Genomic DNA, 57349 nt, shown 5'->3' with positions numbered 1-57349 from the left:
TAAAGTTCACATCTTCAATGTGACATTTTCGCCCTCGCAGCACCGCGAGATCGTCCTCCGGATACCGGTTCTTCACCCCCGGATCGCTACGGCGGCCTCCTGGGTATCGCCTGTCAAAACAAGCCATCCCGCATTGCAGCATAAAAACCACATTCGGACATCGATGCCCGAATTTGCCAGCCCACGTCACGCGCTTTAACATCATTTTGCGGGTCAATCTGGTAGCATCCGCTGCCGTCCCTGCACACGCGCCGCGTCGCTGCCGTGCCGCATACCGGCGCTTCAGTCCTGTTGTCCGTCCGAACCCTCATCCACACGAGGTCTTGATGACGCGCGTAGCCCGTCCGTTCATCCCCGCCACTGCGCGACGCCTGCTGCCCAATCGCTGGGATTTCATTGCCTTCCCGCTCATCATCGGTTTCCTGATGGTCAGCTCGTCGGGCATTCGCCAGACTTGGGCACCGCTAGCCGACTTGCAGACCGAAGTCATCTCGCTAGACCCGGCTAACCTGCCCGAATATGCCCTGCGCACCACGCTGCGCATGCTCGCGGCGATGGTCGCTTCGCTCCTGTTCACGCTCGTCTACGGCACGCTCGCCGCCAAGAGCCGCCGCGCCGAGAAGCTGCTCGTCCCGATGCTCGACATCCTCCAGTCGGTGCCGGTGCTGGGCTACATCTCATTTACCGTCACCTTCTTCCTCGCCCTGTTCCCAGGACGCGTGCTCGGTGCCGAATGCGCCGCCATCTTTGCGATCTTCACGAGCCAGGCGTGGAACATGACGTTCTCGTTCTACCAGTCGATGCGCACCCAGCCGCGCGACCTGGCGGAAGTCGCCGTGAATCTGCGCCTCTCGCCGTGGCAGCGCTTCTGGAAGCTCGACGTGCCCTACTCGATGCCTGGCCTCATCTGGAACATGATGATGAGCATGTCGGGCGGCTGGTTCTTCGTGGTGGCGTCGGAGGCGATCACCGTGGGCGACAAGACCGTCACACTGCCTGGCATTGGCGCGTATCTCGCCACGGCCATCTTGCAGCGCGATCTGCACGCGGTGGGCTGGGTGATTCTGGCGATGGTCGTCGTCATCGTCATTTACGACCAGTTCCTGTTCAGGCCGATGGTCGCGTGGTCCGACAAATTCCGTCTGGAAGACACGGTCTCGCAGGCCGCCCCCGAGTCGTGGGTGCTCAACGTCATTCAACGCACCCGCGCAATTCAGTTCCTGCTGCGCCCCTTCGGCAAGCTGCTGCGCACGATTGCGCGCATGCGCATGCCGTTCTCGCTGCCCGTCGCGATCCATTCCGAATCGAGAACCTCGCTCTCGCGCGTGATCGACTGGCTATGGGCCGCGCTGCTGGTAGCGATGGGACTGACCGCAGCGTGGAAGATCTGCGCGTTCGTGCTGGCCGAAGTCGGTTTCCCGGAAATCCTGCGCGTGTTCGGCCTTGGTCTCATCACGCTGGTGCGCGTGATCGTACTCATCGCCATCGCCTCCGTGGTGTGGGTGCCGCTGGGTGTGCTGATCGGGCTGCGCCCGAAGCTCGCCGAGCGCATCCAGCCGCTGGCGCAGTTCCTCGCCGCGTTCCCGGCGAACCTGCTGTTCCCGATCTTCGTGGTGGCCATCGTTCACTTCCATGCCAACCCGGACATCTGGCTCTCGCCCCTGATCGTGCTGGGTACGCAGTGGTACATCCTGTTCAACGTCATCGCCGGGGCGACCACCTTCCCGAACGACTTCAAGGAAGCCGCCACCAACTTCCGCATTCGCGGCTGGCAGTGGTGGCGTCAGATCATGCTGCCGGGCATCTTCCCTTATTACGTGACGGGTGCGATCACAGCCTCGGGCGGCGCATGGAACGCCTCCATCGTTTCGGAATACGTGCAGTGGGGTGACGATAAACTCGCCGCGCACGGTCTGGGCGCTTACATCGCCGAAACCACGGCCGCCGGCGACTATCCGCGTATTTTGCTGGGCATCGCCGTGATGGCGCTGTTCGTCGTATTGTTCAACCGTTTGCTGTGGCGCCCCATGTACGCCATCGCTGAAAACAAGCTTCGCCTGAATTGAAGGGACCGTGATGCCGAACGATACCCACCAACCGATTGCCGGAAAAGAGATCTTCTCGCTCGCCAACGTCAGCCGCGGCTTCCGCAAGGGCGGCGACGAGCGCCAAGTGCTCGATGGCGTGAATCTACAACTGCATGAAGGCGAAATCGTCGGCATGCTCGGCCGTTCCGGCTCGGGCAAGTCGACCCTGCTGCGCATCATCGCCGGCCTGATTCAGCCCAGCTCGGGCGACATCCGCTACCTTGGTCAGCCGCTCGAAGGCCCGCCCGAAGGCGTGGCGATGGTGTTCCAGACCTTCGCCCTGTTCCCGTGGCTGACGGTGCTGCAAAACGTGGAAGCCGGTCTCGAAGCGCTCGGTGTCGAGCCGAAGGAGCGCCGCCGCCGCGCGCTCGCGGCCATCGACCTGATCGGTCTGGACGGCTTCGAAAATGCCTATCCGCGCGAACTCTCGGGTGGCATGCGCCAGCGCGTGGGTTTCGCTCGTGCGCTCGTGGTCAACCCGACGCTGCTGCTCATGGACGAGCCGTTCTCCGCGCTCGATGTGCTGACCGCCGAGACGTTGCGTACCGACCTGCTCGATCTGTGGAGTCAGCGTCAGTTGCCGATCAAGTCGATCCTGATCGTCACGCACAACATCGAAGAGGCCGTGTTCATGTGCGACCGGATTCTGGTGCTGTCGTCGAATCCGGGCCGGGTGGTCGCCGAGATCAAGGTGCCGTTCCCGCACCGCCGCAACCGGCTCGATCCGGCCTTCCGGAAGATGGTCGACGATATCTATGCATTGATGACGTCGCGCCGTAACGCGCACACCACGCAGAAGATACCGCTGGAATTGTCGAGCCCGCTGCACGAAGTGTCGACCAACCTGATGGCCGGTCTGCTCGAAGCGCTCGCCGGCCCGCCCTACAACGGCCGCGCCGATTTGCCGGAAATCGCCCAGACGCTGCTGCTCGAAGTGGACGACCTCTTCCCGGTGGCCGAAATTCTCGACCAGTTGGGCTTCGCGGAACTCAAGGAAGGCGACATTCTGCTGACCGCCGCCGGCAAGCGTTTCGTGGATGTGAGCACGCAGGAACGCAAAGTGCTGTTCGCCGAGCATCTGCTGCGTCACGTGCCGCTCGCCGCAAAGATCCGTTCGGTGTTGCAAGAACGCCGCGGGCAGCGCGCGCCGCGCGTGCGTTTCGAACAGGAGCTGGAAGATTCGATGTCGGACGATCTCGCGCAGGAAACGCTCGATACCGCCATCAACTGGGGCCGTTATGCCGAGATCTTCTCGTATAACGATCACACCGAAACGTTCAGTCTGGAGGACGTGGAAGGCGCGACCTGATCGCAGTTCTCCGGGGTATGACTACCGGAAAAATAACGCCGCGCGGGTCGTCCGACCGCGCGGCGTTGTCTTTTATCAGAACGCGTAGCCCGCGCCAATCATCCACGTCTGGTTGATCGTCTTCGAATCGGGTTCGTAGGCGTTCACGCCCGGCTGCACCTGCGTGACGCTCGAACGGCCGTACTGGAAGCGCGACCACTCGTACGTCGCGTTCACATGGAAGTTGCGCGCGACCGCGTAGTCGAGTCCGAAACCCGCCACGACGACCGGCTTGTTGCCAAGGCTGAAGGTGTTCTGCGAGCCCGCCAGCGTCATCGATGCCCCCACCATGGCCCCCGCACGAATGTCGGCCGTTGCTACCAGTTTCTGCGTCAATTCGAGCTGCCCCATGAGGCCGCCGCCAACCACGTGATGGCGATAGCGCTCGTAAAAACCATACGGATCGCGGCTGCTGTCGCGAATCCAGTCGCGGTAGCTGTAGCTGACGTAGGGCACCACCTGCGCATTCCAGGTGCCGAGATGAAACGGAAAGGCTTTACCGGCCTTGAGCGCGACGTCCGTTGCCGTCGAGCGCGTCTTCATCTGGTAATCGGGCCGGATGACGCGCCCCGCAAAGTCTTGCAGATAACCGCCGTAGTCGACGTTGCCGTGCGCCACTCGCACCGCTGCGCTGAAGTAGAGATTGGAGACCCCGAACAACTGCCGCTGGGTCGATGCACCCAGCGCGAATGCCGCTGTCGTGCCACGTTCGGAATCGCTCTTGCCGGGCGCGATGTTCTCCCAGTAGTGCAACTGCTGGGCACCGGCACCGATCCATACCTGATTGTTGGCGCGCAGCATGGCCTCCTGCGCATGGACGTTGGCCGCAACGAACCCGGCGGCAACAAGAACGAACGCGGCGCGCGCGATGGCGGTTCCGCATTGGCCGCAAGCGATGGTGCGGCGCGTATTCGGCGTCATGGCACGACCCTCCCCAGGCGTGATGAACGACGACTCGGAGGTGACCATCGGCGTGGTCACCGTTTTCCGGCATTGTTTCAGCGCGCGGGGCAGTACGCAAGCGGGGAAATGTGGATTCAGCACACCCTTCGCAACGCAAGATTCTCGTGAATCTAGACACTTGTCCGGAGCAATGCCGGGGGGTCCACGGGGATTGGGGCGGACGGGAAAACGCGGGTGTCACCCCGGTGCCGAAGGCATCGTCGAAACACGCGACGCGTTGGCGTGACCGTATCAAAAAGACCACACCTATCGGTAAAGATACTGATTAGCGGTCGTTTTTGTGCGGTCGCATAATCGATCCGGAACCTGCCTGTCCTGTGCCGGGGGGCGCATCGATGGACGCTCGGGCAGGTTCGTTTCGCGGCAAAGACCGTGTATCAGACCCGAGAAGGTGCAACATGAGCTACTACCATTCCAAAGAAGAAGGCCGCGGCCGAGTCATCACCTTCACGCCGGCCCACCGCTGGCGCCGTCGCGCCTTCGCCGTGACCTGTGCGGTGCTCGCCGCACTCGCCTACTACGCGGTGCATCACCCGAAGTAGGCGGTACGGCAACCCTCGTCAGGCGGCGTTTCCCAAGACCGGTGCGTGCCAGTCCAGCGGCACGTTGGCCAGCATGTCGTCGACCATCGCGTCCAGGCCGAAGGCCGGTTTCCAGCCCCAGTCGTAGCGCGCGTGAGTGTCGTCGAGCGTATGCGGCCACGTCTCGGCAATCGCCTGGCGGAAGTCCGGTGCGTACTTCACCGTGAAGCCCGGCACGCGGCGCGCAATCGCCGCCGCCAGCGTCGCCGGATCGAAACTCACCCCAGCCACGTTGTACGACGAACGCACGCGCAGCCGCGAGGCGTCCACGTTCATCAACTCGAGCGTGGCACGCACGGCATCGGGCATGTGGATCATCGGTAGCGTCGCGTCTTCCTTCAGGAAACACGTGTAGGTCTCGCCGCGACGCGCCGCCTGAAATATCTCGATGGCGTAATCGGTCGTGCCGCCGCCTGGGGGCGTCTTGTAGCTGATGACGCCCGGATAGCGCAGGCTTCGCACATCCACGCCGAACTTCGTGAAGTAGTACTCGCACAGCCGCTCGCCGGCCTGCTTGCTGATGCCGTACATCGTGGTGGGGTCCATGATCGCGAGCTGCGGTGTTTCGACGGCCGGCGTATGCGGGCCGAACGCAGCGATCGACGACGGCCAGAACACCCGCAACCCTTGGCGCTCACGCGCCAACTCGAGCACATTGAGCAGGCCGTTCATGTTGAGCGTCCAGGCCTGGAGCGGGCGGGTCTCGCCGGTTGCCGAGAGCAGCGCCGCCAGATGGAAGATCTGCGTGATGCCGAAGCGCTCGACGAGCGCGGCCAGACGCGGCGCATCGAGCACGTCGAGCGTCTCGTAGTGCACCGGGTGGCGCGACGGCCCCGGTGCGATGTCCGTGGCGACAACATTCTCGTTGCCATACTGTGCCGCCAGCGCCTCGACGAGTTCGCTGCCGATCTGCCCGTTGGCGCCGATGATGAGGATGCGTTCCATGTTCAACCTTGCTTGAGAATGCCGAGTTCGTTGCCGGCCTGCGCGAACGCCGCCAGCGCACGCGTCAGATGTTCGCGGGTATGCGCTGCCGAGAGCTGCACGCGCACGCGCGCCTGCCCCTGCGGCACCACGGGGTAGAAGAAGCCGGTGGCGATCACGCCCAACTCATAGAGTCGCTGCGCAAAGCGCTGGGCAAGCGTGGCGTCGAAAAGCATGACGGGCACGATCGGATGAGTGCCCGGCTTGATGGTGAAACCCAGCGCCGCCACTTCCTTGCGGAAGAACGCGGTGTTCTCGTGCAATTGCTCGCGGCGCGCCGACGAATGTTCGAGTTCGTCGAACACCGCGAGCGACGTGCCGACGATGGCCGGCGCGAGGCTGTTCGAAAAGAGATACGGGCGCGAGCGCTGACGCAGCGTCTCGATCACCTCGCGGCGGCCCGCCGTGAAGCCGCCCATCGCGCCGCCGAGCGCCTTGCCCAGCGTGCCGGTAATGATGTCGATCTTGCCGAGCACGCCATGATGCTCGTGCGTGCCTCGCCCCGTCGGGCCCATAAAACCGGTCGCGTGACACTCGTCGATCATGATGAGCGCACCGTACTGCTCGGCCAGCGCCACGATGCGATCGAGCTGGGCAATCGTGCCGTCCATCGAGAACACACCGTCGGTGACGATGATGCGATGACGCGCCCCGGCGGCCGCCTGCAACTGGCGCTCGAGGTCTTCCATATCGTTGTGGGCATAGCGCAGGCGCTGCGCCTTGCAAAGACGCACGCCGTCGATGATCGAGGCGTGGTTGAGCGCATCGGAGATGATGGCGTCCTGCTCGTCGAACAGCGGTTCGAACAGACCCCCATTGGCATCGAACGCGGCGGCGTACAGGATGGCGTCTTCCGTGCCGAGATACGCGGCGATGCGCGCTTCAAGATCCTTGTGCGGGCCTTGCGTGCCGCAGATGAAGCGCACCGACGACAGGCCGAAACCGAAGTCTTCCAGCGCCTTCTGCCCCGCCTTGACGAGCGTTTCGCTGCCCGACAGCCCCAGATAGTTGTTGGCGCACAGGTTGATGCGCGTTTGCCCGTCGTCGCACATGACCTCCGGCCCCTGCCGCGACATGAGCACGCGTTCCTGCTTGAAAAGGCCCTGGCGGCGCGTATCTTCCAGTCGTTCGGTCAGTTGGCGATAGAAACCCTCGCGGGCCTCCGGAGTGTGTGCAGTCATCGTGGGCATCTCCTTTGTGCGGTTGGCCGGCGCCGCTGTGCGGCGCCGGCCGAAGATTCCGGTGGCATCGGTGAATGCCGCCCGGGTATCGAAAGTCTTGCGTGAACGGGCCGTTTGCTCTGCTACCATGCAGCCATTCACCTTATCGGAAACTATACTTTATATTGAACAAGTTTCAATATATTGGAAAATTCTAATATCCCGGAATTCATATGGCAAGCACTCCCGCGGCGTCCACGATGTCCCCGGTCGCCCCGCCGCCCGTTGGCGACATGATTCAGCAACTACGCAAAGAGCGTGGCATGACGCTCGAGACGCTCTCCCGCGCTTCCGGCGTTTCGAAGTCGATGCTCTCGCAGATCGAGCGCGACAAGGCCAACCCGACCATCGCGGTGGCGTGGCGGCTGGCCAACGCACTGGGCGTGCGGCTCGATCAATTGCTCGGCGCCCCCACCGGCGACCCCGAGCCGGTGCGCGTGATCGGCAAGCATGAAATTCCCACGCTGGCGGGGGCGGAGCACGCCTATCAGTTGAAGATCCTCGGCCCGATGGAGCTGGCCGGCAAATTCGAGTGGTACGAGCTGACGCTGCAACCCGGCGCAGCGCTCGTGTCGGAGCCACACGATCCGGGCACGCGCGAGCACTTCACCGTGTTCGACGGTCAGGTCGACGTCGAAGTCGAGCACTTCGCGCGACGCGCCAGGCCGGGAGAGACTGCCCGCTATCCCGCCGACCGCGCCCATGCCATCCGCAACGTCGGAAAAGCCGTGGCACGCGGCTTGCTGGTGGTCATTCACGGCTGAGCCGCTTTCGCCCTTCCTCTGCCCCCCCCGCACCGCTCAAGTCCTTTCCCAGACTGCCGTTAGCACATGTTGGGTCCGTGTTCTCATCGGGAGCATTGACAATCGATCGACAATCGGACCGCGCGGGCGTGGTGACGCGTCACGCGCGGCCGCCGCCGGAGTGACACCAGCGCGGAATCAGTGGGGAAGACGAAGTGATCCAGCAGTTGAGTTTGAAAGCAAAGTTGTGGTCTGCCGTTGCATTGATGTGGGTCAGTCTGCTAGCCATGGCGGTCTGGGGGGCCTGGGCGCAGCGCGACACGATGCTGGCCGAGCGGCGCGAGGGCCTTACGCACGTGGTCGATGCCGGCCTGAGTCTCGCCAAGTACTACGGCGAACGCGCCCAGCGCGGTGAGATCAGTGTCGCCGAGGCGCAAAAGCTTGCGCGCGAGCAGATCGGTGCGATCCGCTACGACGGCGACAACTATTTCGGTATCTTGAACTCGCAGCGCGTGATCGTGCTCAACGGCGTCAATCCCAAGCTCGAAGGCAAGGACATGAGCCAGTTCCGCGATCCGTCGGGCAAGCTCATGTTCTCGGAGATCGTCGCGGCTGCGCGGACTGACGACCCATTCGTCACCTATCTCTGGCCCAAACCCGGCTCGGACAAACCCGTCGAGAAGATCAGCCGTGTCGGCACCTATTCGCCTTGGGACTGGTATCTGACGACCGGCGTCTACGTCGACGACATCAATGCCGCCTTCGTCGGTGCCCTGCTTCGCTGGGGTGCGATGCTCGCCGTGATCGGTCTGGCCGTGTCTGGCGTCATGCTGCTCATCATTCGTAACGTCCAGCACAGCCTCGGCGGCGAGCCCGAATACGCGGCCGATATCGCGACGCGCATTGCCGACGGCGACCTGCTCACGCAAGTGCGTCTGCGTCAGGGCGACGGCGCCAGCCTGCTCTTCGCGATGCAGCGCATGCAGGCCAATCTTCAGCAGATGATCGGACGCATTCGCGGCGGCACGAGCGCCATCACGCTCGCAGCACGCGAAATTGCCGAAGGGAATACCGATCTGTCGGCACGTACCGAACAGCAGGCGGCAGCGCTCGAAGAGACAGCCTCATCGATGGAACAGCTCACGTCCACCGTCCGGCAGAACGCCGACAACGCGCGTCAGGCGAGCCAACTGGCGGAGAACGCCTCTGCCATCGCCGTGCGCGGCGGGCAAGTCGTCGATCAGGTGGTGACGACGATGGAAGGCATCTCGCACAGCTCGGGCAAGGTGGTCGACATCATCGGCGTGATCGACGGCATCGCGTTCCAGACGAACATCCTCGCGCTCAACGCCGCCGTGGAAGCCGCCCGCGCGGGTGAGCAGGGACGCGGCTTCGCGGTCGTTGCGGGTGAAGTGCGCACACTCGCCCAGCGCAGCGCGGCAGCGGCCAAGGAGATCAAGGACCTGATCGAATCGTCGAACGCACGGGTCCAGGACGGCTCGACCCTCGTGACGCAGGCCGGTCAGACAATGCAAGACGTGGTGCAGGCCGTGCGGCGTGTCACCGACATCATGGGCGAGATTTCGGCGGCCTCTACCGAGCAAAGCCACGGCATCGAGCAGGTCGGCCGTGCGGTCACGCAAATGGACGAAGTCACACAGCAGAACGCTGCACTCGTGGAGCAGGCGGCAGCCGCCGCCGCGTCGATGGAAGACCAGGCGCGCGCGCTCGACCAGGCGGTCGCCGCGTTTCGCATGACCTCGGATAACGAGCTTGCGGGCGGGCGCGGTTCGGCAGCGGTGGCGCTCAAGCGGCTCGCCGCCTGACGAGCCAGCGCGGCGAGTTGTCAGCGCGCCTGAAGGCGCGCGATGCGGGCCGGCATCAGGCCGCGTCCAACTCGCCCGCCATCCCCGCCTCGATGATCCGGCGCGCCACGGCCGGCAGGATGCGCAGCGGCGGCGAGCCGACGCCGAAGGTCTGGCTCGCCGCGTAAGCCCCTTCGAGAATGAGCGATAACGCGTCGACCAGCGGCGCCGGTTTCTGCAAGCCGGCGGCCGTGGCGAGTGCCGTGAAGCGCCGCACCACTTCCGCCTTGTAGTCCACCACCAACTTGCGCGCCGCATGCGCCGGGTCGGGGAATTCAGCCGCCACATTGACGAACGGGCAGCCGCGATAGCCCGGTTTGCTCGCCCGCTCGGAAAGATCCACGAAGATTTGCAACATCTGTGCGCGCGGCTCTCCCGCCCGTTTCGCGATGCTTTCGTCGATACGCGCCAGACTCATCGTCTGCATGTGATCGAGGTACGCCAGAATCAATTCGTCCTTCGATGCGAACTGACGATAGAGGCACATCTTGTTCACACCGGCGCGCTTGACAACGGCATCCACCCCGACGGCACGCACGCCTTCCGCGTGAAACAGTTCCACGGCCGCATTGAGCAAACACTGCTGCGCGACGGGCGCCGGTGTGACATGCCGCGCGGCCTTGCCCGCGCGCGACGCCGCACTGCGACGCCTCGACGGCGCAACCTTGCCCTCGCCTTTGGCTGCCGTTGCCACGCCCGCGTTCGCCGGGTCCGACATGTCAGGCCTTACGGGCGGTACGGTCGTTGTCGATTTGGCCATTGCCTGGCGCTCCCCAAAAGCAGAAATTTGCGACGCGGGACAAAGCCCTGCCGCCACAAAGGAATACTTGACATGTTACCGATCGGTTCATAACATGGCAACCTCATGTTACCGGTCTGTCACATGACGACCGATGAACGTAGACATCCCAGTTCTCGCAAACGTTCCCGGTTCGGCAAACAACACCGAACCCCAGCAAGGATTTCCGCCATGAAGGCTGCACTTGCAAGGCGCATTGACGGACGCTTCCACTACGGTTGGATCGTTGTCGGCGTAATTTTCCTGGTCCTGCTCGCCTCGGCGGGCATTCGCGCGACGCCGAGCGTCATGATGGTGCCGCTCGAGCACGACTTCGGCTGGAGCCGCGCCACGATCTCGCTGGCGATTTCCGTCAACCTGGCGCTCTACGGTCTGACCGGCCCATTTGCTGCGGCTGCCATGCAGCGCTTCGGCATCCGTCCGACGGTGATGGTGGCCCTGCTGTTGCTCGCGTCGGGCACGGCGCTTTCATCGCTGATGACGGCCCCCTGGCAGATGGTGCTGATCTGGGGCGTCATGGTGGGCGGCGGAACGGGCGTGGCGGCCGTGACGCTGGCGGCAACGGTATCGAACCGCTGGTTCCACACGCATCGCGGTCTGGCGATGGGTATTCTCACCGCCAGCTCCGCCACCGGCCAGATGGTGTTTCTGCCGATCATGGCCGCGATCACCGAGAGCTACGGCTGGCGTCCGGTGGTGTTGATCGTGGGGCTGGTCGCTGCGCTGGTGCTGCCGCTCGTGGCATTCCTCGTGCCGGAGCGTCCGGGGTCGGTCGGCCTGCGCCCGGTCGGCGCGCCGGAAGACGCCGCCGACACGCCGCTCGCCCAAGGCAATCCGCTCAAGACTGCGCTGTCGGCACTGCGCATGGCGGCGGGCAAGCGCGACTTCTGGCTGCTGTTCTTCAGCTTCTTCATTTGCGGCGCGAGCACCAACGGCTATATCGGCACGCACTTCATCGCGATGTGTGGCGATTACGGCCTCTCCGAGGTCAAGGGTGCGGGCATTCTGGCGGCCATGGGCGTGCTCGACCTCGTGGGCACTACGGCGTCGGGCTGGCTCTCGGATCGTTACAACAGCCGTGTGCTGCTGTTCTGGTACTACGGATTGCGCGGCGTGTCGCTGATTTATCTGCCGTATGCGTTCGGATTCGACTTCTTCGGCATTCCGCTCTTCGCCTTGTTCTACGGTCTGGACTGGATCGCCACGGTACCGCCGACGGTGCGTCTGACGACCGATGTTTTCGGCAAAGCGATGGCCCCGATCGTATTCGGCTGGATCGTCGCCGGCCACCAACTCGGTGCGGCGACGGCGACACTTGTCGCCGGTTCGCTGCGCGCCACGCTGGGTAACTACACGATGGCCTCGATGCTCTCGGGCGGCGTGTGCATTCTCGGCGCGCTCATGGTGCTGCGTATTGCACCGCACGCACCGAAGCGCCCCGTGGCGGCCGGGGCCTGAAACAGAGCGCATCCGGCGACAAATGTGCCTGGCCGTTCCGGCGTTGAGGTCGTCTGCACGACCAGAGAAAAAGTCGTAACCTGTGCCAGTTTTGTGCAGCACAGCATCCCCCCACTTTCACAGGACTTCAGCAATGATGGACTCGCAACAGACTCCCTTGGCCACGCTGGACACCGATCTCTTTTCGCCGTACGCGCTTGGCCCCCTCGAACTGAGTAACCGCATTGTCATGGCACCGCTCACGCGCAGTCGCGCCGGTGCTGGTGACGTCCCGGGCCCGATGGTTGCCGAGTATTACGCCCAGCGCGCCTCGGCCGGCCTCATCATCAGTGAAGCCACCAACATTTCCCAGCAGGGCAAAGGCTACGCGTTCACGCCGGGCATTTATACCGAAGCGCAGATTGCCGGCTGGAAGCAGGTGACTGATGCGTTGCACGCCAAGGGCGGCAAGATTTTCTGCCAACTCTGGCACGTCGGTCGTATTTCGCACCCGTCACTGCAACCTGGCGGGGCACTGCCGGTCGCGCCGTCGGCGATTCAGCCGGCGGGCAAGGCGTTCACCGAGCACGGTTTCGAACCGCATCCAACGCCGCGCGCGCTCGAGACGTCCGAGATCCCAGGCATCGTCGAGCAATACCGTCATGCAGCGCAGTGTGCGAAACGCGCCGGTTTCGACGGCGTGGAAATCCACGCGGCAAATGGCTATCTGCTCGACCAGTTCATGCGCGACAAGACGAACCATCGCACTGACCAGTACGGCGGCAGCATCGAGAATCGCGTGCGTCTGACACTGGAAGTCACGCAGGCGGTCGTCGACGTATGGGGTGCCGAGCGCGTGGGGATTCGTCTCTCGCCGATCAGCCCGGCCAACGATTGCGGCGACCGTAACCCGGAGCCGGTGTTCACGTACGCGGTCGAGCAACTCAACCGCTTCGGTCTGGTGTACCTGCACGTGGTCGAAGGCGCGACGGGTGGTCCGCGTGAAGTCGAGAACGGCTTCGATCTGCAGAAGCTGCATCGCATCTTCAAGGGCACATTCATGGCCAATAACGGCTACGATCTCGCACTCGCGCTAAAGGCGCGCAAGGAAAATCTGGCCGACCTGATCGCGTTCGGCAAACCGTTCATCGCCAACCCGGATCTGGTGGAACGCCTCAAGCGCGGCGGCCCGTTCAACGAACTGGACCGCGATACGCTGTATGGCGGCGACGCTCGCGGCTACATCGACTATCCGACGCTCGACGAATCGGCGGCGTAACTTCCGCGCGTCATCGCGTTCGATCGTTGCCTTGAATCGGCAAGGGCTCCTGCGGGAGGATCAGGCCACCCGCGGCCCTTGCCAGCGCAAAAGATCCGCACCGGCCGGGTTCTGGTACATGCGCAAACCGAACTCCGGCAAGATCGCGAGCAGATGATCGAAGACATCACCCTGCACGCGTTCGTACTCGGCCCACACCGTGGTGTTCGTGAAGCAGTACAGCTCGATCGGAATTCCCGTTGCCGACGGCTGGAGCGAGCGCACCATGCACGTCATGCCATCGTGAATGTTCGGATGCGTCTTCAGGTAGGCCAGCGCATACGCCCGGAAGGTGCCGATGTTCGTCAGACGTCGCGTGTTGGCCGGCACCCCCGCCGCCGTACCCAGCGCCGCATTCGCATCCGCCAACGAACGCTGCTTGTCCATCAGATACGCCCCGAGCAGATGCAGCTTCGACAGGCGCTCAATCTCTGCATCGTCGAGGAAGCCGACGCTGCCCGCGTCGACGAACAGCGTGCGCTTGATACGGCGCCCGCCCGATTGCTGCATGCCACGCCAGTTGCGGAAGCTCTCGGAAATCAGCCGCCACGTCGGAATGGTCGTGATCGTCTTGTCCCAGTTCTGCACCTTCACCGTGTGCAGCGCGATATCCACCACGTCGCCATCGGCGCCGACTTGCGGCATCTCGATCCAGTCGCCCACGCGAAGCATGTCGTTCGACGTCAGTTGCACACTGGCAACGAACGACATGATCGTGTCCTTGAACACCAGCAACAGCACCGCCGACATTGCCCCAAGCCCCGAGAGCAGCAGCCACGGCGAGCGGTCGACGATGGTCGCCACGATGGCGATCGCCGCCACCACATACAGCGCGATCTTGCCTAACTGAACGTATCCTTTGATCGAACGCGTACGTGCATGCTCGGAGAGCGCATAGACCGTTTGCGCCGCGTCCAGAATGCCGGCAATGGCGAGCGTCGCGTAGAGCAGCGTCGTCGCGAGCGCAAGGTTGCCAATCACCATCACGGCCTTCGGCGCAAGATCCGGCACCCACGCGATACCGAACTGAATCACGAGATACGGCAAGATGCGCGCGGCGCGATGAAACACGCGATGCGCAAGCAACGCGTCGTCCCAGCGATTGGCCGTGCGCTGCACGACGATGCGCACCACGCGAACGATCAGGACCTGCGCCACCGCCTGCACCAGCAGCGCCACACCGGCCAGTAACGCCAACGCCCCGGCCATCCGCGCCCAGGGTGCATTCTCGAACCACGCCATCACTGCTTCCCACGTCATTGCGCAACTCCTTGCTACCGATTACCCAAACCGCCCACCGGGCGTGTGAACGCAAGAATGACGGCCGCGCCAGGCCGTCACTCTCCGACTTGCCGGACGAACGTCAATGACGCCCGTCCGATCGACCACGCGATGCGCGACCGCCACAAGACGCCAGCCGGCTTACGCCGCCGCCCCGAACGGAACGCTGGCGACCACGCTCGATGCGCCAGGCAACGGCGGTGCGATGATGGTGCCGCCGCCATTACCGCGCGACTTGCCCGAACTCAGATAGTCGGCGATGGAATCCTGCGTCACCTCGCCGAGATACTGGTTGTCATCGCCCAGCACGGGCAGCGACGCCAGATTGTGTTCGTACATGCGTGAGAGCAGCACTCGCAAGTTGTCGGCCGCAACGGCCGACGCCTTGAAGTCGCGCACCCGCTCGCCACACGTCCCCTGCGCGTGACGCGTATCGCGGCGCGCAATGTAACCCAGTGCGCGTGCGTTCTCGTCGACGACCACCAGCGAACGCGTATCGAGTTCGTCCATCATGTCGTAGGCCTCGGCCAGCGTGGTCTGCGGCTTGACGGTCGGCTGCGGCGTCGCCGCATCCTCTGCGCGCACCAGCAACAGACGCTTCAGAATTCGGTCATGTCCCACGAAGCTCGCCACGAACTCGTCGACCGGACGTGCCAGCAGCGCATCGGGTTGCGCATACTGCACCAGACGTCCCTGACGGAAGATCGCGATGCGGTCGGCCAGCTTGATCGCTTCGTCGATATCGTGGCTGACCATGATGACGGTCTTGCCCAGTTGACGCTGCATCTGGAAAAACTCGTTCTGAATCGACTCGCGGTTGATCGGATCAACGGCGCCGAACGGCTCGTCCATGAGCAGCACGGGCGGATCGGCTGCCAGTGCGCGGATCACGCCGATACGCTGCTGTTGTCCGCCTGATAGCTCGCGCGGATACCGCGACAGATAGCGCTTCGGATCGAGCGCCACCATACTCATCAGTTCCGTTGCGCGCTCGCAGCAACGCTTCTTGTCCCAGCCGAGCAAGCGCGGCACGACGGTAATGTTCTCTTCGATGGTCATGTTCGGGAACAGACCGATCTGCTGGATCACGTAACCGATGTGGCGGCGCAGTTCGATTTCGTTGATGTTGCCGGTGTCTTCGCCATTGAGCAGAATGCGCCCGGACGTCGGCTTGATCAGCCGGTTGATCATCTTGAGTGTGGTCGTCTTGCCGCAGCCCGACGGGCCGAGAAAGACGCAGATTTCGCCCGGCGGCACTTCAAGGCTGACCGAGTTGACTGCGGTCACGGGGGTGCCGTCCTTCTGGACGAAGCTTTTGGTGAGATTGTCGAGTGTGATCATACGGTTCGGATTCCTTTCGGTGTCAGCACGCGCTGCAGGCGGTGCAACAGGGTGTCGGCCACGATGGCGAGCAAACTCACCAGCACCGCACCCACGACGAGCTGCCGGGTATCGCTCTGGCTGATCCCCTGGGTGATCAACACCCCGAGACCGCCGGCCCCGACGATGGCGCCAATGGCCATCACGCCAATATTCATGACGACGGCGGTACGCACGCCGCCCAGTACCACCGGCACGGCCAGCGGCAGTTCCACCAGGCGCAGGCGCTGCCAGAACGTCATGCCAATGCCGATACCCGCTTCGCGAATGCTCGGATCGATCTGGCGCAACGCGAGACTGGTGTTGCGCATGATCGGCAGCAGCGAGTACAGGAAGACGGCCGCAACGGCCGGTGCCGGCCCGATGCCCATGCCGTAGACCGACAGGACCGGGATCATCAGACCGAACAGCGCGATCGACGGGATGGTGAGAACAACGGTCGCCAGGCCAAGCACGGCACCCGACAACCAGCGAAAGCGCGTGACGAGCACGCCCAGCGGCACGCCAACCACGATGGCGGCCCCGACCGATGCGGCCACCAGCCACGCATGCTGCCCCGTCAGGGTCAGGAGGCGGTGCCAGTTATGCGTCAAGAATTCAATCATGGGACTCCTCATTCAGTAACATCGGGCGCAACGACGGCATTGCCATCACTGCACCAGCCCTTCCTGCTTGAGGAAGTCGCTCGCCACACGCGACACCGCCCGATGGTCGATGTCGACCTTCGCGTTCATGTCGCTCATGTTCTCGCTGTTGATCTTCGCGGACAGCGCGTTCAGTTCGTCGGCAAGCCCGGGGTTGGCATCGAGCACTTCCTTGCGCACCACGGGTGTGGCTGCGTATGCCGGGAAGAAGCCCTTGTCGTCGGCCAGCACCTTCAGATCGAAACCCTTGTTGCGGCCATCGCTCGTGTAGACGAGACCGGCGTCGATCTGCTCGTTTTTAAGCGCCGTATAGACGAGGCCCGGGTCCATCTGCTTGATGTTGGGCCGCTCGAGATGGAAGCCATAGAGTTGCTCCATCGGCTCGAGACCATCGGCGCGGCCGACGAACTCCATGTCGAAGGCAAACAACATCTTCGGATTCGCGCGGAATCTGTCGATGAGTTGCGAAACCGTTTCCACCCCCTCTTCGCGGGCGATCTTGCCCGGCATGGCGAAGGCATAGGTGTTATTGAGCGCCGACGGATTGAGCCAGACGATGCCGATCTTGCCATCGAGTGCTTTCACGCGTTCATAGGCCTGCTGCGAATCGAGCTTCTCGGTGATCTTGTTGTAGACGATCAGCGACGTGCCGGTGTATTCCCAGGCGATGTCGAGCTGCTTGCTCTCCAGTCCCTGGCGCATGACCACGCTGCCCAGGCCGTTCTTGAGTTCGACGTCATACCCTTTGCTGCGCAGGTACTGAGCGGTCATCTCGGAGAGAATCAACTGCTCGGTGAAGTTCTTGCCGCCGACGGTGAGCGTTGCGGCATTTGCGGTGGCGCTCGTGGCCATCACACCGAGCGCGGCGAGTGCGAGACAAGCCGCGCCCAGCAGCCGCATCCAGCGCGGCATGACACCGGCGAGCGTATGAGGAAATGAAACTTGCATGCTTGGGGTCTCCTTGGTCTTAGCGCGCCGGGGCGCCGTGACGTGCGAACCAGAGCCCGCTCGTGAAGGCAACGATGCCGTCGAGTACGAGTGCGAGCAGCGCAGTCCCGGCAGCGCCGAGAAGCAGCTTCGTCGGGTCGTTCAGATAAATGCCGGGGAAGATCAGTTGTCCCAGACTGTCAGCGCCGATCAGGAACGCGAGCGGCGCAGTGCCGACGTTGATCGCGAGGGAAGTGCGAATGCCACCGACGATGACCGGCATGGCATTGGGCAGATCCACACGGAACAGCACCTGCGCGGGCGTCATGCCCATGCCGCGTGCCGATTCCCGCAACGCGGGCGGCACTTGCCGCAAGCCTTCGTAGGCATTGCGCACGATCGGCAGCAGCGACGCAAGCCACAGCGCCAGAATGGCGGGCCGGTCGCCGATGCCGAGCACGGCCATCGACAATGCCAGCACGGCAAGCGACGGCAGTGTGTTGCCGATATTGAAAATCTGTACAGCGCGCTCGGCATGCTTCGCGAACTTCGGCCGCGAGATCAGCGCGCCAGCGGGCACGCCGACAGCAATGGCCATCGCCATCGATATCGCCACGAGCTTGAGATGCTGTTGGGTGTAATACACCAGGTCACCCTGGTATTTGACAAGCGTGTCGACGCCCAGCCAATACACCAGGCCGGTAACGGCTGCGGCCACACCGAGCAGCCCGAAGCCGGCCAAATAGAGAATGCGATACTGCTTCGCCACGTTCATGCTCCCTTTGAATGGGTTGGCAGCGCTGTCGCGAGGCAATAGCAGTCGCCCCGCGTGACAACGCGGTCAAACAAGCATGACAACTGTTAGCTGCCTTGCAAATTGTGAAGTGTTCGCTCCGAAGGTCTGTGGAAGACAACGGTGACGAACCAGGCGTCGCGAAATGCGACATGAGAGACGAGCTTTCGACGCTCTGGGCGCCTGGGCCTCTCGGTGCACGCTTATTGAAAACGCGCGAGTGTTTTACCGCACAAACTCATTGAGTGATGGAACCGGCCGCTGGCGCAATGAGGAACACCGGCGACGCTTTTTCTGCTGTTTCTATGGACCAATCACAGCGATTGGCTTTTTTAATTCTAGTACAGATAGTGCGTCGATGCCAACCCGCCAGCCGCTTTATCGCGATAAATCCCACGTATTTTCAGGAATATTACATCACATATTCCTCATATAAATCGGATAACGAATTAATTGCACACTCGGCAATCCCCCGTCATCACAGGCGCCGCGGGTGTCTTGGGGGTCACGTCCCGAATTTCGTCATCTCGATATTTCGCACAGCAGATCGACGTGCCGCAGACATTATTGCCCCGCGAGGTAACAAGGTGCTTTCGCGCGCCGGAAAACAGTGCAAAAATCGTCTCTGATTCGCGCTTCCCGGCGGGTCGAACGGGAAATCGACGCCCTCCCTTCGAAACGGATGCCAACCCAGGGAAACTCGTGTATTCTCCAAGGTTTATCTTAGTTTTCAACTATTTAGCGCGAAATCGGGGAACCGGGACGGTAACGTAAGGCGATGACCTTGCGGCCAGTCGCGGGGGCGATAGTTGAACGGTAAAAGGCAATCGTGCGCGAGGCACGCACGAGGTCGTTGATCGGCGAATAACAACTATGAAAAGTACCATCAGCCGTACCGAACAGGGCAATCGCGTTGCCGCGACCACGATCTTGGTGGCGTGCGCCGCGCTCACCCTCGCGGGATTTCTCGCACGCGCGCTCGAAGGCGCGGTGAATCCGTTACTGACGTTCTTCCTCGTCTCGGCCGGCGGCATTCTCAATCTGTCGACGGCCTGCCTGCTCGGCGTGCAGTATCTCTACAACGGCAAACGGTACTTCGCGCAATTCGGATGCGCATTCCTGCTGCGCGGACTCTTCATGTTCACCGAAGGCGTGTTGCTTGCGAATCAGCTTGCCGGCATCACCTCTCACGTCACGCGCGCCCCCTTCTGGCTCTGGCTCGTCGCCGAAACCAGCTTCGCCGTGTACGTGATGCTGAGCGTGCGCAGTTACTCGCTCACGCGTACCGATCCGCACATACGTCCCGGCTATTCGGAAGCGGCGCGCTACGGTGCCGTCGTGCTCATCGTCTGGGTGACGGTATCGCTTGCGCTGGTCGGTGCCGGACACACGCTCGTTACGCCGCATCTGGCCGGCGGCATGAGCATCGAGACCCTCGCTCTCGGCGCGCTTTTCGTCGCCTACGTCGCGCTGTGGTGGCGAGTTGCGGCAGTCACCCGGCTGACGCACAAGCTGTTCCTGCTCGTGTGGGTGGTCGTCACCATCTCGCTGTGCCAATTGCTGCTCTGCCTGACTGCCCCCAGCGAAGCCTCTTACCAGTGGTACGCCGCACGTCTTCTTGCGTTGGCGTCGCCGGGTGTCGCAACACTCGCGCTCGTCTGGGAAATCACCCGGCAGTATCAGTCGCTCGCACTCACGAACACCGATCTGGTCGAGAAAGTCTTCATCGACCCGCTTACCCATATCTACAACCGGCGTTACTTCGACAACCGCATTCGCCTCGTCGTCGAGCGCGTTCAGCAGCAGGCGATTCCGCTGTCGGTGCTGCTCATCGACATTGATTTCTTCAAGCAGGTGAACGACCGCTACGGACATCCTTTCGGCGACGCCGTGCTCCAGCGCATCGCCAACACGATTCAGCATTGCATCCGTCTGCCGAGCGATTTTGCCGTTCGTCTGGGCGGAGAGGAATTTGCCGTGGTGCTGCCGGAGATCGACGAACACGCCGCGCTTCGCATAGCCGACCGAATTCGCGAATCGGTCAAACACGCCAGCACGGAACTGCTACCGCAGACCGCGCGCGAGGAAGGCGAAGCGATCACGATCAGCGTAGGCATTGCGTCATGGTTGCCGGGAGAGCCGCTCGTCATCAGTGCGATGCTCGAGCGCGCGGACAAGGCGCTTTATCAGGCCAAGCATAAGGGGCGGGATCAAAGCGTGCTGGGACAGATGGCAGCCTGAGCACGCACTGACGCAGCGCGGCGAGGGGAGGCAGGCAGGTGCGGGCGCTCAGCGGTTCGGGCGGGACGGTGGGCCTTTGAGTTCGACGGTATTGCCGTCCGGGTCGACGAGATAGCACGACGGTCCCTCGCCGTGGGCACCGTAGCGTTGCACCACCTCGCCCAGCGTTACGCCATGCGAGGCCAGCCCCTGTCGAATGGCCTCATCGTCAAACGGCTCGACGCGCAGACAGAAGTGATCGAGATTGTGTCCTTCCGGACTGGGCGCAACACCGCCATGGCGGCCGATCTCGCCCGCGACGTCGACCAGATCGATCAGCGCATCGCCCGCGCGCAACTGCACCAGCCCGAGATCGGCCTGCACCCTCTCCAGCGTGCAGCCGAGAATATCCATGTAGAAATGCTGAAGCCGGGCGATGTCATTGGTGCGCAGCACCACGTGATCGAGCGCGACGAACGGAATCTTCATCACGCGCTCAACGCATAGCGCCGCCGCTTCTCGACCTTGGTCTCATGCGTCATCTCGCTGCGCCCATCTTCGAACACCGTCTCCAGCCGCACCGTGAAACCCCACAGCCGCGCTACGTGCTTGAGCACCTCCTCGAAGCCCTCGTCCAGCGGCTTGCGATCGCTTTGCACGTGCCGCAGTGTGAGCGAGCGATCGCCGTGCAGATCCACATGCGAGACCTGAATGTTCGGCTCTAGCTGACTAAGGTTGTACTGTTGCGCGAGCATCTCGCGGATTTCGCGATAGCCGGTGTCGTTGTGGATGGCGGTCACGCGCAGACGGCTGTCGCGGTCGTCATCGAGCACGGAGAACAACTTCAGATCGCGAATCACCTTCGGCGAGAGGAATTGCTGGATGAAGCTCTCGTCCTTGAAGTTGCGCATGGCGAAGTCGAGCGTCGTGAGCCAGTCGGTGCCCGCGATGTCGGGGGCCCACTCGCGGTCTTCGTCGGTCGGCGTCTCGCACATGCGGCGAATATCCTGGAACATCGCAAAGCCCAGCGCATACGGGTTCAGACCGCTGTAATACGGACTGTCGAACGACGGCTGATACACCACGTTCGTGTGTGCGTGCAGGAACTCCATCATGAACGAGTCGTTGACGAGCTTCTCCTTGTAGAGCTGCTGCAAGATCGTGTAGTGCCAGAACGTCGCCCAGCCCTCGTTCATCACCTTGGTCTGACGCTGCGGATAGAAGTACTGCGCGAGCTTGCGCACGATGCGCACGATCTCGCGCTGCCAAGGGGCTAGCTTGGGCGCGTTCTTCTCGAAGAAGTACAGCAGGTTCTCCTGCGGCTCGCCGGGGAAACGCGGGTCTTCCGACTCACCGGGGTCGAGCCCGTCGTCCTCGTCGTCATCGTGCAAGGCGCGGTGCGGCAACGTGCGCCACAGATCGTTGATCTGCAATTGCAGGTAGTTCTCCCGCTCTTTCTGACGCGCCTGCTCTTGCGCAAGCGACAGCCGCTTCGGCCGCTTGTACCGGTCCACACCGTAGTTCATCAGTGCGTGGCAAGAGTCGAGCAGCAACTCGACCGACTGCTCACCGTACCGCTGTTCGCATTCGGTAATGTAATTGCGCGCGAACAGCAGGTAGTCGACGATGGCGTCGGCGCTGGTCCACGTGCGGAAGAGGTAATTGCCCTTGAAGAACGAGTTATGACCGTAGCTGGCGTGCGCGATGGTCAGCGCCTGCATGGTCATGCTGTTCTCCTCCATCAGATACGCGATGCAGGGGTTCGAATTGATGACGATCTCATACGCGAGGCCCATCTGTCCCCGCTTGTAACCGCGCTCGGACGACAGAAAGTGCTTGCCATACGACCAGTGGTGGTAGCCGATGGGCAGGCCCACGGTTGCGTAGGCGTCAAGCATCTGCTCGGCGGTGATGATCTCGATCTGATTCGGATACGTGTCGAGCTTGAAGTCGGCCGCGATGCGCGCGATCTCGTGCTCATAACGTTGAATCAGTTCAAACGTCCATTCCGATCCGGTGGATATATACGCCATGATGCGTCCTCGTTGCCCTCGTTGGGGTATCGACGCGGGACCGTTTTCAGGCCGCCTTCTTCTTGAACAGGTCGTGCAGCACCGGATAGATCTCGGCGGCTTCCATGATGCGTTGCATCGCGAAATTCGGATGCTGCTGCTTGACCGACAGGTATTCGTTCCACAGGTTCTGTGGCTCGGCGCTGGCTACCTCCACATACGCGAAGTACTGCACGGCCGGCATGATCGTCTGATTCAGGATGTCGCGGCAGATCGGCGAATCCCCGTCCCAGTTATCGCCGTCGGACACCTGCGCCCCGTAGATATTCCAGTCGCTCGGCGAGTAACGATCCGCGATGATTTCCGCCATCAGCTTGAGTGCGCTCGAGACCACCGTGCCACCCGATTCGCGCGCGTAGAAGAAGTCGTCTTCGTTGACCTCTTTCGCCGTGGTGTGGTGACGGATCAGCACCAGATCGATGCGCTCATAGTTATGCCGCAGGAACAGATAGAGCAGCATGAAGAAGCGCTTGGCGAGATCCTTGCGGCTCTGATCCATCGAACCGGAAACGTCCATCAGGCAGAACATGACGGCCTGCGCCTGCGGACGCGGCTGCATGACCCGGTTCGAGTAGCGCAGATCGAGCTTCTCGATGTACGGAATCGCTTCGACACGGGTACGCAGATGCGTGATCTCGTGCGCCAGCGCCAACGCGCGCGGCGACGTATCGCCTTCGCGCGAGACGATGTCCGCGTATTCGGCTTCCAGCTCGCGCAACTGCTTGCGATAGGGTGCCGTGAGTGCGATGCGGCGCCCAAGCGAGCTGCGCATCGTACGAATGACGTTCAGGTTCGACGGCGTGCCGTCGATCGAATAGCCTGCACGGACCTTGCGGAACTCCGGAATCTGCGCGAGACGCCGCTTGGCGAGATCCGGCAGGGCCATATCCTCGAAGAAGAATTTCAGGAACTCCTCGCGCGAGAGGTTGAAAACGAAGTCGTCCTCACCCTCTCCCGAGTCGCTGGCGCGGCCTCCGCCGCCCCCCGCCCCCGACTGCGGACGCTCGAAGTTGTCGCCCACCACGAACTCGCGATTGCCGGGATGCACCATCTCCCGCCGCCCGCCGGGCCCGTGGTGGAACAACGGTTCCGAAATGTCCTTGACCGGGATCGAGACCTGTCCGCTGCCATCGATATCGGTAATCTTGCGCCCGCCCACCGCCTTCGCCACCGCGCGACGGATCTGATCGCGGTAGCGTTTGATGAAACGCTGCTGGTTGATGGCGCTTTTGTTCTTGCCGTTTTGCCGTCTGTCGATGATTGCTGACATAGTGGCCCCGATGATTTACGAGGATTTGCGCACGCGCAGATACCATTCCACGAGCAGGCGAACCTGCTTCGGGGTATAGCCTTTTTCCACCATTCGGTTGACAAAGTTGGCGTGCTTTTCCTGATCCTCTTTGGACGATTTCGCGTTGAACGAGATCACCGGCAGCAAATCCTCGGTGGTCGAGAACATGCGCTTCTCGATGACCGCCCGCAGCTTCTCGTAACTCGTCCAGAGCGGATTCTTGCCCGCGTTGTTCGCGCGTGCGCGCAGGACGAAGTTGACGATTTCGTTGCGGAAGTCCTTCGGATTGGTGATCCCGGCCGGCTTCTCGACCTTCTCCAGTTCGTCGTTGAGCGCGTTACGATCGAGAATCTCACCGGTATTCGGATCGCGATACTCCTGATCCTGAATCCAGAGATCTGCGAAATTCACGTAGCGGTCGAAGATGTTCTGGCCGTACTCCGAGTACGACTCGAGATAGGCGGTCTGAATCTCCTTGCCGATGAATTCGACAAACGGCGCGGTCAGATACTCCTTGATATAGGCGAGATAGCGCTTTTCGACTTCGCCGGGGTACTGCTCGCGCTCGATCTGTTGCTCGAGCACGTACAGCATGTGCACCGGGTTGGCCGCCACTTCGGTATTGTCGAAATTGAAGACTTTCGACAGCACCTTGAAGGCGAAGCGCGTGGACATGCCCGTCATCCCCTCATCGACACCGGCGTAGTCGCGATATTCCTGATACGACTTGGCCTTCGGATCGATATCCTTGAGGTTTTCACCGTCGTAGACACGAACCTTGGAGAAGATGTTGGAGTTCTCGGGCTCTTTCAAACGCGTGAGCACCGCGAACTGGGCGAGCATCTTGAGCACGTTCGGCGCGCGCGGCGCGTTGGCGAGCGAGCTGTTCTTCACGAGCTTCTCGTAGATCTTCACCTCGTCGGTCACGCGCAGGCAGTACGGCACCTTCACGATGTAGATACGATCGAGGAAAGCCTCGTTATTACGGTTGCCCTTGAAGCTCTGCCATTCGGCCTCGTTCGAGTGAGCGAGCACGATACCGTCGAACGGAATCGCACCAAACCCTTCCGTGCCCTTGTAATTGCCCTCCTGGGTGGCGGTCAGCAACGGGTGGAGCACCTTGATCGGCGCCTTGAACATTTCGACGAATTCGAGCAGGCCACGGTTGGCCAGGCACAGACCGCCGGAATACGAGTAGGCGTCCGGGTCGTCCTGCGGATACTCCTCAAGCTTGCGGATGTCGACCTTGCCGACGAGCGACGAGATGTCCTGATTGTTCTCGTCCCCCGGCTCGGTCTTCGCAATCGCGATCTGTTGCAGCACCGACGGACGCACCTTCACCACGCGGAACTTGGTGATGTCGCCGTTGAATTCGTTCAGACGCTTGGTGGCCCACGGCGACGGAATCGTATTCAGATACCGCAGCGGAATGCCGAAGTCCTCTTCCAGAATCTTGCCGTCTTCCTCGGGCGAGAACAGGCCCAGAGGCGACTCGTGCACTGGCGATCCCTTCAGGCAATAGATGGGCACGTCCTCCATCAATGCCTTCAGTTTCTCGGCCAGCGACGACTTGCCGCCGCCCGGGGGCCCAAGCAGGTACAGGATCTGTTTGCGCTCTTCGAGCCCTTGCGCGGCGTGTTTGAAGAACGAGACGATTTGCTCGATCGTGTCTTCCATGCCGTAGAACTCACGGAAGGCAGGATAGATCTTGATGATCTTGTTCGAGAACAACCGCGAGAGCCGCGGGTCGTGGTGCGTGTCGATAAGCTCGGGCTCACCGATGGCGCTCAGCATACGCTCGGCTGCCGTCGCATACGCTGTCGAGTCCTTCTTACAGATCTCCAGATACTCCTGGATGCTGTATTCCTCTTCCTTGCGTGCTTCGAAACGTGTCGTGTAGTGGCTGAAAATATCCATATGCCTCACCCCCGCTTCATCGGAAAACATCGCAAAACGATGTCCGCTCTGTTGCCTAAGACCCGGATGACTGCGCAATGGTTTCGACCTGGCTCACTGCATGCCGGAGCGACTTTCGCGAAACCTTTCGCACTGTCCCCTCCCTTACATGAACGACTCAAAATCGGTTTAGGTTGACTTTAAACTTGTCACTGAAAATTGCAACCGTTAACTCATCATATGCACAAACAAAAAAACTGTCGCTAGATATTTTCCGCATCGCTAAGCATTGCCGACAACCCGCATTCCACAAGGGTTTTCGCCTCATCTACGCACTGCGCACGCAGATCAAAATACACCAGAATTCGAGCGGCTTTCCCTGCCCTCTCGCACGCATTGCGCACTCGGGTTTGTCTGCATTCCGAGGGGCTTCGAGGCGCCGAAAATTAATTAAGGAATCCTACCTATCAGGTAGCACTTTTACCCAACGTTCAATCAATGTTTGCGGAAAAAAAGTGGGCTGCCCGACGACGTCGACGAATGCGAAGACGTGGGCGCGTGACGGCGTGCTTTCCTGTCGAGGCGACGCGACTGCGCGAAGTCGCGAAGGTCGTGCGATCATCACGCGTCGGCGCGGGGTGTCGCGGGCGGAAAGTCGAAGACGGCCGGTTATCTGAACGGGCGAACCTCCTCGGCAGAGACGGCTGCCGGTGGCGCCTCCCGGTCCCCTCTCCAGATACGCTGACTCGGGTCACCGCGCTGCACCATGCCACCGTCTCATCGATGCCTTGCATATTGCCGATCTCTGGAATGAAGCGAACAGCGTGCCAGTCGATCAGGCGTGAACCCATGTTACGCCGGTTCGCCAAAATGTGTTGCCTTGATATGTAACGCGTTGTGTCCCGGCAAGTTTCACACACGCTCTGCCCCGCCCGGCGCGCTCGCTCGATGCCAGCGGCGCCATGGGTCAATTCATGCAATAATGCAACCTTGTTGCATTTATTACACAGTTGCAATCTGTGTCTGGGCATCGCCCGTCTCACCCATGATCCGTTTTTCCGTTTGGCTCTACCGTCTCGCTGGCTGGGAACGAACGGCACTGACACTGTTCGTGCTCGTGCCGCTCTGGGCGCTCGTTTTCTGGGCGTTGCGAGGAGTCGCGTCATGATCGGCTGCCATGACCTCTCGGTTCACTTCGGGCCGAACACGGCACTGGAGGATGTCAGCGCCACGTTCGCCCCCGGCGTACTCTCCGCGGTCGTTGGCCCCAACGGCGGCGGCAAGACCACCCTGCTGCGTGCGCTCGCGGGCTTGCAGAAGGCGTCGAAGGGCAAGATCGTTTGCGACGGGCCGGTGGCCTATCTTTCGCAACGGCCCGAAACCGATCACCGGTTCCCCATGTGCGTCGAGGAATATGTGTTGACCGGCACGTGGCGGCGCACGGGAGACGCACGCCGCCTCGGACGCGGCGAATTCGACTGGGCTCACGACGCCCTCGCCCGCGTCGGCCTTGCAGACAAACGCGCTCAGCCTCTCGAAGTCTTGTCGGGCGGCCAATGGCAGCGCGCCCGCTTTGCGCGGCTGATCGTGGAAGACGCGCCCATTGTTTTGCTGGATGAACCGCTCACGGGAATCGATGTCCCGTCGGCGGAACTGTTACTCGCGTTGCTGGACCAATGGCGCAACGAGGGGCGCACCGTGGTCACGGTGCTTCACGACTTGCCGCTTGTGCTCGAACGCTTCTCGCATGTCGCCGTGATGGCCGGCCGCCTGGTGGCCTCGGGCACGCCGGCGCAGTGTCTGCATGGCGGACTGCCGTCTGCCGACATCGCCGGCGGCGGTACGCAGACGGGCCTGTGGGGCGCCGGGGGCTACACCGCCCGCGTGGCGGGCACGGCATCGGCATCCTCCAGCCTCCCCGCCTACGGTGGCGCACCTGCACCGGGTGCAGCCGTTACCCCGCGAGGCGGCCTTCGATGAGCACGATGCTGGATTGGCTCGTCGGCCCATTCTCGGAGTTCGACTTCATGCGGCACGCCCTCGTGGGCAGCCTCGCGCTGTCGATCGGGTGCACGCCGGTGGGCGTGTTCCTGCTGCTGCGCCGCATGAGCCTGATGGGCGATTCGCTCTCGCATGCGGTACTGCCGGGGGCGGCCGTCGGGTACCTGGTCGGCGGGCTGTCGCTGCCCTGGATGGCGGGCGGCGGCATGGTAGCCGGCCTGCTCGTGGCACTGCTCGCCGGGCTGTCGAGCCGCCGCACGCGGCTCGACGAAGGCGCGTCGTTTGCCGGCTTCTATCTACTGGCGCTGGCCGGTGGCGTGGTGATCGTCTCCAAATGGGGCAACAGTGTCGATCTGATGCATTTGCTCTTCGGTTCGGTGCTCGCGGTGGACGATCCGTCACTCATCCTCGTCGCCGCGATCGCGACCGTGACGCTCCTCTGGTTCGGGTGGCATTATCGCGGTCTTGTACTCGATAGCGCCGATCCGACCTTCCTCGGTGGGCAAGGCAAGAGCGTGATGCGCTATCACCTCGGCTTCACCGTGCTGACGGTAATGAACCTCGTAGCCGGCTTTCAGGCGATGGGCACGCTCATGGCCGTAGGACTAATGATGCTGCCGGCGGCCACCGCCCGGCTCGTCGCCCGCACGCTGCCGGGCATGCTGCTCGTGGCCTGGCTGGTCGCGAGCGCATCGAGCGTGATCGGGCTGCTGATTTCGTATTACCTGGCCTGTCCCTCGGGACCAGCCATCGTTTTGACGGCAGGCATCGCCTATCTGGGCGCACTGCTTGCCACGGCGGGCCACGCCAATGCGGCGAAGGCTCCGGCGCTTTAAGAGAGGAAAACATGTTCGGATTGGGTAAGTGGGGCAGCAACGCGTCGGGTGGCAAATCGTGGCTTGGTGCAGGGCTTCTCGCCACAGTGTTCGCCCTGATGCTGGCGCTTGCCGGTCCGGCACGCGCGCAGGACACGCGCCTGCCCGTGGGCGCTAGCTTCAGCATTCTGGCCGACATCGTGAAGGTGGTCGGCGGCGACCGGGTCGACGTCACCACACTCGTCGGCCCCGATCAGGACACGCATGTCTATGAGCCGACCCCGGCCGACGTCGCCAAGATCTCCGGCACCAAACTCTTCTTCGTGAATGGCCTGGGCTTCGAGGGCTGGCTGCCCCGCCTGATGAAGTCGAGCCACTATCCCGGCACGCTCGTCACCGTCACGAAGGGCCTCAAGCCCCGCACCATGGTCGACGAAGGCAAGACCGTGACCGATCCGCACATGTTCCAGGACCCCGAGCGCGTGAAGGCGATGGCCGTCAATATCGCGACCGCCCTGTCGCAAGCCGATCCGGCGGGCAGCACCTACTATGCGGAACGTGCCAAAAACTATCAGGGCGCGCTCGACGACCTCATCACCTGGGCGAACAAGCAACTCGCGCCGATTCCGCCCGCGCGCCGCGTGGTGCTGACCTCACATGACGCCTTCGGCTATCTCGGCCAGCGTTTCGGCATCAAGTTCCTCGCCCCGGAGGGGGTGTCGACGGAAAGCGAAGCCAGCGCCAAGGATGTGGCGAACCTGATTCGCGTGATCCGCCGCACGGGCATCAAGGCGGTCTTCATGGAGAACATCTCCAATCCGCGTCTGGTCCAGCGTATCGCCAAAGACGCCAAGGTGAAGGTCGACGGCAAACTCTACTCCGACGCCCTGTCGCAGAACCCGGAAGCCACGACCTACCTCCAGTTGTTCCAGCACAACATCCGCGCAGTCGCTGCCGCGATGAAGGACAACCACTAGTCTCACCGCTCTCCCCCACGGTGCACGCGGTATAATGCGTGCACCACACACCGGCCCCGCCAAGGAGGTCCGGACAGGCCGGCCACGCCGGCTTTTGCGTTTGGAGCACCGCATTTTTCTCGCGGCCCGGCAAGACTGAACCCCTGAAACATCCAATACGGACGCCCCCAGGTTAACCACTGCGAACGGCGCACACTCAATGGCAAAGAAGATTTACATCAAGACGTTCGGCTGTCAGATGAACGAGTACGACTCCGACAAGATGGCGGACGTGCTCGGCGCCGCCGAAGGTCTCGAAAAGACCGATTCCCCCGAAGACGCCGACGTCATCCTGTTCAACACTTGCTCCGTGCGCGAAAAGGCGCAGGAAAAGGTGTTCTCGGATCTGGGCCGCATGCGCGCGCTCAAGGAAATCAAGCCGGATCTGGTGATCGGCGTGGGCGGCTGCGTCGCCAGTCAGGAGGGCGCCGCCATCGTGCAGCGCGCCCCGTATGTGGACGTGGTGTTCGGCCCGCAAACGCTGCACCGTCTGCCGCAGATGCTCGAAGCGCGCCGCACCACCGGCCGCTCGCAGGTCGACATCTCGTTCCCGGAAATCGAGAAGTTCGACCACCTGCCGCCGGCCAAGGTCGAGGGCGCGACCGCGTTCGTCTCGATCATGGAAGGCTGCTCGAAATATTGCAGCTACTGTGTCGTGCCCTACACACGTGGCGACGAAGTGTCGCGTCCGTTTGAAGACGTGCTGACCGAGATCGCCGGTCTGGCCGAGCAAGGTGTGCGTGAAATCACGCTGCTGGGCCAGAACGTGAACGCCTATCGCGGCCTGATGGCTGACGGCGAAATCGCCGACTTCGCGTTGCTCATCGAATATGTGGCCGAAGTGCCGGGCATCGAGCGTATCCGCTACACGACCAGCCACCCGAAGGAATTCACGCAGCGCCTGATCGATACCTACGCCAAGGTGCCCAAGCTGGTGAGCCACTTGCACCTGCCCGTGCAGCACGGCGCCGACCGCGTGCTCTCCGCGATGAAGCGGGGCTATACCGTACTGGAATACAAGTCGATCATCCGCCGTCTGCGTCAGGTTCGCCCCGACATGTCGATGTCGTCGGACTTCATCGTCGGCTTCCCCGGCGAGACGCAAGAGGATTTCGACAAGCTGATGGCGATGATTCACGAGATCGGTTACGACACGAGCTTCTCGTTCATCTACAGCCCCCGCCCTGGCACACCGGCCGCCAACCTGCCGGACGACACGCCGCGCGAAGTCAAGCTGCGCCGTCTGCAACACTTGCAGGCCGTGATCGAGGAAAACGCCGCGCGCATCAGCCAGAGCATGGTCGGCTCGCGTCAGCGCATTCTCGTCGAAGGCGTCTCGCGCAAGGACCCTAACGAGTTGCAAGGCCGCACGGAGAACAACCGCGTGGTGAACTTCCCCGTGCCCGAGGCGCAACGCGCCAGCCTGATCGGCCAGATGACCGATGTCGTGATCACGTTCGCCTACCCGCACTCGTTGCGTGGCGAACTGGTCACCACGCACTGAACGAAATTTGCGAATATGAACGGACCCGGCAGTCCCTGGCGCACACACCGCATCCCCGAGCCTGCCCCCGGCGACTCCATCGAACGACCTGAACAGGCACCCGACCGGATCTTGAAAGCACCCGCCCAAGAATTCACCGCCCCGCGCGACGACAATCGCCGTTTGGCCAACCTTTGCGGCCCGTTAGACGAGAACCTGCGCCAGATCGAACAGGCGCTCGACGTCTCGATTTCCCGGCGCGGCCATCGCTTCTCCGTTCGCGGCAAGAGCGCCGTGATCGCCACCCAGGCTCTCGAGAGCTTCTACAACCGCGCCACCGAACCGTTGTCCGTCGACGACATTCAGTTGGGGCTGGTGGAATCGCGTCAGGGCCTCGTGCCGACCGTGCGTCACGGCGACGACAACCCGTTTGCCGCTGGCGAGACCGAAGACGGCTCGCCCGTGCTGCACACGCGCCGCAGCGACCTGCACGGCCGCACCCCGGCGCAGCGCGATTACCTCAAGCAGATCCTCTCGCACGACGTCGCGTTCGGCATCGGCCCGGCCGGTACCGGCAAGACCTATCTGGCCGTGGCGTGCGCCGTCGACGCGCTCGAGCGCGACGCCGTCAAGCGCATCGTGCTCACGCGTCCGGCCGTGGAAGCGGGCGAGCGTCTGGGCTTCCTGCCCGGCGATCTCGCACAGAAGGTCGATCCGTACCTGCGCCCGCTCTACGACGCGCTTTACGACCTGCTCGGCTTCGACAAGACGCAGAAGTATTTCGAAAAGCAGATGATCGAAATCGCGCCGCTCGCGTATATGCGCGGCCGAACGCTCAATCACGCGTTCATCATTCTGGACGAGGCGCAGAACACGACGCCCGAACAGATGAAGATGTTCCTCACGCGTATCGGTTTCGGCAGCAAGGCCGTCGTGACCGGCGACACCACGCAGGTCGACCTGCCGCGCGGTCAGAAGAGTGGCCTGACGGAAGCGCAACTGATCCTGAAAAACGTTCGCGGCATCGCCATGACCCGCTTCACCAGCGTGGACGTGGTACGTCACCCGCTGGTCGCACGCATCGTCGAAGCGTACGACGCCCATACGCAGCATGCCGAAGCCGGGCTGGATCTGCCGGAATCGACGGAGCGCGAACGGCGCGACGGCCACGGGCCGCGAGGCAAGGCATGAGCGAGCGGGCTCCACGTTCGCCACGCCATGCGCTCACGTTGACCAGTCAGTTCGTGGCCGGCCCGGCGTTCGCCGCGCACAAGGCGCTGCTCTCGCGCACCGCCGTGCGCCGCTGGGTGCAGGCTGCGCTGCTGGCCGACGCCGAACTGACGCTGCGCTTCGTCGGCGCCGAAGAAGGCCAGACGCTCAATCGCGGCTATCGCGGCAAGGATTACGCCACCAACGTGCTCACGTTTGCCTACGCGCAAGACGAAAGCGATCCGGTGACCGGCGACATCGTGCTGTGCTGCCCGGTTGTCGAGCGCGAGGCGAACGAGCAAGGTATTTCGCTCGAAGCGCACTACGCGCACCTGATCGTGCACGGTGTGCTCCACGCACAAGGTTACGACCACGAAGCGGACGACGAAGCGCAGGAAATGGAAGGTCTGGAGACGGAGATCCTCACCGGTCTCGGTTACGCCGATCCCTATGCGTCGGAAAAGTCTGCCCCCGCCACCTCAGCCAACATCAGGATGCCGGCCAAGCCGCGCCGCGCCTGACCCCACATCGTATGGACCGCATGCCCGATCGCCCGACCGACTCCGAGACGCCACCGGCCAGCGTGTCGAGCGGGCCGGGATGCACCACGTACCCCCCAGACATCGGATTGGGCCGTCACCTGACGCCGGACGAACTCTCGTCGTCGCTCGACGCGGCGCTAACCGGCTGGGATGGTCATCAGGATCTGTGGATCTTCGCGTACGGCTCGCTCATCTGGAACCCCGGTCTGCCCGTCGAGGAGAGCCAGCGCGCCCGCGTGTACGGCTACCATCGGGGGCTGTATCTGTGGTCGCGCGTCAATCGCGGCACCCCGGAACAACCGGGGCTCGTGCTCGCGCTCGATCGAGGCGGTTCGTGTGCGGGCGTGGCGCTGCGACTCTCGGCCGCCAAGGCGCGAACCGAACTCGAAACGCTCTGGTATCGCGAGATGGCGATGGGCTCGTATCGTCCGGCATGGCTCAACTGCGTACTCGCCGATGGCCGCACCGCACCCGCCCTCGCGTTCGTCATGCGACGCGACGTGAAGAGCTACGCGGGCCGCCTGCCCGACGACATCATCCGCAAGGTCTTCGATCATGCGCAGGGACGCTACGGCACGACACGGGATTACGTCACCCGCACGGTCAAGGCGCTGCGCGAAGCCGGTATGCCCGACCCGGCGCTGGAAGCCATATTGCACCGCTGCAGTGCACGCTGAAATGCGCGGGAACGCCCGGTATGGCCTGAAATCCGCAGCATCGCGCGGCAGCAAACACCGAATGACGAAACGCTGCGGCCCTGTCGCGGAGATGCCGCACATCTGGTGTATCCTTGAGCTTCCTGTAACAGCTCGGCGTCCGCCCAACTTGGACGCGCCGTCATGAACGACCCTTATCCCAGTCGACCTGGTCGAAAAAACCCTGATAAACCTCGCTCTTTGCTCGAACGCCTCACCGATCTGATCTCCCCGGAGCCGGAGTCGCGCGCAGAGTTGCTTGAAATTCTGCAAGACGCCCACGCCCGTAACCTGATGGACGCCGACTCTCTGGCGATGATCGAGGGCGTATTCCAGGTGGCCGATCTGTGTGCACGCGACATCATGGTGCCGCGCGCGCAAATGGACGCCATCAACATCGAACAGACGCCTGAAGCCTTCGTCCCGTTCGTGCTGGAACAGGCTCACTCGCGCTATCCCGTCTTCGAGGGAAATCGCGACAACATCATCGGCATTCTGCTCGCGAAGGATCTGCTGCGTTACTACGCGAATCACGATTTCGACGTGCGCGACATGCTGCGCCCGGCCGTGTTCATTCCGGAGTCGAAGCGTCTGAACGTGCTGCTGCACGACTTCCGCGTCAATCGCAATCACATCGCCATCGTCGTGGACGAATACGGCGGCGTGGCAGGTCTCATCACCATTGAAGACGTGCTCGAACAAATCGTCGGCGACATCGAGGACGAATACGACTTCGATGAAGAAGAAGACAACATCATCGCCGCGCCCGACGGGACGTATCGCATTCGTGCGCTGACCGAGATCGAGCAGTTCAACGAAGCCTTCGGCACGCAGTTCCACGATGACGAGAACGACACGATCGGCGGTATGATCACGCACCAGTTCGGCCGTGTGCCGCGCCGCGGTGAGCGTATGCGCATCGGCAATCTCGTGTTCGAAGTCATGCGCGCCGACGGCCGTCAGGTCCACATGCTGCTGTTGCGGCGCGTGGAGCCGGCACCTGCCGTTCAGCCCGAGTAACCCATCCATCGATCCATGCAGGAAATGACCGTCCACGCGCCCGAGCGGCGCACGTGGCCGGCCTGGCGTGCCCGTGTGCTCGCCGGCCTGGCCGGTATTGCGCAAACGCTGGCCTTCGCACCGCGCGACGTCTGGTGGCTGCAACTGCTCGCCATGGCGGGACTCTTCGCGCTCGTCGAGCGCAGCGCCTCGCGGCGCGATGCCTTCTGGCTCGGCGGTTGCTTCGGTGTCGCGTCGTTCGTCTCGGGCATCTGGTGGCTTTACATCAGCATGCACACCTACGGCGGCATGCCCGGCGTCATGGCCGGTGCGGCGGTCGTGCTGTTCTCGATCTACCTCGCGCTCTACCCTGCGTTGGCGACGTTCGTCACTCGTTGGGTCACAGCTACCGGCCCATGGCGTGCGCTGGCGTTCGCAGGAGCCTGGACGCTCGCGGAATGGTTGCGCGGCACCGTGTTCACCGGCTTCCCGTGGCTGTCTCCCGGCTACGCCCATGTCGACGGGCCACTGGCAGGCTTCGCGCCGCTCGTCGGGGTCTACGGCATTGGCGGCCTCGCGGCGCTGGCGGCGGCATGGCTCGCCCGCGCGTTGCTGCCCGTCGCCGTGCCGGGGCGGCCAATACTGCCCATGCGGCGTCTGGCCGCCGTGGTCTGCACGCTGGCGCTGCTCGGCGTGGGCGGCGCGCTCGCCCGCCACGCCTGGACGACGCCCTCGGGCAAACCACTCACCGTGCGACTACTGCAAGGCAATATCGCGCAGGACATGAAGTTCGAGCGCGCCGGGATCGACCACGCCATGGCGCTGTATCGGGACATGATCGTGGCCGCACCGGCCGATCTCATCATCACGCCGGAGACGGCATTCCCCGTGCTGCTCCAAGGCATTCCGCCCGACGTGGCCGGACCGATCCGGGAGTTTGCCGATCGCACCGGCTCGCATGTCGTGCTCGGTGCCGTAGGCGCGACCCTCACCGACCGGGGGCCGACGGATCTGACCAACAGCCTGTTCGGCGTGACGCCGCGCGACGCGACGCTGCATCGCTACGACAAGCATCACCTCGTACCTTTCGGCGAATTCGTCCCTTGGGGCTTTCGCTGGTTCGTCGACATGATGCACATTCCCCTTGGCGACTTCCTGCGAGGCACGGCCACACCGGGCGGCTTCCCGATTCGCGATCAGCGCGTGGCGCTCGACATCTGCTACGAGGACTTGTTCGGCGAGGAAATCGCACAGGCACTGCGCAGCATGCCCGAGCCTGCCACGGTGCTCGCCAACGCAACGAACCTTGCGTGGTTCGGCGACACCATCGCCCTCGACCAGCACTTGCAGATCGCGCGCATGCGCACGCTGGAGACGGGGCGGCCGATGCTGCGTGCGACGAACACCGGCACGACGGCGATCATCGATGCCCGAGGTCATGTGCAGGGGCGCCTGCCTGTGATGACGACGGGTGCGCTCACGGGCAAGGTCCAGCCTTACACCGGCCTCACGCCGTATATTCGCTTCGGCAACGGCCCTGCACTGGTGCTCGCACTCGTCGCGCTGGGCCTCGGTCTGGCAATGACACGCCGCTCGCGCTGAGCCGCGCCGGCGCTATCGAAATGACGCAGGGGGACGTGAAAATCCCCCTGTCGCACCACCCAATGGGCACTGACGCCCCATTCGGGTCGAATACCCGCTAAAATTCAACGTTTTAGTTTGCTGGCCGCGCTCGCGGCCGGGCCAGTGAACTGCGCAAAATCCGCATTTTTTCCTGTTCGTCCGCGCGAATTCATCATGCTTACCTTTCAACAAGTCATCCTGACATTGCAGGATTACTGGGACAAGCAAGGCTGTGCGTTGCTCCAGCCTTACGACATGGAGGTCGGCGCCGGTACCTCGCACACTGCCACGTTCCTGCGCGCAATCGGCCCGGAGCCGTGGCGCGCCGCCTATGTGCAGCCGTCACGCCGTCCCAAGGATGGCCGTTACGGTGAGAATCCGAACCGCATGCAGCATTACTACCAGTATCAGGTGGTGCTCAAGCCGGCACCGGAGAACATTCTCGACCTGTACCTGGGTTCGCTGCGCGCGCTCGGCCTCGATCTGACCGAAAACGACGTGCGCTTCGTGGAAGACGACTGGGAAAACCCCACACTCGGCGCCTGGGGTCTGGGCTGGGAAGTGTGGCTCAACGGCATGGAAGTGACGCAGTTCACCTACTTCCAGCAAGTGGGCGGTCTGGATTGCAAGCCGGTGCTCGGCGAAATTACCTACGGTATCGAGCGTCTGGCCATGTATCTGCAACAGGTCGAGAACGTCTACGACCTCGTGTGGACGGAATGGGAAGAACAGACGGCTGACGGCCCGGTCAAGCGCCGCCTGACCTATGGCGACGTGTTCCATCAGAACGAAGTCGAACAGTCGACGTACAACTTCGAGCAGTCGAACCAGCCGATGTTGTTCGGCTTCTTCGACAACTACGAGAGCGAGGCCAAGCGCCTCATCGAAGCCGAACTGGCGTTGCCGGCCTACGAGATGATTCTCAAGGCGGCGCACACCTTCAACCTGCTCGACGCGCGCGGCGCCATCTCGGTGACCGAACGTGCAGCGTATATCGGCCGTATCCGTGCGCTGTCGCGCCTGATCGCACAGGCCTACTACGCTTCGCGCGAGAAGCTCGGCTTCCCGATGCTGAACGCCCCCGCCGCCAAAAACCAAACGCAAGCCGCATGATGAGCACCGCACAACGCACCCTGCTGGTCGAACTGCTGACCGAAGAACTGCCGCCGAAGGCACTGGCGCGTCTGGGCGACGCGTTCGCCGACGGCATTGCCAATGGCTTGCGCACGCGTGGCCTGACCACCGACGCCAGCGTAGTCACGCCATACGCCACCCCGCGCCGTCTGGCCGTCACGATTTCGAACGTGCTCGAGCGCGCCCCGGACGCGAGCATCCGCGCCAAGGTGCTGCCGGTGTCCGTCGCCCTCGACGCCAACGGCAACCCCACCGCGCCGCTGGCGAAGAAACTCGCCGCCATGGGCTTTGCCGACCTGCCGGTCGCCAGCCTCGAGCGCGCGATGGACGGCAAGGCCGAAGCGTTCTTCCACACCTACACCGCAGCGGGCGCCCGACTGGCCGACGCATTGCAGGCCGCGCTCGACGAAACGCTCGGCAAGCTGCCGATTCCGAAGGTCATGAGCTACCAGCGCCCGGATGGCGAGACGGTGCAGTTCGTGCGCCCGGTGCATGGCCTCATCGCCCTGCACGGCGACACGCTCGTGCCTGCCACCGCCATCGGCCTGTCCTCGGGCAACAAGACGCTGGGGCATCGCTTCCTGTCGAAGGGTGAAGTCACCATCGCCAGTGCCGACACCTACGCTGAAGTGCTGGCAACCGAAGGCAAGGTGCTGGCCAGCTTCACGGGCCGCCGCGACGCGATTCGCACGCAACTGCTTGCGGCCGCAGGCAACGACCACGTAGTGATGCCCGACGCGCTGCTCGATGAAGTGACCGCACTTGTCGAATGGCCCGCGGTCTACGCCTGCCACTTCGAGAAGGAATTCCTGGCGGTGCCGCAGGAATGTCTGATTCTCACGATGCAGACGAACCAGAAGTACTTCGCACTGACCGACAAGCCGCTCGCCGAGGGCGGCCGCCTGACGAACCGCTTCCTGATCGTCTCCAATATCGAGACCGCCCACCCCGAGCAGATCATCACGGGTAACGAGCGTGTGGTGCGCCCGCGTCTCGCAGATGCGAAGTTCTTCTTCGAGCAAGACAAGAAGAAGCCGCTCGCCGATCGCGTGCCGCTGCTCGCGAACGTCGTCTATCACAACAAGCTGGGCTCGCAGTTCGAGCGTACGCAGCGTCTGGTGAAGCTGGCCGGCGCCATTGCGCAGATGATCGGTGCCGACGTGGCGCTGGCCGAACGCGGCGCGCTGCTGGCCAAGGCCGATTTGCTGACCGACATGGTGGGCGAGTTCCCGGAACTGCAGGGCACCATGGGCACGTACTACGCGCGTCACGATGGCGAAGCCGACGAGGTCGCCCGTGCGTGCTCTGAGCACTATCAGCCGCGCTTCGCCGGCGACGCCCTGCCCGCCAGCCACACCGGCATCGTCGTAGCGCTGGCCGACAAGCTCGAAACGCTCGTCGGCATCTGGGGTATCGGCCTGCAACCGACCGGTGAGAAAGACCCGTTCGCGCTGCGCCGCCATGCGCTGGGCATCGTGCGTATGCTCATCGAGCGCCGTCTGCCCGTCATGCTGTCCGACCTGCTGGACGTGACCTACAAGCAGTTCACGTCGGGCGTGGCCGGCCCCGAGTATCTGCGCGAGGTCTATCAGTTCGTGCTCGATCGTCTGCGTGGCTATCTGCGCGAGCGTGGCTACGCCGCCAACGAGATCGAGGCAGTGCTGGTGTCGCCGTCGATGCATCTGGATCTGAGCGATCTGATCGAGCGCCTGGAAGCCGTGCGCGCCTTCTCGGCACTGCCCCAGGCCGAAGCGCTCGCCGCCGCGAACAAGCGCATCGGTAACATCCTCAAGAAGACGGCGCCGCCGCCCGATGGCGTGATCGTGCCGTCGTTGTTGATGGAACCGGCCGAGAAGTCGCTCGCCGCCGCGCTCGAGAAAGTCGCCCCGGTCGTGGAACAGAAGTTCGCGGCACGCGAGTACGCGCAGGCCCTCTCGGCGCTGGCCGAATTGCGCGATGCGGTCGACGCGTTCTTCAACGACGTGATGGTGATGGCCGACGACGAGGCGCTGCGCAACAACCGCCTCGCGCTGCTCTGGCACCTGCATGTGCAGATGAACCGCGTGGCCGATCTCTCGAAGCTCGCCGCATAACTGCGGCTTAACGTCCCGGAAGCCCGTTCGCCATGGATTCGCGCAAAGATCGTACCCCCGGCCCCGCCGCCCGCAAGCTCGTGATTCTCGACCGTGACGGCGTCATCAACGCCGACTCGGACCAGTTCATCAAGTCAAAGGACGAGTGGGTGCCGCTGCCCGGCAGTCTCGAGGCGATCGGCCGTCTGAATCAGGCGGGGTACCGGGTCGTAGTGGCGACGAACCAGTCGGGCGTGGGGCGCGGGCTGTTCGACATGGCAACGCTCGGCGCCATGCACGCGAAGATGTCGAAGCTGGCGGCTGCCGCTGGCGGGCGCATCGACGCGGTGTTCTTCTGTCCGCACACCGCCGCCGACGCCTGCGACTGCCGCAAGCCGAAGCCCGGCATGTTCCAGGAAATCGCGCGGCGCTACGAGACGGATCTGACCGGCGTGCCGGCCGTGGGCGACTCGCTGCGCGATTTGCAGGCCGCCGCCGCAGTGGGCGCGAAACCGCATCTGGTGCTCACCGGCAAGGGCAAGAAAACGCTCGCCGCCGGCAATCTGCCCGAAGGCACACGGGTGCACGACAGCCTGCAAGCCTTCGTGAACGACCTGCTCGCCGAAGAGAACGCCAAGAGCGCATAAGTGGCGCTCGCCCGCCACATGACCCAGGACACGCGTCAAAACGCGTAGGACAATCGCTCCGGCACCCCACCCCAGGCCAAAACCCGATGCTGCAATTTCGTTCGATTCTCTTCTTCATCTTCCTGATCGTCTGGACGATTCCGTACGCCATCGCGTGCATCGTGTCCTTTCCGTTCCTGTCGCGCGTGCAGCGTTACTGGTTCGCGGCGGGCTGGTGCAAAGTCGTGATTCGCGTGGGCGACAAGCTGTGCGGGATGCGTTACCGGGTCATTGGCTGGGAGAACCTGCCCGACCGCCCCGCGATCATCCTGTCGAAACATCAGTCGGCCTGGGAGACGGTCGCACTGCCCGCGCTCATGCCTCGCCCGCTGTGCTACGTATTCAAGCGCGAGCTGCTCTACGTACCGTTCTTCGGCTGGGCGCTGGGTCTGCTCAGCATGATTCACATCAACCGCAGCAAGGGCACCGACGCCTTTCAGTCGGTCGTCGCACAAGGCCGCGAGCGTCTGGCGGAGGGTTCGTGGATCATCATGTTCCCGGAAGGCACGCGTACGAAGACCGGTTCGCGCAACAAGTACAAGTCGGGCGGCGCCCGGCTCGCAGCAACGACCGGCGCGCCCGTCGTGCCCATCGCGCACAATGCCGGACGTGTCTGGCCGCGCAACTCGTTCAAGAAGTACCCGGGCGAAGTGATCGTATCGATCGGGCCGGTCATTGAAACGGCGGGCCGCACACCCGAAGCCGTCAACGCCGACGTGGCCGAATGGATCGAACGCGAAATGGTGCGCATCGACCCGGACGCCTACACGTCGAAGCCGAGAGCGAACGCGTCCCCCTCGGCCGACAAGCCCGACGCCTCACCCCGGACCTGACCCGCACGCCGAGACCGTCTCATGTCGAAAGTCCTACCCGCTACCCGCGACATCCGCTCCCGGCATGAGACACCTGCTCCCCAGATGGAACTCGATCTGTTCGGCAACCCCGCCGCCGAAGCCAATGGCGTGGCCACCGATGCCCCCGGCCCGTCCGCGGCATTAAGCCCATCGGTGGCAGACACGAACACGCTGCAAGCCGCCCCGCCTGGCAGCACCACCGGCCCGCGCCGGACACCCGCCAACGGCGAACGCGTGATCGTGCTCGACGGCCATGCGATCTATTACCGCTTCAAGCGCTCCTCGCGCCGGACCATCGGGTTCATGATCGACGAATCGGGGCTCGCCGTGACCGCCCCGCGCTGGGTCACGCTTGCCGATGTGGAAGCCGCCATCGTCGAGAAGAAGCGCTGGATCTTCAACAAGATCACCGAGTTTCGCGAGCGCGCTGCACGTCGTGTGGTGCCACGCGTGACCTGGATCGACGGCGCCACGCTGCCGTACCTCGGCCACACGCTGACCGTGCGGCTTGGCGAACGAGCGGGCGCCGCGCAATACGACATTCATACACACACGCTGTGGCTCGAACTGCCGCCACAGGCCGCGCCGGAACAAATGCGCGACCGCGTGCAGGGCTGGCTGCAACAGGAAGCGCGCAAGCTCTTCACGACACGGCTGGAAGTCTACGGCGAGCGGCTTGGTGTGCGCTATTCGGCGTTGGGGCTGTCGTCGGCATCGACTCGCTGGGGCAGTTGCAGTGCCGACGGGCGCATTCGCCTGAACTGGCGCCTGATCCATTTCCCGCTCGGCGTGATCGATTACGTGGTCGCGCACGAGTTGGCGCACTTGAAGGAAATGAACCACGGGCCTCGTTTCTGGCAGGCCGTGGCGTCGATCTTTCCGGAATTCGAGGCGGCGCGCGATACCCTCAAGTCGCACGCTCCCGAGTGGTTGCCGGAATTCTGAGCGAACACCGATTCTGATTATCAGAATTTCTCAACGCCACATGAACACGGCTCATTTTCATGGACGCGGGTACAATCGAGGTCTCGTTGTCCCCACACGTTAATCACACCATGCGAATGCTCCATACCATGCTGCGCGTCGGCGACCTGCAGCGCTCGATCGATTTCTACACACGCGTGCTCGGCATGCAACTGCTGCGTCAGAGCGAGAACCCTGAGTACAAGTATACGCTGGCGTTCGTCGGCTACGGCGCCGAGTCGGAGAACACCGTGCTCGAACTGACCTACAACTGGGGCGTGGAAAAGTACGAAATCGGCACCGCGTTCGGCCATCTGGCCGTCGAAGTCGATGACGCCTATCAAGCCTGCGACAAGATTCGCGCGGCCGGCGGGAAAATCAGCCGTGAAGCCGGGCCGGTCAAGGGCGGCACCACGATCATCGCCTTCGTGGAAGACCCGGATGGCTACAAGATCGAACTGATACAAAAAAAGCATTAACAGTTGGATTTAGAGCCCCTCGACGACGACCACATCTACCCCTTGTTCACGAATGGCTTGCAGGACTTCCTGATCGGCCAGTTCGTCGGTGACTAGACGATGAACCCGTGTCCAGCCACCAATCAGGAAGCTGGCGAACGCCTGAAATTTTGTGTGGTCGGCCAACACGGTCACCTGTCGGGCGGCATCCATGAATGCGCGGTTCATATTGGCGTCCTCCGAATCGCGCATGTAGATACCTTCAGTCGATATTGCATGCACACCAAGGAACGCCTCGCGCACCTGGAGGCGTGAAAAGCCCTCTACGCCAGGGTGCTCGATGGTGGCCTGCTTACGCTCGTCCAGCCGCCCGGCCAGGACGTACACGCTGGTCCGCACGCCCTGGCCCAAAGTGCTGGCCACAGTCAGACCGTTGGTGATGACGTGCAGGTCCTGGTGCCCGCGCAGCGCCTGCGCCAACGCCTGTGCGGTCGTGCCGGCGTTGATCAGAATGTTGTCGCCATCGCTGACGAACTGCGCGGCGCATTCGGCGATGGCGGCCTTTTCCTGTGACTGCTGATGGTTGCGCTCACCGTAGTTGTACATCTCGTAGCGCGCCGAGCCTTCGGCGAAAACCTCATGAGTCGCAATCGCACCGCCGTGGGTGCGCTCAAGCAGACCGCGCTCGCCCAACTCGATCAGGTCGCGTCGGATGGTGATGGGCGACGTGGCAAAGGCCTTGGCCAGATCTTTCACAGTGACAGATGCCGCCTCTTGCATGCGCGCCAGGATTCGTTGGTGTCGTTCAGCTTTGATCATTCGGCCCTCGCTCGGTGGGTGCTATTGTGATTCAAAAACCATGATCGATCAAATTAAGATCGAAAATGATCGTTGTCACATGAATTTCATGATCTATTCGTACATTTTCGATCATGAAATTCGAAATCACCTACAAGGCCGCCATTTTCGACCTGGATGGCACGCTGATTGACAGCTGGCCCAGCCTCGTTGCTACGCTGCATGCCCACCTACCCGGCCAAGCCCTCGACTTGCGACGGCTGAAGCAGGAACTAAGCGCGGGCATCGCCCCCATGTTCGCGCTGGCGATGGCACAAGCGGCGATCTCCACCGAGCAACAGGCGCGTGAACACGCGCAGCTGCTAGCCCGCTATCTGAACGACTTTTTGCTCGACGCGTCGCTGTACCCCGGCGTGCCGGAGCTGCTGACACAAGTGCAGGCGGCTGGCGCACGTATCGGCATCTGCACCAATCGCGATCGCGCCAGCGCCCTGCGGCTGCTACGGCACCACGGCCTGGACGCCGCCGTCGACGCGCTGATCTGTCTGGGAGACACAGCGCACCCCAAGCCCCACCCGCAACCGCTGCACGCCTGCCTGGCGCAACTCTCGACCTCACCAGGCGAGACACTGTTCGTGGGCGATTCGTGCATCGACGCACAATGCGCGCACGCGGCGGGCGTGCCCTTCGCCGCGCACCTGTGCGGCTATCACCGGCACCTGAACGAGTTGTCACCTGCGGCGCTGCGCTTCGAGTCCTTCACACAACTGGCCCGGCTGCTGGGCTGCTGACCGCCATGCCACACATCGACATCCAAGGCATCACCAAACGCTACGGCGACGCAACGGTTCTGGACGGGCTGGATCTGCATATCCGCAATGGCGAATTCCTGACGCTGCTGGGGGCTTCCGGGTGCGGCAAGTCCACGCTGCTGCGGCTTCTGGCCGGGCTGGATCTGCCCGACAGTGGCGACATCCGGCGCAACCATCAGAGCATCCTGGCGCAAACGCCATCCGAGCGCGACTGCGCGATGGTGTTCCAGTCGTACGCGTTGTATCCGCACATGACCGTGGGCGCCAACATCTGCACGCCGCTGTTGATGCGTCAGCTCTCGTTCTGGCAGCGGCTGCCGCTCGTACGGCACGCTAGCCCCGCCGTGCGCCGCACACATACGCAGGTGGAGCAAAGCGGACGCAAAGTGGCCCAGACCCTGGGCATCGACCACCTCTGGGAGCGCAAGCCCGCACAACTCTCGGGCGGTCAGCGCCAGCGCGTCGCGCTGGCGCGCGCGATGGTGCGCAGTCCTTCGCTGTTCCTGTTCGACGAACCGCTGTCCAACCTCGATGCCAACCTCCGCCAGTCGCTGCGCGGCGAAATCCGTGCGCTGCACCGCCAACTGGGTGTGACCTTCGTGTACGTCACGCACGACCAGCACGAGGCGATGTCCATGTCCGATCGCGTAGCGGTCATGAAGAACGGACGCATCCTGCAACTCGACACCCCGGAGGCGCTGTTCCAGCGCCCGGTCAGCAAGGAGGTGGCCCGTTTCGTCGGATCGCCACGGATCAATATCTTGTCGCTGAGATCGCTGCCGGAGGGTACCGCCCAAGCCACGCCCGCTCCGGCCGTGGAGGTGGGCGTGCGCCCGCACCAGTTCCTGTGGCACGCCGCCAGCGGGGCGTGGCCCGTGAAGGTACGCGTGCAATCGGTGGAGTACGCGGGCAGCGAGAAGGTCGTGGCCGCGCGCACGGCAAGCGAGGAAGAAATCACGGTGGTGGCTGACGCGATGCAGCCCGTGCGCGAGGGCGATGCGACGACGCTATATATTCCCCCGTCGCAGGCCGTTTTCTTCGACGCGCAAGGCCGCCGCGTGGAGGCATGAGCATGTCAGTGCCCCGCCTGCAAACCTCCCTGATGCTGCTGCCCAGTCTGGCGCTGACCGCCTTGCTACTGCTCGCCCCCATGGGCATCGTGGCCGTGATGTCGCTGACCGACTGGCAGTTCGGCGCCAGCCACTTCGACTGGATCGGCCTGCATAACTACCGTGAGCTGTGGGATGACCCGGGCTTTCGCAAGGCGTTCCGCAACACGGTCTACTACCTCGTCTGGGTATCGCTCGGCGCCATCGCCATCGGCCTGCTCAGCGCCTTGCTGATCGAAGCCCACACCAGCCTGCGCGGCTTCTACCGCACCGCCCTGTTCCTGCCCGTGGCTTCCACGCTGATCGGCATGGCCGTGGTCTGGCAGTTCATGCTGCACCCCACGCTAGGCCTGCTCAACCGATTGCTCGGCTTAGTAGGCCTCGGGCCGTACAACTGGCTGCGGGACTACGACCTGGCGCTGCCCACGCTGGCGGCGATCGGCATCTGGCAGATGTCGGGCCTGGCCATGGTGATGTTCCTTGCAGGCCTCAAGGCCATTCCGCCGGAGCTGCGCCACGCCGCCTTGCTCGACGGCATGTCGAATCCGGTGGACCGCCTGTTCCGGCTGCTGCTGCCGCTGCTCGGTCCAACGATGCTGTTCGTCGTCACGGTGTGCGCCATTCGCGCGCTGCAAGTGTTCGACACCGTGCACGTGCTCACACAGGGCGGCCCCAACAAGGCCACCGATGTGCTGCTGCACAGCATCTATGCCGAAGGCTTCGGCTTTTTCAGGATGGGCTACGCCTCCGCCATGACGGTGGTCTTCGTGGCCTGCATCTTCCTGCTCACCCTGGTGCAGCACAGGGGCATGGAAAAAAGGACCCACTACTGATGCGCTCCCCTCTCGCCCCCTCGCTGGCAGGCCGCTGCGTGCGTCATGCCTTGCTGATGACGCTGGCCCTGCTGTACCTGCTGCCCTTCGTGTGGATGGTGTCCATCTCGCTCAAGCCCGCCAGCGAGATTTTCGATGCCGGCTTGCGGCTATTGCCGCATGACTGGGCCGCCTGGGAGAACTACCGTGCCGCGCTCACCCGCGTGCCGCTGCTGCGCTACCTGTTCAACGGCGTGGTGGTGTGCCTTGGCATACTGGCCGCGCAAATCGTGCTGGCTTTCCCCGCCGCCTACTGCTTTGCCAAGCTGCGCTTTCGCGGCAGCCGCCTCGCCTGGGGGCTGGTGATGCTGTCGTTGATGGTGCCGTTCCAGGCAACGGCAATCCCGCTGTACGTCTTCCTGTACCACCTGGGGCTGCTGGACAGCCGCGCGGCACTGATCATTCCGTTCGTCGCATCAGCCTTCGGCATCTTCATGTTCCGTCAAGCCATCAAGGGTGTCCCCGACGACCTGATCCACGCCGCGCGGCTCGACGGCATGGGCGAGTTCGAGCTGGTGTGGCGCGTGGTCCTGCCCGCGTGCATGCCGTCGGTCGTGGCCTTCTCCATCTTTTCGGTCGTGTGGCACTGGAACGACTATTTCTGGCCGCTGCTGGTTATCAGTACCCAGGACCTGGCCACGCCGCCGCTGGGGGCCATGTTCTTCGCCAACGAGGATGCCGGCAGCGACTACGGCCCCCTGATGGCGGGCACCGTGATGATCACGATTCCGCTGGTTGTGTTTTTCCTGTTCGCGCAAAAGCGCTTTATCGAAGGCGTCACTTTTGCGGGCGTCAAAGCTTGAAGGAGTTGATGATGAAACTGAAATTCGCCGCCGCCATCCTCGGCGCGCTGTCCCTGCTGAGCGTGGCTCATGCCGCCAAGGTCGAGCTGATCGTGGACTATCCGTACCCGGAGCTGTTCAACGACACGCAGCATGCCATCGCCCGGAAGTTCTCCGAGAAGTTCCCCGACTACACGGTCAAGTTCCGCTCTCCCACGCCTGAATACGAAGTGGCTGCCCAGCAGGCGCTGCGCCACGCGGTCACCAAGCAGTTGGCGGATGTCTCGTTCCAGGGATTGAACCGGCAGCGCATCTTCGTGGATCGCGGCATCGCCGTCGATCTGACGCCCTTCATCCGGCAGGAGAAGCACTGGGAGCAAAGCGGCTACAGCGCCTCCCTGCTGGCACTCGGGCAGATCCAGGGTAAGCAGGCCGGCATCGGGTTCGCACTGTCCACGCCCATCGTCTACTACAACATGGACTTGCTGGGCAAAGCCGGGACGACCGCGGCGCAGTTGCCCAAGACCTGGGACGACATCCTGCGCGTGTCGGACGCATCGCGCAAAGCCACTGCCGGCACCAGCGGCCTGTACTTCGACTGGCGCATCTCCGGCAACTGGCTGTGGCAATCGCTGGTGTACTCGATGGGCGGCAAGATACTGGACGCGTCGGAAAAGAAGGTGGCGTTCGACGATGCCACCGGTCAGCGCGCGATGGCGCTGATGGGGCGCATGGCGCAGGGCGGCACCATGGACAACATCAGCTACAAGGAGGCTTCGCAGATGTTCGTCTCGGGCCGCCTGGCAGTGCTGGTCACGTCCACATCGCGCCTGAGTCAGATCGAAAAGCTGATCGGCAACCGCTTCAAGCTGGCGACCGGCCTGTTCCCTGTGCCCGCCCAGAACGGCCGCGTACCCGCAGGCGGCAACGTCGCCATGATGTTCACGCGTGATCCCGAACGCCAGAAAGCCGCGTGGGAGTTCATTAAATTCGCCACCGGGCCCGAAGGCGCCACCATCATGACGAAGAACACCGGCTACTTCCCCGCCAACACCCTGCCCATCAACGACCCGGCCCGCCTGAAGGGCTACTACGACCAGAACCCCAATCAGTACACCGCCGTCAGGCAGATTCCCTTGTTGACCGGCTGGTATGCCTTCCCGGGCGAAAACGGCCTGAAGATCACCGATGTGATCGACAACCACACGCAGACGGTGTTCGACCGCTCCGCCACGCCTGCGGACGCGCTCAAGGCCATGGCCGCCGACGTGCAAAAGCTCCTCGACTGATCCCGCCCGGAGAACCTGCCGACATGACCCGCTTCGACAAATACATCCACCTGACCGACACGCACCTCGTCAAGGACGCCGGCGCGCTGTACGGGCTTGATCCCAAGCTGCGCCTGCAGCAGGCCGTGGAGCACATCAACGTCCACCATGCCGATGCTCGTGCCGTCTTCATCACCGGGGATCTGACCCACTACGGGCACGACAACGCCTACGAGCATTTGCGCGAATGCCTCGCGGCGCTGCCCATGCCGGTCTACCCCATCCTCGGCAACCACGACAGCCGCACCAACTTCGTGCGCCACTTCCCGCACATCCCGCGCGATGCCAACGGGTTCGTGCAATACGCCGTCCCGCTGGAGCGGCACACCGCCCTCTTCCTGGACACTAACGAGCCGGGCGTGCACTGGGGCGTGTTTTGCGAGCAGCGCGCGCAGTGGCTCAGGGCCGCGCTGAAGGACGCGGACAAGCCCGTGCTGCTGTTCATGCACCACCCGTTCTTCCCGATCGGCATTACGAGCATGGACGACATCTCCCTGCGCGACACCGGTCCGTTCGAGGCCGCCATCGACGGCTTCGAGTCGCGTATCGCCCATTGCTTCTTCGGCCACATCCACCGCCCGATCTTCGGCACCTTCCGAGGCATGCCCTACTCCACGCTGCGCAGCACCAACCACCATGTCGCGCTGCAACTGCAAGCCCCATCGCTAAACATCGTGGGAAAGAACGAGAACCCGCAATACGGCGTGCTGCTGCTGCGCGAAGGGCAGGTACTGCTGCATCTGGAAGACTATCTGGACACTAGCCCGAACTACGTGCTGTGATTTTCGGCAAGCCTCGGCGGCGCCGCAGAGGGCGCCGCGTGGCGCCGTTTTCGGTCCAGCGAACCGGCGCGAGGCTGTCGAAACCTCAGAACTCCACCATCGCGAAATCTTCCTTACCGACGTCGCACAGCGGGCAGCGCCAGTCTTGCGGCACATCTTCCCAGCGGGTTCCCGGCGCGATGCCATCTTCGGGATAGCCCTGCGCTTCGTCGTAAATCCAGCCGCAGATCACGCAAACCCATTGCCGTGACGCCGTGACCCGCTCATCGCTCGACGCCGACACGACGTCATCGCCCCGGGGGCTCTCGGCCTGTCGGGCGGCCGCCGGATCTTGCAACGTGAATACCAGCGGCGATTCTGTGCCACAGGCGTCGCTCGTCGGACGGCTCAAATGCGATTGCAGGGCAGCAAGCAACGCTTGCGCTTCGTCGCGGCTGAGGTCGATCCAGTACGGATCGCCAGCCAGATCATTGAGTCGCGACGGGGAAAACTGAAGTTCGACGGCAGAGCCTTTCTTGTACATACGAGATGCGGCGATGAATGACGACAGGGCAAGCAGAGGCGGACGCAATCGTCCGCGCGGAGCATTGTATCGGCACGGCGACGCGCAATAAACCCTTAAAATGGGGAGACATTGTGCCGAACGACGAAACAATACCTATCGAATTACCCATGTTGCCCGCACCAGAATGCGGCGTGCAGCCGCGGTATCGGTGACAATGGGCGGCATTGCGTACTGCACGCACAATACATCGCTATCCTAAACAATTCCATGAAAACCACGGCACACCCGATCGATGCCACAGCGCTCGCCATCATGCTGGTCTTGTGTGCGATATGGGGTGGCCAGCAGGTTGCCGTCAAACTGGCCGCGCCTGTCGTGCCCGTCGTGCTGCAAGCGGGCTTGCGCTCCCTGATTGCGACAGTGCTCGTGGGCGGATGGATGCTGTGGCGCCGTCAGAAGCTGGTGACGGGCGACGGCACGTTGCCCGCAGGCATTCTCGCCGGTGTACTTTTTTCGCTGGAATTCCTTTGCATCTTCGTCGGCCTGACGCATACGACCGCCTCGCGCATGGCCGTCTTCGTCTACTCGGCCCCTTGCTTCACCGCCATCGGCTTGCACTGGACGGTGCCAAGCGAGCGTCTGCGGCCGATGCAATGGCTCGGCATGGCCGCCGCCTTCTGCGGCATCGTGGTGGCGTTCTCCGACGGCAGCGGCTCAGACCTTGCGACGACCTGGCCCGGCGACCTGCTCGGCATCGCGGCGGGGTTGCTCTGGGGATTGACGACGGTGGTCGTGCGGGCGTCGCGCCTGGCGACGGCAGCACCGTCGAAGACGCTGCTCTATCAGCTCGCCGTCTCGGCCGTGATGCTTTGCGCGCTGGCGCTGGCGACAGGGAACGTCCATATCGCCCCGATGACGACCACGGCGTGGGTCAGCCTCGCCTATCAGTCCGTCGGCGTGGCTTTTGCGAGCTATCTGATCTGGTTCTGGATGCTCACGCACTACAGCGCCGCCCGCCTCGCGTCGTTCTCGTTCCTGAGCCCGCTCTTCGGCGTGACGTTTGGCGTGCTGATTCTCGGCGAATCGGTCGGATGGCGCTTTGGGTGCGCCGTCGTCCTTGTATTCGCCGGGATCAGCCTTGTGAACCGGCGCCGCTGATCGCGCGCGAAAGGCTCACGTACTCATCGACCGGGACATCCTCGGCGCGGCGGGTGAGATCGAACCCGAGTGCGTCGAAATCGACCCGGTCGCGATAGCTGTGCAGCGTGTTGCGCAGCATCTTTCGGCGCTGTGAGAATGCCTGCGCGACGACCGCTTCGAACACGTCCAGATCGACCTGCGGCAGATCGGCCACCGCACGCGGGATCATCCGCACGACGGCCGAATCGACCTTCGGCGGCGGATTGAAGGCGTCTGGCGGCACGTCGAGCACCTTGTCCATCCAGTAGCGATACTGAAGCATGACGGAGAGCCGGCTGTAGTTGCTCGACCCGGCGGGCGCCACCATACGTTCGACCACTTCGTTCTGGAGCATGAAGTGCTGATCGCGCACGAGCGTTGCGTAACGCATCAGGTGAAAGAGCAACGGGCTCGAGATGTTGTACGGCAAGTTGCCGACAATGCGCAGCGGGGCTTCGTCACGGCGGTCTTCCGGGACGAGCGATCCGAAATCGAAATCGAGCGCGTCGCCCGCATGCACGCTCACGCGCTCACCGAACTTTCGCGAGAGACGGCCGACCAGATCGCGGTCGAGTTCGACGACGTGCAGATGCGTCAGCCACTCGGTAAGCGGCGTCGTCAGGGCGCCCAGCCCCGGTCCGATCTCGACCATCAAGTCGTCGGCGCGCGGGGAGATGGCACTCACGATCGCGTCGATCACGCCCATGTCGACGAGAAAATTCTGACCAAAACGTTTGCGCGCCACGTGGCCCTGTTGGACGCCCGTGCGCTTCGATGCGCTACTCATGTGAAATTCCTTATGAACGCGGTTGTGCGGCGTCCGGACCGCCGGTCGTGCCGGCCGTCGATGGTGCGTGTGTTGCGGCGTTGGCCGCCATGATAGCCGCCGTGCGCAAGGCTTCGAGCAAGCTACCGCTCTCGGCTTGCCCCGTGCCTGCGAGATCGAGCGCGGTACCGTGATCGACCGACGTGCGAATGATGGGCAGGCCAAGCGTGATGTTCACCCCCGCGCCGAAGCTCGCGTACTTGAGCACGGGCAACCCTTGATCGTGGTACATCGCAAGAACCGCGTCGGCCCCTTCCAGATGCCTCGGCTGGAACAGCGTGTCGGCAGGATACGGGCCACGGGCATCGATGCCGGCAGCGCGGGCATCGTCGAGCGCAGGGGTAATGACGTCGATCTCCTCGCGTCCAAGGTAGCCCGACTCACCTGCGTGCGGGTTAAGCCCGGTCACGAGAATGCGCGGACGCGTCAGACCGAAGTGACGCATCAGATCGTGATTGAGGATGACGAGTGTTTGCAACAGATCGTCGCGACGAATGGCACCGGGAACCTGCGCGAGCGGCAGGTGAGTCGTTGCCAGCGCCACACGCAACCCGCCGCCAGCGAGCATCATGACGACACGGGGCGTGCCGGTGCGCTCGGCGAGATACTCGGTGTGTCCGGTGAAGGCCACGCCGCAGTCGTTGATCGTGCTCTTTTGCAGGGGGGCCGTGACGATGGCATCGTAGGTGCCCGCTAAGGCGCCGTCGATGGCATCGTCGAGCAACGCCAGCACGTAGCGGCCGTTGGCGGCGTCGAGTTGCCCCGGCTGCGCCGCAACCGCAAGCGGATGATGCACGACACGGACTCGCGTGCTTGCCAACAACCCCTGCCACGCGTCGCCCAACCCTACGGCCTGTGCGCGCGCGGCGAGCAACGAGGCATCGCCGAGCACAGCGAACTGGCAACGGGAAAGCGTGGTATCGACGGCGGGGCCGGCAGTCTCTTGCGCGGTGGACAGGCACTTCACGAGCGCCTGCACCGTCAACTCCGGCCCGACGCCCGCCGGTTCACCCGTGGTGATGGCGAGGACGAAGGACCGGTCGGGAGTCATGCCTGAAAAGGGAGGGGGTTGGCGAAACGTCTCATGCAGCGCTTACTGCTGCGCGCTGCTCAGACGATAGTCGACGTAAGCGCTGTCGCGCAGTTGCTGCAACCAGTCGCGGTACTGCTGCTCTGCCTTGCGGCCACGCAGTTCCTGCATCGCGAGATTGCGCTCCTGATCGCCCGAGACTTGCGACTCGCGGTGTCCCAGCACCTGAATCAGGTGATAACCATACTCCGAGCGCACCGGGTCGCTGATCTGACCGTCCTTGAGTTCGGACATGGCTCGCTCGAACGCCGGCACCGTTTCGCCCGGCGAGATCCAGCCGAGATCGCCGCCCTGCGACGCCGAGCCGTCCACCGAGAACTGGCGCGCGAAGTCGGCGAAATCGCCCTTGCCCGATTCGACCTTCGCCTTGATGTCGAGCAGCTTCTGACGTGCCTGGGCTTCCGACACACCGTCGCCCACCCGGATCAGGATGTGACGCGCGTGGATCTGCGGTACGGTCATGCCCTGATCGCCACCCTGCTTGCGGGTCTCGACCAGTTTGATGACGTGGAAGCCGTTGTTGCTGCGGAGCACCTGCGGTACCACGGTGCCCGGCTGCAGCGTCTGAATCTGATTCAGGTACAGATCGGGAATACGCTCGGGAATGCGAAAGCCCATGTCGCCACCGTTGGCGGCGTCGGAGGCATCCGAATACTGCTTTGCCAACGCGGCGAAGTCACCCCCGGCCTTTGCCTTGTCCAGGGCCTCGTTGGCCTTTTTCTGTGCGGCGCTGACCTGATCGGGCGTTGCGCCGTCAGGCAGCTTCACGAGGATTTCGCTCAAACGGTATTCGGGTGCCGACGGGGTTGCCGCCGCGCCACGCTGCGCCGCGAGGAACGTGTTGATCTCCGAGTCGCTGACCTGCACCTGACTGTCGACTTCGCGATCGCGCAGACGCGCCAGAATGATCTGTTCGCGCACTTCCTTGCGAAACGCGTCCCAGGGCACACCGGCCTGCAACAGGCGCGCCTTGTACTGATCGACGCTCAGACGGTTGTCGGCGGCAATGCGTTGCAGTGCCTGCTCGACATCGGCGTCTTTCACCACGATGCCGTCATCCTTGGCACGCTGGAGCTGCACCTGCGTGATGATCATTTGCTCGAGCACCTGACGCTGCAGCATGTCGGCGTCCGGAATCGGACGCTTGGCAAGCGTGAGCTGGTGCTTGGCCTCCTCGATCCGCGTGTCGAGTTCCTTGCGCGTGATCACGCTGTCGTTGACCACGGCCACGATGGAATCGACCGCGCGTGCGGTCGACGCAGGCGCACCGGCGGCTTTGGCGCTGACCGGCGCCGGCTGAGCCACTGCCACCCCTGCCGCGAGACACAGGCCCGCCAGCAGCGAGGCACGCTTCACAAACATGTCATTCATAGTTGCTGAATCGAGAAGGAATCTGGTTCGTCGGCGGCGCCTGATAGCCCGGCACCCCGACCTTGAAGGCTTCTGTGGCACTGTTGCCGGACTTGGTCAAGCCCTTCAACTCCAACTGAGCGAAGATGCGCGAGGTCGTCGTAGTGGCATTGGTCGCGTACCGCTGGAGCCCCACCCGGAAGGCCCAGCAGTCGGCATCATACTCGAAACCCGCCAGGGCATCGATGAACGTCTTGTCGGTAATGCTGTAGTTCAAACGCCCGACAACCCCGAGACGCGGTGTGATCGGCCATTGACCGGAAAGTTCGACCTGGTTGATCGGCGTGATCGACAATGCGGTTTGTCCCACGACCGGCGCGGGATTGCGCAGGTAACGATAGTACAGGTTGAATACGCGGCGCTCGCCCGGACGCCATGTAATGCCCGCGTCCCCCCGGTTGAACTGCGACGTATTCGGGCTGTACTGCACGTTCGACGTGAACGTGATGTTGCTATACAGCAGCGCCGAACCACCGACCAGGAAGTCGGACACGCCGGCGTCTTCCGGCTTGCCGCCCGGCATCGTCACCAGAGATTGCTGAATGTTGTAACGCTGCGCGTACCAGACACGGCCACGCTCCACGCCCGACTCCGCATCAATCAGGCGCGACGTCAGCGCCATCGTGACGCGATTGGCATCCTGAATCCGATCGACGCCGATGAACGAGTTCTCGCTGAAAATTTCGGCGAGGTTGAAGTCAGAAACCGCACCGTCGAAGATCGGGATCGAACTCTGATTGCGATACGGCGTATACACGTAGAACAGGCGGGGCTCCAACGTTTGCCGCATCGCCGTACCGAATAGGTTCACCGGGCGCTCGAACGTCAACCCGGTATCGAAGCTGAACGTCGGTACGGTACGCGTAATCGACGATTGCATCATCGATCCGTTCGGGTAATTGACGTTGTACGAAGCCGCATTGAAGATGACCTTCGGTACGACGAAGTAGCCTGGCGTCAGAATCGGGTAGCTCAACGTCGGCTGCGCATAGAGCCGCTCGCCATTCGGCTGGCCCGTCGACGATGCGATCTGGAACCGGTTGTACCGGATCGGCATCGTGAAATCGAAACCGTGGAAATCGAGCTTGTTGTATGTCGCCGACAGCTCCGGCACCGACTCGTACTGCGGCGCACTTGGTGCGAGCGTCTGATATTTCAGCACCCGTGCGAGGAACGACCAGTTGCCGTAGCCCCACGTTAACCCAGCTTCGCGGTTGTAGACGCGTTGTACCCCCGTCTGGAAGTTGGTGCCAGCACCAAAGTCGTCCGGATAGGTGTCGTCCGATACCTTCGAAAAGTTGACATAGCCGTTCACGCCGTAGCCGAGCGACTGACTATGCTGCCACGTGAACGTGTAACGGGCGTCGCCCGTCACGCGATCCTTCGGCAGATACTCAAGGTGGAACAACCCTGCGTAAGTCGGCTCAAGATAGCGGAGGTCACCAATGAGCATCACACCCCGCTTGGTCATGAAGCGGGGCGTGATCGTCAGGTCACGATTCGGCGCGATGTTGAAGTAGTACGGCGTGGACAGCTCGAAGCCCGTACGGGTCGACTGCGTGAACGTCGGCGCCAGGAAGCCTGAGCGGCGTTCGTTCGACGTCGGGAACGACAGGTACGGGCTGGCGAAAATCGGCACGCCTTGAAAGAACAGAATGCCGTTATACGCCGTGCCTTCCTGTTGCTCCTGATCGAACTCGAACTCGGACGCCTTGATGTACCAGGCCGGTGTCTGGCCTTCGTCCGTACATGCGCAAGCCGAATAGGTGCCTCGCTGCAACGTCACGAGGTTGTTCGCCTCGATGTCCGCCCGCTCCGACTTGCCGCCACCACCCGATACCAGCCGGTAAGTCGGCGTCAGCATGTAGCCGTCGCCCGCGCCGGTATACATATGGGCCTCGGGGCCCACGAACAGATTCCCGCCCTGAGAAAGACGCGCATTGCCGCGCGCCACGACTTCATCCGAGTCCTGGTCGTACGTCAGGCGGTCGCCCTTCACGAACTGGCGGTATTTGCGCGCCTCAGCGTCGTCATCGACCGTCGCATCCACGTTGGTCCGGCCAGTCAGGTGCATGCCGCGCACGTACATCGGCACATCTTCACCAGCACCCAACGGGTTGTCGACAAGTGCCGGCACCGTGCGCAGCACGAGACCGTCGCTCCTGGCGATATCGGGCGGGGGGGCTTCCTGTGCGCCGGCAAGCGAACACCACACTCCGGGAAGGGAGAGCAGGAGTGCCAGCGGCTTACGCCGCGTACGCATCAGGCGACGCAGCGAAGAATCATCATTCGTATGGACTTGTTTATCCGGCATGTACGCAAACAGCGTGACAATCGTGGCGCCGCTTGCGGGCAGCCAATCCCGGATGTCTGCACGGCTTGGCCGGGACATTCGGGACGGTCGATCGAGGTCGAGAATCAGGGCGTCGGGAAAACATGATCGGGTATTATATGGCAAGACGTTTACCGCCCCCATCATGACCGCACACCCCATTGCCGCCGCGAGTGTTTCCAACGCTTCCCACTCGCTCTCCGACGCCGCCGATCCCCGCCTGAAAGCCCTGAGCAACTGGCTCGCCAGCGTGGCCGAACCGTTTGCGCTCGACATGACACAGTGGGCACCGGCGTCGGCAGACGCCAGCTTCCGGCGTTACTTTCGCATCGGCAGTCACGATCCGGCCCATCCGAGCCTGATCGTGATGGACGCGCCACCGCCCCAGGAGGATTGCCGCCCGTTCGTTCACGTCGCCCAATTGCTCGACGAAGCGGGCTTGCAAGCGCCGAAGGTGCTGGCCGAGGATCTCGCGCAGGGTTTCCTTCTGCTGACGGATCTCGGACGCGAGACGTATCTCGACGTGATCAACGAGGAGAACGCGCGCACGCTCATGCGCGCCGCCCTCGACGCCTTGATCGTCTGGCAGAAAAGCTCGCGGCCGAATGTGTTGCCTCCCTACGATACGGCGCTGCTCCGGCGTGAACTCGACCTGTTCCCGGATTGGTATGTCGGCAGGCATCTGAAGGTGGAATTAGGCGCGGATCAACGGGCCACGCTCGATCGCATCAATCAGTTGCTCATCGACAATGCCCTCGCGCAACCCAAGGTGTTCGTGCACCGCGACTACATGCCCCGCAATCTGATGCCAGGCCTGCCGGGCACCACGGGGCCGGGCATTCTCGACTTTCAGGATGCCGTCTACGGCCCGCTCACCTACGACGTCATCTCGCTCATGCGCGACGCGTTTCGCAGTTGGGATGAAGAGCGCCAGCTCGACTGGCTGGCCTATTACTGGGAACGCGCCCGCAAGGCCGGCCTGCCGGTCGACCCGGACTTCGGCGAGTTCTACCGGCAGGCAGAATGGATGGGCCTGCAACGCCACCTGAAGGTGCTCGGCATTTTTGCGCGCATCAACTATCGGGACGGCAAGCCGCGCTATCTGGCCGATACCCCGCGTTTCAT

The 57349-nt window shown here is 63.1% G+C and carries 50 protein-coding genes (1 of these 50 only partly in view); 31 read left to right on the top strand and 19 right to left on the bottom strand.

The window, feature by feature from the left end; all coding sequences use genetic code 11:
• The first annotated feature begins 326 nt into the window (after positions 1 to 326).
• Positions 327 to 2066 (top strand): ABC transporter permease, encoded by a 1740-nt coding sequence (locus PCO31110_RS15415; RefSeq protein WP_010804046.1) that lies wholly within the window; start codon positions 327 to 329, stop codon positions 2064 to 2066.
• A 10-nt stretch (positions 2067 to 2076) separates the two neighbouring features.
• Entirely contained in the window at positions 2077 to 3396 is a 1320-nt protein-coding gene (locus PCO31110_RS15410) for an ABC transporter ATP-binding protein (protein WP_010804045.1), read from the top strand.
• A gap of 75 nt (positions 3397 to 3471) precedes the next feature.
• Here PCO31110_RS15410 and PCO31110_RS15405 read toward each other — a convergent pair whose 3' ends face one another.
• Complete coding sequence (locus tag PCO31110_RS15405; protein WP_150690809.1) at positions 3472 to 4416, bottom strand: hypothetical protein; 945 nt, start codon at positions 4414 to 4416, stop codon at positions 3472 to 3474.
• Positions 4417 to 4796: 380 nt separating this feature from the next.
• Here PCO31110_RS15405 and PCO31110_RS25700 point away from each other — a divergent pair, with 380 nt between their 5' ends.
• Complete coding sequence (locus PCO31110_RS25700; protein ID WP_174977240.1) at positions 4797 to 4940, top strand: hypothetical protein; 144 nt, start codon at positions 4797 to 4799, stop codon at positions 4938 to 4940.
• 18 nt (positions 4941 to 4958) lie between these two features.
• Here PCO31110_RS25700 and PCO31110_RS15400 read toward each other — a convergent pair whose 3' ends face one another.
• Complete coding sequence (locus tag PCO31110_RS15400) at positions 4959 to 5924, bottom strand: NAD-dependent epimerase/dehydratase family protein (protein ID WP_010804043.1); 966 nt, start codon at positions 5922 to 5924, stop codon at positions 4959 to 4961.
• 2 nt (positions 5925 to 5926) lie between these two features.
• Complete coding sequence (gene kbl, locus PCO31110_RS15395; protein ID WP_010804042.1) at positions 5927 to 7144, bottom strand: glycine C-acetyltransferase; 1218 nt, start codon at positions 7142 to 7144, stop codon at positions 5927 to 5929.
• A gap of 212 nt (positions 7145 to 7356) precedes the next feature.
• On the opposite strand from kbl, the gene PCO31110_RS15390 reads away from it, so the two are divergent.
• Together PCO31110_RS15390 and PCO31110_RS15385 are read left to right on the top strand one after the other, a co-directional pair.
• Positions 7357 to 7947 (top strand): helix-turn-helix domain-containing protein, encoded by a 591-nt coding sequence (locus PCO31110_RS15390; RefSeq protein ID WP_010804041.1) that lies wholly within the window; start codon positions 7357 to 7359, stop codon positions 7945 to 7947.
• A gap of 197 nt (positions 7948 to 8144) precedes the next feature.
• The gene (locus tag PCO31110_RS15385) at positions 8145 to 9752 is read left to right on the top strand and encodes a methyl-accepting chemotaxis protein (protein WP_081636413.1); all 1608 of its coding nucleotides are present in this window, start codon (positions 8145 to 8147) and stop codon (positions 9750 to 9752) included.
• A gap of 55 nt (positions 9753 to 9807) precedes the next feature.
• Here PCO31110_RS15385 and PCO31110_RS15380 read toward each other — a convergent pair whose 3' ends face one another.
• A complete protein-coding gene (locus PCO31110_RS15380; protein WP_370855839.1) occupies positions 9808 to 10509 on the bottom strand; it encodes a TetR/AcrR family transcriptional regulator in 702 nt (233 codons plus the stop codon).
• Between the two features lie 252 nt (positions 10510 to 10761).
• Here PCO31110_RS15380 and PCO31110_RS15375 point away from each other — a divergent pair, with 252 nt between their 5' ends.
• On the top strand, positions 10762 to 12048 hold the full coding sequence (locus tag PCO31110_RS15375) for an MFS transporter (RefSeq protein ID WP_010804038.1): 1287 nt from the start codon (positions 10762 to 10764) through the stop codon (positions 12046 to 12048).
• Positions 12049 to 12181: 133 nt separating this feature from the next.
• Positions 12182 to 13306 (top strand): alkene reductase, encoded by a 1125-nt coding sequence (locus PCO31110_RS15370; RefSeq protein ID WP_150690807.1) that lies wholly within the window; start codon positions 12182 to 12184, stop codon positions 13304 to 13306.
• Positions 13307 to 13366: 60 nt separating this feature from the next.
• On the opposite strand, the gene PCO31110_RS15365 is transcribed toward PCO31110_RS15370, so the two are convergent.
• The 5 genes from PCO31110_RS15365 to PCO31110_RS15345 form a co-directional block, all read right to left on the bottom strand.
• Entirely contained in the window at positions 13367 to 14605 is a 1239-nt protein-coding gene (locus tag PCO31110_RS15365) for a mechanosensitive ion channel family protein (RefSeq protein WP_150690806.1), read from the bottom strand.
• Between the two features lie 162 nt (positions 14606 to 14767).
• Positions 14768 to 15967 carry an osmoprotectant ABC transporter ATP-binding protein OsmV gene (locus PCO31110_RS15360; RefSeq protein WP_150690805.1) on the bottom strand — a complete coding sequence of 400 codons (1200 nt, stop codon included), beginning with the start codon at positions 15965 to 15967 and terminating at the stop codon, positions 14768 to 14770.
• Positions 15964 to 16611, bottom strand: a complete 648-nt coding sequence (locus PCO31110_RS15355; RefSeq protein ID WP_010804034.1) for an ABC transporter permease — start codon at positions 16609 to 16611, stop codon at positions 15964 to 15966. The genes PCO31110_RS15360 and PCO31110_RS15355 overlap by 4 nt, the downstream gene beginning before the upstream one ends.
• Before the next feature lie 45 nt (positions 16612 to 16656).
• The gene (locus PCO31110_RS15350) at positions 16657 to 17550 is read right to left on the bottom strand and encodes a glycine betaine ABC transporter substrate-binding protein (RefSeq protein WP_503124994.1); all 894 of its coding nucleotides are present in this window, start codon (positions 17548 to 17550) and stop codon (positions 16657 to 16659) included.
• A gap of 67 nt (positions 17551 to 17617) precedes the next feature.
• Positions 17618 to 18352: an ABC transporter permease gene (locus PCO31110_RS15345; protein WP_150690803.1), complete on the bottom strand. Its 735-nt coding sequence runs from the start codon at positions 18350 to 18352 to the stop codon at positions 17618 to 17620.
• A gap of 891 nt (positions 18353 to 19243) precedes the next feature.
• On the opposite strand from PCO31110_RS15345, the gene PCO31110_RS15340 reads away from it, so the two are divergent.
• Positions 19244 to 20611 carry a GGDEF domain-containing protein gene (locus tag PCO31110_RS15340; protein ID WP_150690802.1) on the top strand — a complete coding sequence of 456 codons (1368 nt, stop codon included), beginning with the start codon at positions 19244 to 19246 and terminating at the stop codon, positions 20609 to 20611.
• Positions 20612 to 20659: 48 nt separating this feature from the next.
• On the opposite strand, the gene PCO31110_RS15335 is transcribed toward PCO31110_RS15340, so the two are convergent.
• The 4 genes from PCO31110_RS15335 to PCO31110_RS15320 are packed head-to-tail and all read right to left on the bottom strand — an operon-like array spanning position 20660 to position 25870.
• Positions 20660 to 21079: a VOC family protein gene (locus tag PCO31110_RS15335; protein ID WP_010804030.1), complete on the bottom strand. Its 420-nt coding sequence runs from the start codon at positions 21077 to 21079 to the stop codon at positions 20660 to 20662.
• On the bottom strand, positions 21079 to 22623 hold the full coding sequence (locus PCO31110_RS15330) for a SpoVR family protein (RefSeq protein WP_010804029.1): 1545 nt from the start codon (positions 22621 to 22623) through the stop codon (positions 21079 to 21081). Before PCO31110_RS15330 ends, PCO31110_RS15335 begins: the two co-directional genes overlap by 1 nt.
• A 46-nt stretch (positions 22624 to 22669) precedes the next feature.
• Positions 22670 to 23932 (bottom strand): YeaH/YhbH family protein, encoded by a 1263-nt coding sequence (locus PCO31110_RS15325; protein ID WP_010804028.1) that lies wholly within the window; start codon positions 23930 to 23932, stop codon positions 22670 to 22672.
• A gap of 15 nt (positions 23933 to 23947) precedes the next feature.
• Entirely contained in the window at positions 23948 to 25870 is a 1923-nt protein-coding gene (locus PCO31110_RS15320; protein ID WP_010804027.1) for a PrkA family serine protein kinase, read from the bottom strand.
• A gap of 1143 nt (positions 25871 to 27013) precedes the next feature.
• Between PCO31110_RS15320 and PCO31110_RS15315 the strand changes: the two genes are divergently transcribed.
• From PCO31110_RS15315 to gloA, 15 genes are all read left to right on the top strand, one after another.
• Positions 27014 to 27829 (top strand): metal ABC transporter ATP-binding protein, encoded by an 816-nt coding sequence (locus PCO31110_RS15315; protein WP_010804026.1) that lies wholly within the window; start codon positions 27014 to 27016, stop codon positions 27827 to 27829.
• Positions 27826 to 28686, top strand: a complete 861-nt coding sequence (locus PCO31110_RS15310; protein WP_010804025.1) for a metal ABC transporter permease — start codon at positions 27826 to 27828, stop codon at positions 28684 to 28686. Before PCO31110_RS15315 ends, PCO31110_RS15310 begins: the two co-directional genes overlap by 4 nt.
• A gap of 11 nt (positions 28687 to 28697) precedes the next feature.
• Positions 28698 to 29642, top strand: coding sequence for a metal ABC transporter substrate-binding protein (locus PCO31110_RS15305; protein WP_150690801.1), 945 nt, complete (start codon positions 28698 to 28700; stop codon positions 29640 to 29642).
• A gap of 199 nt (positions 29643 to 29841) precedes the next feature.
• Positions 29842 to 31185 carry a tRNA (N6-isopentenyl adenosine(37)-C2)-methylthiotransferase MiaB gene (gene miaB, locus PCO31110_RS15300; RefSeq protein ID WP_150585654.1) on the top strand — a complete coding sequence of 448 codons (1344 nt, stop codon included), beginning with the start codon at positions 29842 to 29844 and terminating at the stop codon, positions 31183 to 31185.
• 111 nt (positions 31186 to 31296) lie between these two features.
• On the top strand, positions 31297 to 32355 hold the full coding sequence (locus tag PCO31110_RS15295) for a PhoH family protein (RefSeq protein WP_144265921.1): 1059 nt from the start codon (positions 31297 to 31299) through the stop codon (positions 32353 to 32355).
• Entirely contained in the window at positions 32352 to 32894 is a 543-nt protein-coding gene (ybeY, locus tag PCO31110_RS15290; RefSeq protein WP_150690800.1) for an rRNA maturation RNase YbeY, read from the top strand. Before PCO31110_RS15295 ends, ybeY begins: the two co-directional genes overlap by 4 nt.
• A gap of 20 nt (positions 32895 to 32914) precedes the next feature.
• Positions 32915 to 33592 carry a gamma-glutamylcyclotransferase gene (locus PCO31110_RS15285; protein ID WP_370855832.1) on the top strand — a complete coding sequence of 226 codons (678 nt, stop codon included), beginning with the start codon at positions 32915 to 32917 and terminating at the stop codon, positions 33590 to 33592.
• 162 nt (positions 33593 to 33754) lie between these two features.
• Positions 33755 to 34630 (top strand): CorC family transporter, encoded by an 876-nt coding sequence (locus tag PCO31110_RS15280; protein ID WP_036664329.1) that lies wholly within the window; start codon positions 33755 to 33757, stop codon positions 34628 to 34630.
• A 24-nt stretch (positions 34631 to 34654) separates the two neighbouring features.
• Positions 34655 to 36211 carry an apolipoprotein N-acyltransferase gene (lnt, locus tag PCO31110_RS15275; protein ID WP_246189855.1) on the top strand — a complete coding sequence of 519 codons (1557 nt, stop codon included), beginning with the start codon at positions 34655 to 34657 and terminating at the stop codon, positions 36209 to 36211.
• 195 nt (positions 36212 to 36406) lie between these two features.
• Positions 36407 to 37345, top strand: coding sequence for a glycine--tRNA ligase subunit alpha (glyQ, locus tag PCO31110_RS15270; protein ID WP_010804017.1), 939 nt, complete (start codon positions 36407 to 36409; stop codon positions 37343 to 37345).
• Complete coding sequence (gene glyS / locus PCO31110_RS15265) at positions 37342 to 39459, top strand: glycine--tRNA ligase subunit beta (protein WP_150690798.1); 2118 nt, start codon at positions 37342 to 37344, stop codon at positions 39457 to 39459. The genes glyQ and glyS overlap by 4 nt, the downstream gene beginning before the upstream one ends.
• Before the next feature lie 32 nt (positions 39460 to 39491).
• The gene (gene gmhB, locus PCO31110_RS15260; RefSeq protein ID WP_010804015.1) at positions 39492 to 40085 is read left to right on the top strand and encodes a D-glycero-beta-D-manno-heptose 1,7-bisphosphate 7-phosphatase; all 594 of its coding nucleotides are present in this window, start codon (positions 39492 to 39494) and stop codon (positions 40083 to 40085) included.
• An 86-nt stretch (positions 40086 to 40171) separates the two neighbouring features.
• Positions 40172 to 40957: a lysophospholipid acyltransferase family protein gene (locus PCO31110_RS15255; RefSeq protein WP_010804014.1), complete on the top strand. Its 786-nt coding sequence runs from the start codon at positions 40172 to 40174 to the stop codon at positions 40955 to 40957.
• Between the two features lie 84 nt (positions 40958 to 41041).
• Positions 41042 to 41923 carry a M48 family metallopeptidase gene (locus tag PCO31110_RS15250; protein WP_010804013.1) on the top strand — a complete coding sequence of 294 codons (882 nt, stop codon included), beginning with the start codon at positions 41042 to 41044 and terminating at the stop codon, positions 41921 to 41923.
• A 110-nt stretch (positions 41924 to 42033) separates the two neighbouring features.
• Positions 42034 to 42420 (top strand): lactoylglutathione lyase, encoded by a 387-nt coding sequence (gloA, locus tag PCO31110_RS15245; protein ID WP_150585663.1) that lies wholly within the window; start codon positions 42034 to 42036, stop codon positions 42418 to 42420.
• 9 nt (positions 42421 to 42429) lie between these two features.
• Here the strand turns inward: gloA and PCO31110_RS15240 are convergent, their stop codons facing one another.
• On the bottom strand, positions 42430 to 43218 hold the full coding sequence (locus tag PCO31110_RS15240) for a DeoR/GlpR family DNA-binding transcription regulator (protein ID WP_150690797.1): 789 nt from the start codon (positions 43216 to 43218) through the stop codon (positions 42430 to 42432).
• A 113-nt stretch (positions 43219 to 43331) separates the two neighbouring features.
• Between PCO31110_RS15240 and PCO31110_RS15235 the strand changes: the two genes are divergently transcribed.
• The 6 genes from PCO31110_RS15235 to PCO31110_RS15210 are packed head-to-tail and all read left to right on the top strand — an operon-like array spanning position 43332 to position 48882.
• Positions 43332 to 43988: an HAD family hydrolase gene (locus PCO31110_RS15235; RefSeq protein WP_150690796.1), complete on the top strand. Its 657-nt coding sequence runs from the start codon at positions 43332 to 43334 to the stop codon at positions 43986 to 43988.
• Positions 43989 to 43993: 5 nt separating this feature from the next.
• A complete protein-coding gene (locus PCO31110_RS15230) occupies positions 43994 to 45079 on the top strand; it encodes an ABC transporter ATP-binding protein (RefSeq protein ID WP_010804009.1) in 1086 nt (361 codons plus the stop codon).
• Positions 45080 to 45081: 2 nt separating this feature from the next.
• On the top strand, positions 45082 to 45951 hold the full coding sequence (locus PCO31110_RS15225; protein ID WP_150690795.1) for a carbohydrate ABC transporter permease: 870 nt from the start codon (positions 45082 to 45084) through the stop codon (positions 45949 to 45951).
• Positions 45951 to 46793, top strand: coding sequence for a carbohydrate ABC transporter permease (locus tag PCO31110_RS15220; protein WP_010804007.1), 843 nt, complete (start codon positions 45951 to 45953; stop codon positions 46791 to 46793). Before PCO31110_RS15225 ends, PCO31110_RS15220 begins: the two co-directional genes overlap by 1 nt.
• 8 nt (positions 46794 to 46801) lie before the next feature.
• Positions 46802 to 48061, top strand: coding sequence for an ABC transporter substrate-binding protein (locus tag PCO31110_RS15215; protein ID WP_036664516.1), 1260 nt, complete (start codon positions 46802 to 46804; stop codon positions 48059 to 48061).
• A 23-nt stretch (positions 48062 to 48084) separates the two neighbouring features.
• Positions 48085 to 48882, top strand: a complete 798-nt coding sequence (locus PCO31110_RS15210; RefSeq protein WP_010804005.1) for a phosphodiesterase — start codon at positions 48085 to 48087, stop codon at positions 48880 to 48882.
• A gap of 85 nt (positions 48883 to 48967) precedes the next feature.
• On the opposite strand, the gene PCO31110_RS15205 is transcribed toward PCO31110_RS15210, so the two are convergent.
• The gene (locus tag PCO31110_RS15205) at positions 48968 to 49405 is read right to left on the bottom strand and encodes a rubredoxin (RefSeq protein ID WP_150690794.1); all 438 of its coding nucleotides are present in this window, start codon (positions 49403 to 49405) and stop codon (positions 48968 to 48970) included.
• 249 nt (positions 49406 to 49654) lie between these two features.
• Between PCO31110_RS15205 and PCO31110_RS15200 the strand changes: the two genes are divergently transcribed.
• Complete coding sequence (locus PCO31110_RS15200) at positions 49655 to 50545, top strand: DMT family transporter (RefSeq protein WP_010804003.1); 891 nt, start codon at positions 49655 to 49657, stop codon at positions 50543 to 50545.
• Here the strand turns inward: PCO31110_RS15200 and rsmA are convergent.
• Genes rsmA through PCO31110_RS15180 form a run of 4 tightly spaced genes read right to left on the bottom strand, consistent with a single transcriptional unit; the run spans position 50520 to position 56155 of the window.
• Complete coding sequence (gene rsmA, locus PCO31110_RS15195) at positions 50520 to 51353, bottom strand: 16S rRNA (adenine(1518)-N(6)/adenine(1519)-N(6))-dimethyltransferase RsmA (RefSeq protein ID WP_010804002.1); 834 nt, start codon at positions 51351 to 51353, stop codon at positions 50520 to 50522. The two genes, PCO31110_RS15200 and rsmA, sit on opposite strands and share 26 nt — an antisense overlap.
• 10 nt (positions 51354 to 51363) lie before the next feature.
• Positions 51364 to 52443 (bottom strand): 4-hydroxythreonine-4-phosphate dehydrogenase PdxA, encoded by a 1080-nt coding sequence (gene pdxA / locus PCO31110_RS15190; RefSeq protein WP_150690793.1) that lies wholly within the window; start codon positions 52441 to 52443, stop codon positions 51364 to 51366.
• A 42-nt stretch (positions 52444 to 52485) separates the two neighbouring features.
• Positions 52486 to 53853, bottom strand: coding sequence for a peptidylprolyl isomerase (locus tag PCO31110_RS15185; RefSeq protein ID WP_150690792.1), 1368 nt, complete (start codon positions 53851 to 53853; stop codon positions 52486 to 52488).
• Positions 53846 to 56155 (bottom strand): LPS-assembly protein LptD, encoded by a 2310-nt coding sequence (locus PCO31110_RS15180; protein ID WP_168162954.1) that lies wholly within the window; start codon positions 56153 to 56155, stop codon positions 53846 to 53848. Before PCO31110_RS15180 ends, PCO31110_RS15185 begins: the two co-directional genes overlap by 8 nt.
• A 214-nt stretch (positions 56156 to 56369) precedes the next feature.
• Between PCO31110_RS15180 and PCO31110_RS15175 the strand changes: the two genes are divergently transcribed.
• Positions 56370 to 57349, top strand: partial view of an aminoglycoside phosphotransferase family protein gene (locus tag PCO31110_RS15175; RefSeq protein ID WP_150690791.1) — the 5' portion only. The gene runs 106 nt beyond the window's last position; only the first 980 of its 1086 coding nucleotides appear in the window; it begins with the start codon at positions 56370 to 56372; its stop codon lies off the right edge, out of view.

The organism is Pandoraea communis (assembly GCF_902459745.1).
Lineage (GTDB): Bacteria > Pseudomonadota > Gammaproteobacteria > Burkholderiales > Burkholderiaceae > Pandoraea > Pandoraea communis.
This window is presented reverse-complemented; position numbering and strand designations above follow the sequence as displayed.

Excerpts from the sequence above, each read along its gene's own strand:
- PCO31110_RS15415 (WP_010804046.1), top strand. The coding sequence starts at position 327 with ATGACGCGCGTAGCCCGTCCGTTCATCCCCGCCACTGCGCGACGCCTG.
- PCO31110_RS15410 (WP_010804045.1), top strand. The coding sequence starts at position 2,077 with ATGCCGAACGATACCCACCAACCGATTGCCGGAAAAGAGATCTTCTCG.
- PCO31110_RS25700 (WP_174977240.1), top strand. The coding sequence starts at position 4,797 with ATGAGCTACTACCATTCCAAAGAAGAAGGCCGCGGCCGAGTCATCACC.
- PCO31110_RS15400 (WP_010804043.1), bottom strand. The coding sequence starts at position 5,924 with ATGGAACGCATCCTCATCATCGGCGCCAACGGGCAGATCGGCAGCGAA.
- kbl (WP_010804042.1), bottom strand. The coding sequence starts at position 7,144 with ATGACTGCACACACTCCGGAGGCCCGCGAGGGTTTCTATCGCCAACTG.
- PCO31110_RS15390 (WP_010804041.1), top strand. The coding sequence starts at position 7,357 with ATGGCAAGCACTCCCGCGGCGTCCACGATGTCCCCGGTCGCCCCGCCG.
- PCO31110_RS15380 (WP_370855839.1), bottom strand. The coding sequence starts at position 10,509 with ATGTCGGACCCGGCGAACGCGGGCGTGGCAACGGCAGCCAAAGGCGAG.
- PCO31110_RS15375 (WP_010804038.1), top strand. The coding sequence starts at position 10,762 with ATGAAGGCTGCACTTGCAAGGCGCATTGACGGACGCTTCCACTACGGT.
- PCO31110_RS15370 (WP_150690807.1), top strand. The coding sequence starts at position 12,182 with ATGATGGACTCGCAACAGACTCCCTTGGCCACGCTGGACACCGATCTC.
- PCO31110_RS15365 (WP_150690806.1), bottom strand. The coding sequence starts at position 14,605 with ATGACGTGGGAAGCAGTGATGGCGTGGTTCGAGAATGCACCCTGGGCG.
- PCO31110_RS15360 (WP_150690805.1), bottom strand. The coding sequence starts at position 15,967 with ATGATCACACTCGACAATCTCACCAAAAGCTTCGTCCAGAAGGACGGC.
- PCO31110_RS15355 (WP_010804034.1), bottom strand. The coding sequence starts at position 16,611 with ATGATTGAATTCTTGACGCATAACTGGCACCGCCTCCTGACCCTGACG.
- PCO31110_RS15350 (WP_503124994.1), bottom strand. The coding sequence starts at position 17,550 with ATGCGGCTGCTGGGCGCGGCTTGTCTCGCACTCGCCGCGCTCGGTGTG.
- PCO31110_RS15345 (WP_150690803.1), bottom strand. The coding sequence starts at position 18,352 with ATGAACGTGGCGAAGCAGTATCGCATTCTCTATTTGGCCGGCTTCGGG.
- PCO31110_RS15340 (WP_150690802.1), top strand. The coding sequence starts at position 19,244 with ATGAAAAGTACCATCAGCCGTACCGAACAGGGCAATCGCGTTGCCGCG.
- PCO31110_RS15335 (WP_010804030.1), bottom strand. The coding sequence starts at position 21,079 with ATGAAGATTCCGTTCGTCGCGCTCGATCACGTGGTGCTGCGCACCAAT.
- PCO31110_RS15330 (WP_010804029.1), bottom strand. The coding sequence starts at position 22,623 with ATGGCGTATATATCCACCGGATCGGAATGGACGTTTGAACTGATTCAA.
- PCO31110_RS15325 (WP_010804028.1), bottom strand. The coding sequence starts at position 23,932 with ATGTCAGCAATCATCGACAGACGGCAAAACGGCAAGAACAAAAGCGCC.
- PCO31110_RS15320 (WP_010804027.1), bottom strand. The coding sequence starts at position 25,870 with ATGGATATTTTCAGCCACTACACGACACGTTTCGAAGCACGCAAGGAA.
- PCO31110_RS15315 (WP_010804026.1), top strand. The coding sequence starts at position 27,014 with ATGATCGGCTGCCATGACCTCTCGGTTCACTTCGGGCCGAACACGGCA.
- PCO31110_RS15310 (WP_010804025.1), top strand. The coding sequence starts at position 27,826 with ATGAGCACGATGCTGGATTGGCTCGTCGGCCCATTCTCGGAGTTCGAC.
- PCO31110_RS15305 (WP_150690801.1), top strand. The coding sequence starts at position 28,698 with ATGTTCGGATTGGGTAAGTGGGGCAGCAACGCGTCGGGTGGCAAATCG.
- miaB (WP_150585654.1), top strand. The coding sequence starts at position 29,842 with ATGGCAAAGAAGATTTACATCAAGACGTTCGGCTGTCAGATGAACGAG.
- ybeY (WP_150690800.1), top strand. The coding sequence starts at position 32,352 with ATGAGCGAGCGGGCTCCACGTTCGCCACGCCATGCGCTCACGTTGACC.
- PCO31110_RS15285 (WP_370855832.1), top strand. The coding sequence starts at position 32,915 with ATGCCCGATCGCCCGACCGACTCCGAGACGCCACCGGCCAGCGTGTCG.
- PCO31110_RS15280 (WP_036664329.1), top strand. The coding sequence starts at position 33,755 with ATGAACGACCCTTATCCCAGTCGACCTGGTCGAAAAAACCCTGATAAA.
- lnt (WP_246189855.1), top strand. The coding sequence starts at position 34,655 with ATGACCGTCCACGCGCCCGAGCGGCGCACGTGGCCGGCCTGGCGTGCC.
- glyQ (WP_010804017.1), top strand. The coding sequence starts at position 36,407 with ATGCTTACCTTTCAACAAGTCATCCTGACATTGCAGGATTACTGGGAC.
- glyS (WP_150690798.1), top strand. The coding sequence starts at position 37,342 with ATGATGAGCACCGCACAACGCACCCTGCTGGTCGAACTGCTGACCGAA.
- gmhB (WP_010804015.1), top strand. The coding sequence starts at position 39,492 with ATGGATTCGCGCAAAGATCGTACCCCCGGCCCCGCCGCCCGCAAGCTC.
- PCO31110_RS15255 (WP_010804014.1), top strand. The coding sequence starts at position 40,172 with ATGCTGCAATTTCGTTCGATTCTCTTCTTCATCTTCCTGATCGTCTGG.
- PCO31110_RS15250 (WP_010804013.1), top strand. The coding sequence starts at position 41,042 with ATGGAACTCGATCTGTTCGGCAACCCCGCCGCCGAAGCCAATGGCGTG.
- gloA (WP_150585663.1), top strand. The coding sequence starts at position 42,034 with ATGCGAATGCTCCATACCATGCTGCGCGTCGGCGACCTGCAGCGCTCG.
- PCO31110_RS15240 (WP_150690797.1), bottom strand. The coding sequence starts at position 43,218 with ATGATCAAAGCTGAACGACACCAACGAATCCTGGCGCGCATGCAAGAG.
- PCO31110_RS15235 (WP_150690796.1), top strand. The coding sequence starts at position 43,332 with ATGAAATTCGAAATCACCTACAAGGCCGCCATTTTCGACCTGGATGGC.
- PCO31110_RS15230 (WP_010804009.1), top strand. The coding sequence starts at position 43,994 with ATGCCACACATCGACATCCAAGGCATCACCAAACGCTACGGCGACGCA.
- PCO31110_RS15225 (WP_150690795.1), top strand. The coding sequence starts at position 45,082 with ATGTCAGTGCCCCGCCTGCAAACCTCCCTGATGCTGCTGCCCAGTCTG.
- PCO31110_RS15220 (WP_010804007.1), top strand. The coding sequence starts at position 45,951 with ATGCGCTCCCCTCTCGCCCCCTCGCTGGCAGGCCGCTGCGTGCGTCAT.
- PCO31110_RS15215 (WP_036664516.1), top strand. The coding sequence starts at position 46,802 with ATGATGAAACTGAAATTCGCCGCCGCCATCCTCGGCGCGCTGTCCCTG.
- PCO31110_RS15210 (WP_010804005.1), top strand. The coding sequence starts at position 48,085 with ATGACCCGCTTCGACAAATACATCCACCTGACCGACACGCACCTCGTC.
- PCO31110_RS15205 (WP_150690794.1), bottom strand. The coding sequence starts at position 49,405 with ATGTACAAGAAAGGCTCTGCCGTCGAACTTCAGTTTTCCCCGTCGCGA.
- PCO31110_RS15200 (WP_010804003.1), top strand. The coding sequence starts at position 49,655 with ATGAAAACCACGGCACACCCGATCGATGCCACAGCGCTCGCCATCATG.
- rsmA (WP_010804002.1), bottom strand. The coding sequence starts at position 51,353 with ATGAGTAGCGCATCGAAGCGCACGGGCGTCCAACAGGGCCACGTGGCG.
- pdxA (WP_150690793.1), bottom strand. The coding sequence starts at position 52,443 with ATGACTCCCGACCGGTCCTTCGTCCTCGCCATCACCACGGGTGAACCG.
- PCO31110_RS15185 (WP_150690792.1), bottom strand. The coding sequence starts at position 53,853 with ATGAATGACATGTTTGTGAAGCGTGCCTCGCTGCTGGCGGGCCTGTGT.
- PCO31110_RS15180 (WP_168162954.1), bottom strand. The coding sequence starts at position 56,155 with ATGCGTACGCGGCGTAAGCCGCTGGCACTCCTGCTCTCCCTTCCCGGA.